This window comes from Caulobacter segnis (assembly GCF_023935105.1).
GTDB classification, from domain to species: domain Bacteria; phylum Pseudomonadota; class Alphaproteobacteria; order Caulobacterales; family Caulobacteraceae; genus Caulobacter; species Caulobacter segnis_B.
On record NZ_CP096040.1, the window covers coordinates 5,495,954 to 5,552,378 of the forward strand.

Here is a 56,425-nt window from a genome sequence, read left to right on the forward strand (position 1 = left end):
TATCCGGCCCTTTCGAAGGCCGTGATCTTCGAAACCGGCTATGGCCCGTCGGGCCTGCCGCACCTGGGCACCTTCGGCGAGGTGGCGCGCACGACCATGGTGCGCCAGGCCTTCCGCGCGCTGGTCGACGACCATATCCCGACCCGCCTGATCGCCTTCAGCGACGACATGGACGGCCTGCGCAAGGTCCCCGACAACATCGAGAACAAGCAGCCGCTGATCGAGGACCTGGGCAAGCCGCTGACCGTCGTCCGCGACCCGTTCGGCACCCACGACAGCTTCGGCGCCCACAACAACGCCCGCCTGCGCGCCTTCCTGGATGGCTTCGGCTTCGAGTACGAGTTCGTCAGCTCGACCGACTGCTACAAGGGCGGCCTGTTCGACGCGACCCTGCTGACGGCGCTCGAGCGCTTCGACGCCATCCAGAAGGTCATGCTGCCGACCCTTGGCGAGGAGCGCCGCGCGACCTATTCGCCGTTCCTGCCGATCAGCCCGACCACTGGCAAGGTGCTGCAGGTCCCGACCCTGGAGCGCAACGTCGAGAAGGGCACGATCGTCTTCGAGGACGAGGACGGCTCCAAGGTCGAGGTCCCGGTGACCGGCGGCCACGTGAAGATGCAGTGGAAGCCCGACTGGGCCATGCGCTGGACCGCCCTGGGCGTCGACTACGAGATGTCGGGCAAGGATCTGATCGACTCGGTCAAGGCCTCGGGCGCGATCTGCAAGGCCCTGGGCGGGGTTCCGCCTGAAGGCTTCAACTACGAGCTCTTCCTGGACGAGAACAACCAGAAGATCTCCAAGTCCAAGGGCAACGGCCTCTCCATGGAGGACTGGCTGCGCTACGGCGCGCCCGAGAGCCTGTCGTACTACATGTTCCAGAGCCCCAAGTCGGCCAAGAAGCTGTATTTCGACGTCATCCCCAAGGCGACGGACGAGTACCTGCAACAGCTGGACGCCTATCAGCGTCAGGAACCGGCCAAGCAGTTGGACAACCCGGTGTGGCACATCCACTCGGGTCGCCCGCCGCAGTACGGCTCGCCGGTGTCGTTCAGCCTGATGCTGAACCTCGTTTCGGCTGCGGACGCCTCGACCAAGGAAATCCTCTGGGGCTTCCTGTCGCGCTACATCCCGGGGGCCAGCGCCGAGACCCAGCCGCTGCTGGACCGCTTGGCCGGCTACGCGATCAACTACTACGAGGACTTTGTCAAACCGACGAAGACCTTCCGCGCCCCGACCGACCAGGAGCGCGCGGCGATGCTGGACCTGCTGGCCAAGCTGAAGGCGATGCCGGCCGGCAGCCAGGACGCCGAGCTGATCCAGAACGAGGTGTTCGAAGTGGGCAAGACCCATGGCTTCGACCCGCTGCGCGCCTGGTTCCAGGCCCTGTACGAGGTCCTGCTGGGCCAGAGCCAGGGCCCGCGCTTCGGCTCGTTCGCGGCCATCTTCGGCATAGACCGCACGATCGCCCTGATCGAAGAAAAGCTGGGCTGATTTCGGATTTCCCTCTCTCCCGCGGGAGAGGGTGGCCCGCAGGCCAGCGTCTCTCAGGGGAGAAGGAGACATCGCGCCCTGCGACACCATGTCTCCACAGATGAACGGAGTCTGAATTCGGTATTAAGGGTCTGCCCATCTTTCGGAGTCTAAGCTCGGACCATCAGAACCAAGATTAGTCATCAAGGTTAGTCCAATGGCTTCGTTTACGCTCCGCCCCACCGACCGCCAGGAATTCGATTCCCTGCTGGGCGGCATCGTCCAACAGTTCCCCGACGCTCACGTCGAGGCCGCGCACAACGACACCTGGGCGTCCTATCGCCTGGATGTGTCCTGCGAGGATCCGTCGGCCGGCCCGCTGATCGCCTGGCTGCTCGACACCCACGCCAACTGCCCGCGCACGTAACTTCGCTTCCGGGCCGGCCTACTGGCTGACCCAGACGATCCGCGCGATCCAGGTGACCTCGTCTCGCGACAGCAGACGATCGTCGCTGGATCGGTTCAGCGGCAGCAGCTCGATGGTCCGGGCCGTCACGCGGCCCATCTCGCGCACCAGCACCTCGCCGGCCGCCGTTCGCGCCACCACCCTGTCGCCCCGTCGCGGCTCGACCGTGGGCGAGACCAGAAGACGGTCGCCGTCGCGATAGACCGGCGCCAGCCCGTCTCCCGACACCTCCAGGGCGAAGAGCCCTTTGCCAAGGTCCGGCGCCGGCGCTTCGTCCCAGCCCGCGCCGACCGGCATGCCCGCCTCATCGAAGAAGCCGTCCTGCCCCGCCTGGGCCAGGCCCAACAGCGGCGCGCTCCGCCCGCCCCTTGCCGCATGGGGGGCGCGCACCGGCGCCTGTTCGGTCAGGGCCGCGAATTCCGAGAACTTGACCCCCGTCGCCTCCAGCAGCTTGGCGAGACTCTCGGTCGAGGGCCAACGTGGCCGACTGTCGGCCTGCGTCGAGCCGCGCTTGGAGCGATTGAAGCTGGTGGGATCCAGCCCCGCCATCCGGGCCATGGCCGACGGCGTCATGTCGAAACGGTCGGTCAGGGCGTCGATGGCCCGCCAGATTTCGCCGTGAGAAAGCGTCGCCATGCCGGCGTCTCCTGAGCGTCTGGCCTTCGCGCAAGAAAATACGCCTCCCGCCCTAGGAAAGTAAACCTATCGACCACGCTCAAGTTGACGTTTACGTAAGCGTTGACGGTCGCCCGATATCGGGTTTAGGGTGATCGACGATAACCAAGCGGCCCGGCCGCAGTAGCCGGGCCCACTTTCCGGGAGGTTTCAACCCATGGCCGACCTGCGACGCCCCGAGCGGACCTTTACGATCCGCCAGCTCTGCAACGAATTTAAGGCTACGCCGCGCGCCCTGCGCTTCTACGAGGACAAGGGCCTGCTCAATCCGGCCCGCGAGGGCCTGAACCGCGTCTATTCCCATAAGGACCGTGTGCGCCTGCAGCTGATCCTGCGCGGCAAGCGTGTCGGCCTGTCGCTGACCGAGATCCGCGAACTGCTGGACCTCTACGACGAAAACGACGAGGGCGCGGCGCAGATGGCCCGCTCGCTGAAGAAGTTCCGCGAACGCGCCACGGCGCTGGAACAGCAGCGCGACGACATCGACAACGCCCTGATCGAGCTGCGCGAGGCCTGTAACCGCCTCGAAAAGCGCCTCGCCGAGATCCGCCCCGACCTGCTGCCCCGCGCGGCCGACTATGAGCAGGTGCTGCGCGCCCGTCTCGACGGTCACGCCGAAGCGATGCTGGGCAAGTAAGACCTTTCGCGACGCCGCTTCCGGGCCTCTCGCCCGGGACGGCCTCGCCTACCCGTTCCCTCTCCCGATCCCTCTTCTTAGTTTCCTTGGCAGGACCGTTTCATGACCTACCAGCCGCCCGTTCGCGATCACGCCTTCATCCTGCGCGACGTGCTCAACATCGACCAGCACGGCGACCTGCCCGGCTTCTCGGACGCGCCGTTCGACGTGGTCGAGCAGATCCTGGACGCGGCCGCCCAGTTCACCGGCGAGGTCCTGGCCCCGCTGAACACGGTCGGCGACAAGAACGGCTGCAAGCTGGATCCGGCGACCAACGTCGTCACCACCCCGCCGGGCTTCAAGGACGCCTACAAGCAGCTGTGCGAGGGCGGCTGGACGGGCCTGGGTTCGGATCCGGCCTATGGCGGCCAAGGCCTGCCGCACGTCGTCAACCTGGCCTTCAGCGAGATGTCGAGCTCGGCCAACATGGCCTTCTCGATGTATCCGGGCCTGGCGCACGGCGCCTATTCGGCCATCCACACCGGCGGCACAGACGCGCAGAAGCAGACCTACCTGCCCAAGATGGTCACCGGCGAATGGACCGGCACCATGAACCTGACCGAACCGCACTGCGGCACAGACCTGGGCCTGCTGCGCACCAAGGCGGTCCCGCAAGCCGACGGCAGCTATCGCATAACCGGCCAGAAGATCTGGATCTCGGCCGGCGAGCACGACATGTCGGACAACATCGTCCACCTCGTCCTGGCCCGCATCGAAGGCGCTCCGGCCGGGGTGAAGGGCATCAGCCTGTTCATCGTGCCGAAGTTCTTCCCCAAGGAAGACGGCTCGGTCGGCGACCGTAACCAGGGCGTCAAGTGCGTGGGCCTGGAAGAGAAGATGGGCATCCACGGCAACGCCACCTGCGTCATGCAGTACGACGACGCCGAGGGCTATCTGATCGGCGAGGAGAACTCGGGCCTGAAGATCATGTTCGTCATGATGAACGAGGCGCGCCTGGGCGTCGGCATGCAGGGCGTGGCCCAGGGCGAGGCCGCCTACCAGGCCGCCGTCGCCTTCGCCAAGGACCGCCTGCAAGGCCGCTCGCTGACGGGCCCGAAGAACGCCGACGGCCCGGCCGATCCGATCATCGTCCACCCGGACGTCCGCCGCATGCTGCTGGAGAGCAAGGCCCTGATCGAGGGCGGCCGCGCCTTCCTGTTCTGGACCGCCCTGCACGGCGACCTGTCGCACGTGCATCCGGATCCGGCGGTGCGCGAGAAGTCGTCGGACTACATGGGCCTGATGACCCCGGTGCTGAAGGGCTACCTGACCGACAAGGGTTTCCAGGTCTGCTCGAACGCGGTGCAGGTGCATGGCGGCAGCGGCTTCACCGAGCACTTCCCGGTCAGCCAGTTCATGCGCGACTGCCGCATCGCCCTGATCTACGAGGGGACCAACGGCGTGCAGGCCCTGGACCTGGTCGGCCGCAAGCTGGCCGCCAAGGGCGGCCGCGCGGTCATGACCTTCTTCCAGGAAGTCGACCAGTTCATCGGCGAGAACGACGCCGACGAGGCGCTGAAGCCCTTTATCGAAGCCCTGGCGGGCGTGAAGGCCCAGCTGCAGGACGGCACCATGTGGCTGATGCAGAACGGCCTGCAGAACCCCGACAACGCCGGCGCGGCCTCGACCGACTACATGCACCTCTTCGGCCTGACCGGCCTGGCGTACATGTGGGCGCTGATGGCCAAGGCGGCCAACGCCAAGATCGCGGCCGGCTCGTCCGATCCGTTCTTCACGACCAAGCTGACGACCGGCCGTTATTTCATCGAACGCATCTTGCCTGACGCTGGGGCGCACCTGGCCAAGTTGAAGACCGGTTCGGCGACCCTGATGGCGCTGCCCGCGGAGGCTTTCTGATCATGAGCGTGCTCGCCGTCGAAAAACCCGCCTTCATGGCTGAAGAGGACATCGCGATCTTCGAGGACGCGGTGGGGAAATTCTTCGACGAGCACGCCCCCGAGGCGACGGTCGCGAAGTGGCGCAAGAACCATTGCGTCGATCGCGACATGTGGACCAAGGCCGGAGAGGCCGGCCTGCTCGGCCTCTCCACGCCCGACCAGTACGGCGGGGCCGGCGGCGACTATCGCCACGAGGTCGTGCTGATGGACATGCTGGGCAGGAAGGGCGTCGACGGCTTCGGCGCCAGCCTGCACAACGCCATCGTCATGCCGTACATCTTCCACTACGGCACCGAGGAGCAGAAGCAGCGCTGGCTGCCCCGCCTGGCCACCGGCGAGTTGGTCGGTGCGATCGCCATGACCGAGCCAGGCGCCGGTTCGGACCTTCAGGGCATCAAGACCACAGCCAAGAAGTCCGGCAACCAGTACGTCATCAACGGCTCCAAGACCTTCATCACCAATGGCCAGACGGCCAATCTGATCATCGTCGTGGCCAAGACCGATCCGGCCGGCGGCGCACGCGGCACCAGCCTGATGATCGTCGAGACCGATGGGGCCGAAGGTTTCGAGCGTGGCCGCAACCTCGACAAGCTGGGTCACGAGGCCCAGGACACCTCGGAGCTGTTCTTCAACGACGTGAAGATCCCGACCGAGAACCTGCTCGGGACCGACGAGGGCCAGGGCTTCTTCCAACTGATGGGCCAGCTGCCGCAGGAGCGGCTGAACATCGCCGTGCAGGGCATGGCGACCATCGAGCGGGCGCTGGAGCTGACCATCGCCTACGTCAAGGACCGCAAGGCGTTCGGCAAGGCGATCATCGACTTCCAAAACACCCAGTTCGTCCTGGCCGAGTGCAAGACCGAGGCGACCGTGGCCAAGGTCTTCGTCAACCACTGCATCGGCCAGCATCTGGAAGGCAAGCTCGACGCCGCTACGGCCTCGATGGCCAAGTACTGGGTCTCGGACTTGGAGAACAAGATCGTCGACCGCTGCCTGCAGCTGTTCGGCGGCTATGGTTTCATGAACGAGTACCCGATCGCGCGCATGTACAAGGACAGCCGCATCCAGCGCATCTACGGCGGCACGAACGAGATCATGAAACTCCTGATCGCGAGGACGCTGTGATCATCCTTCCGCTCATCGCCCTGCTGGCCGGCCCCACCGCCGCTGAGGACCGCTCGGCCGTGGTCTGCGTGCGCGCCGTCCAGGGCCCGCGCCCCCTTACCTATTCCGGCGAACTGGTCGGCAAGCGGCCGCAGCCAGGGGCCTTCAAGCTGCCGCTGACGCCGGCCGGCAAGGACATCTGCCAGACCTTGCTGCGCTCGAAGATCGCCGAGTGGAGGCTGGAGGTCACGACCTCGGGCTTCACCGCCTGCTCGCTGGCGCCGCCCCAGTTTGGCAAGCGCGTCTACTACCGCGCCAAGGCCGCCGCCAGCGGCCTGAAGTGTGAGCCGATCGGCACGTACCCGATCGGCAACTGGAAACCATAACGGCGCGCCGGCCACGGCTGGCGATCGCCCAACGACACGAACACCGCTTCGCAGGAAGGAGCCATTCCATGGCTGACGCTTACATCTTCGACGCCGTGCGCACGCCGCGCGGCAAGGGCAAGAAGGACGGCTCGCTGCACGAGATCACCGCCCTGTCCCTGGCCACCCAGGTCCTGGAAGCCATCCGCGACCGCAACAACCTGGACACCAAGCACGTCGACGACGTCGTCCTGGGCTGCGTCGCCCCGGTGGGCGAACAGGGCAGCGACATCGCCCGCACCGCCGTGCTGACCGCCGACTACGCCGAGAGCGTCGCCGGCGTGCAGATCAACCGCTTCTGCGCCTCGGGCCTGGAAGCCGTGAACATGGCCGCGGCCAAGGTCGCTTCGGGCGAGGCCAACCTGGCCATTGGCGGCGGCGTCGAGAGCATGAGCCGCGTACCGATGGGCAGCGACGGCGGCGCCTGGCCGACCGATCCGTCCTCGGCCTTCAAGACCTATTTCGCCCCGCAGGGCGTCTCGGCCGACCTGATCGCCTCCCTGTACGGCTTCAGCCGCGACGACGTCGACGCCTACGCCGTCGAGAGCCAGAAGCGCGCGGCGGCCGCCTGGGCCGAGGGCCGCTTCAAGAAGTCGGTCGTGGGCGTGAAGGACCAACTGGGCCTGACCATCCTGGATCATGACGAGACCGTGCGCGGCTCGACCACCATGCAGACCCTGGCCTCGCTGAACCCGTCGTTCACCGGCATGGGCGAGATGGCCTTCGACGCCGTCGTCACCCAGCGCTACCCGCAGGTGGAGAAGGTCAACCACGTCCACCATGCCGGCAACAGCTCGGGCATCGTCGACGGCGCCGCCGGCGTGCTGATCGGCACCAAGGAAATGGGCGAGGCTCTCGGCCTGAAGGCTCGCGCCCGCATCAAAGGCGCCGCCTCGATCGGCTCGGAGCCCTCGATCATGCTGACCGGTCCCTCGCTGGTCACCGAGAAGCTGCTCAAGAAGCTGGGCATGGAGGTCAAGGACATCGACCTCTACGAGCTGAACGAAGCCTTCGCCGCCGTGGTCCTGCGCATGATGCAGGCGCTGGATATCCCGCACGACAAGATGAACGTGAACGGCGGCGCCATCGCCATGGGCCACCCGCTGGGCGCCACTGGCGCGATGATCCTGGGCACCATGGTCGACGAGCTGGAACGCTCGGACAAGGAAACCGCCCTGATCACCCTGTGCGTCGGCGCCGGCATGGGCACCGCCACCGTCATCGAACGCGTCTAGGACCTAGGAGCTAACACCATGGAAAACTTCAAGATCGAGGTCGATTCCGACGGCGTGGCCCTGGTCACCTTCGACGTGCCCGGCCGCTCGATGAACACCCTGACCGCTTCGGTCATCAAGGAAATCGGCGAGGTGGTCGAGACCATCAAGTCGGACGCGGCCATCAAGGGCGCGGTCATCACCTCGGGCAAGACGACCGGCTTCTGCGCCGGCGCCGACCTGGGCGAACTGGGCGGCAGCGGCGGTCTCGCCGGCGGCGCGGCCGGGGGCGAAGCGGGCCTGAAGGCGGCCTTCGACGCCGGCTTCGCCCTGAACAAGGCGTTCCGCGCGCTGGAGACCTGCGGCAAGCCGGTGGCCGCCGCGATCAACGGCCTGGCCATGGGCGGCGGTCTGGAGATCACCCTGGCCTGCCACTATCGCGTGGTCGCCGACAATCCGAAGATCCAGCTCGCCTTGCCGGAAGCCAAGGTCGGCCTGCTGCCGGGCGCCGGCGGCACCCAGCGCCTGCCGCGCCTGATGGGTGTGATGGCCGCCGCGCCGTACCTGCTGGAAGGCAAGTCGATGAAGCCGGCCGAGGCCCTGGCCAACAAGGTCGTGCACGAGGTCGTCCCCGCCGACCAGGTGGTCGAAGCCGCCAAGACCTGGGTGAAGACCAAGGGCGACCCGGTCGCCCTGTGGGACAAGAAGGACTTCAAGCTCCCGGGCGGCGGTCCCTACACCCCGACGGGCAGCCAGGTCTTCATCATGGGCAACGCCATGCTGCGCAAGCAGACCTATGGCAACTACCCGGCCCAGCTGAACATCTTGAAGGCGGTCTATGAAGGCCTGCAGGTGCCGTTCGACGCGGCCATCCGCATCGAGACGCGCTACTTCCTGAAGACGATGATGTCGCCCCAGGCCAAGGGCATGATCCGCACCCTGTTCCTCAGCCTGCAGGAACTGGGCAAGGGCTCGGGCCGTCCGGCCAACGTGCCGCCGTCGGAAGCCAAGAAGGTCGCCGTTCTGGGCGCGGGCATGATGGGCGCGGGCATCGCCTATGTCCAAGCCATGGCCGGCATCGAGACCGTCCTGATCGACCAAAGCCAGGAAGCCGCCGACAAGGGCAAGGGCTACGCCGAGGGCCTGGTCAAGAAGGCCGTCTCGCGCGGCAAGCTGACGGCCGAGAAGGGCGAGGCCATCCTGGCCCTCATCCACCCGACCGCCGACTACGACCAGGTCAAGGGCAGCGACCTCGTCATCGAGGCCGTGTTCGAGAACCGCGAGGTCAAGGCCTCGGTGACCAAGCTCGCCGAAGCCCAACTGGCCGAGGACGCGATCTTCGGCTCCAACACCTCGACCCTGCCGATCACCGGCCTGGCCAAGGCCTCGGTGCGTCCGAAGAACTTCATCGGCATCCACTTCTTCTCGCCGGTCGACAAGATGGGCCTGGTCGAGATCATCATGGGCGCGGAGACTTCGCCGGAAGCCCTGGCCAAGTCGATCGACTACGTCCTGAAGATCAAGAAGACCCCGATCGTCGTCAACGACAGCCGCGGCTTCTACACCAGCCGCTGCTTCGGCACCTTCGTGCAGGAAGGCCTGGAGATGCTGGCTGACGGCATCGCCCCGGCCATCATCGACAATGTCGGCCGCGCCACCGGCATGCCGCGCGGCCCGCTGGAGATGAACGACGACGTCGCCCTGGACCTTGGCTACAAGGTCACCCAGCAGACCAAGAAGGACCTCGGCGACAAGTTCGAGGACCGTCCCTTCGCCCCGATCATCGAGAAGATGGTGGTCGAGCTGCAGCGCTTCGGCCGCAAGAACGGCAAGGGCTTCTATGACTATCCGGAGAATGGGCCCAAGACCCTGTGGAAGGGCCTCTCGGACCTCGCTCCGGTAAAGATCGCCGACGCCGACCAGGCGCTGATCCAGGAGATCCGCACCCGGCTGCTGTATCGCCAGGCCGTCGAAGCCGCCCGCTGCTTCGAGGAAGGCGTCATCACCGACCCGCGCGAGGCCGATGTCGGCGCCATCCTGGGCTGGGGCTTCGCGCCCTGGACCGGCGGCCCGATCAGCCTGATCGACGGCGTCGGCGCCAAGGCCTTCGTCGAAACCTGCGATCGTCTGGCCCAGCAGTACGGCAAGCGCTTCGCGCCGCCGGCCCTGCTGCGCGAGATGGCCGAAAAGGGCGAGACCTTCTACGGCCGCTTCGGCGTCAAGGCGAAGGCGGCGGCCTAAAGCCAGCCTTCATCGCTGAAACACGGAAAGGCCCGGCGGTGACGCCGGGCCTTTTTGTTGTCACCCACGGCCACGCTCGCGCCGCATCGTCCGCCTATTTACATCCGGCGCCGCAGCGCCTGGAGAGACCATGAGCACGGCGATCGCCATCGGAACCTGGCGAAGACCCTCACGGCGGGATCTGCGGCGCAAACTCGCGATCCTGGCGCTGGCCTTGCTCGCCCACGTCCTGGTGATCCTGGGCCTGATCTCGGGCGCGCATTGGATGCCCAGATTGGTCGAGCCGCCAATCATCGAGGCCGAACTGCTGGACGCGCCTTCGCCCTCGGTCGACACACCGCGGGCGTCGCCGCCCGAGCCGATCCACGTCCGCCCCAGCATCGCCCCGTCCTCGCCGCCGCCCGCCACCATTCCGGTCCCGCCGGTCGTTAAGCCCGCAGGCCCGCAGGCCATCGTCGCGCCACCTGGCTTCACCGCCCGCAAGCTGGTCGAGCAGAGCGACCAGACGCGTGACAGCCTGCGCGAGAGCCTGGGGTGCCGGCACGAGAAGACGGCGGGTCTGAACCGCGACCAGAAGGCCGCCTGCGCCGAGGCCGACGGCCAGCGCTCACGCACCGCGCCGATGTACGCGGCCATCGATCCGGATAAGAAGGCCTTCTTTGACGGCGACTGCGCCAAGGACGACGAGTGGTGCCTGTACCGCGTCGGCAAGGGCCCTTATCCGGGCATCTTCGCCCTGGGCAAGAAGAAGAAGCGCAAGGGTTGGGACGACTAGGACTTGGAAACGTCCATGCCCAGCGTCGGGCCGATGCCGTTCGGATGGTCGCCGAAATAGTTTCCGCCCCGATCCTTGGCCACCTTCTCCAGGCGGCTACGGAACGCATCGTCCAGCTGCAAGGTCGGAGCGTCCTCGGCGTCCTCACCTTCGTCCAGCGGGATCGAGGCGGCGATCACCTGCCGCAGTCGCTCGCCGAACCGCTCATCGTCGGCGCTGCCGGGTTCGGGCGGGGCGTCCAGGAAGGTCATGACCTCTTCCAGCGCCTTTTCATTGTCGACCATGGCCGGACCTCCTGTTCCTGGCTGGGGAACGACGGGTCGCAGCGACGGTTCCGAACGAACGGCCCGCGCCGAGGCGCGGGCCGCCAAGCCTACGGGTTCGAGGGCAGGTTGCCCGCCGAAACACCGTTGGGCAGCGAGGTCGCCGGACCCGAGAACGGCGTGGCGTTGGTCCGCATGTCATTGCCCGAAAGGACGATGTCGTTGCCGCTCCAGACCACGCCGTAGAGCTGGGTGCCGGTCTCGTTCACGCCACGGACATTGCTGACCTTCTGACCCGAACACGAGGTCAGGTAGATCGAGTTCTTGTGGTCGGCCGCGGTCGAACCGGCGTTCGGGTTGCTCAGGCCATTGTTCGAGACCTGACCGCCGTCGATGTCGATGCGGATCACGTTGTCGGCCCAGACGCCGTCACCCAGACAGCCGTTGATATAGCCCGGTCGCACCAGGACGTTCCGGGCGTTGGCCACCTTGACGCCCGCGCCGGTGGCCGGGTTGTTGCTGACCGAATCCCCGGCGTTGAAGCCGGTCTTGCGCGTCACGCCACCGGGCACCAGCACGCCCGCCCGGTTCTTGTAGGCGCCGGAGTAACCCTGCCCGGCCAGCTCCACGAAGGTCGGCGCGATCAGGTGGTTGTTGCCGAACTGGCCGCCGTTGACGTCGATGCAGGACCCGCCGTCCTCGCCGAAGAAGCCGCCGACGATGCGCACGCTGTACAGCGACATGTTGCTGGGAACGTCGCCGCGCAGGCCGCCCAGCGTGTTGGCGAAGGTGGTCAGGTTCGTATAGGTGCCCAGCGAGATCCCGGCCGAAACGCTGCCGGTCCCAGGGTTGTAGGCGTTCGAGTGGACGTAGAAGCCGTAGCCCGACGCGAAGATCGAACCCACATTGTCCATCGACCATTGCATCGGCGCCGCGATGTTCGTGTCGTATTCGAGCTCGAAGCCGCTGGCCTTTACATGCTGCGAGGCGACGTCCTTCAGCAGGCCGCCGTTGGTGTTGCGGCCATAGAACGACCGGTAGTGGTGGCTGAGCTGCATGCGGGCGATCGTCACGCCTTCGCTCGCGCCGGCGCATTGGATGCCATCGCCCTTCGTGCCCGTGGCCAGACCGGGATTGGTCCAGTCCCGGGTGATCGTGAAGTCCTGGATGGCGACGTTTTCGGCATTGGCCGCGATCTGGAAGGCAGGCTTGGAGGCCGTGTCCATCCGCACCACGGTGGCGCCGCGACCGCTGCCCAGCAGCTGCTTGTTCGTGCCGACGACGACGGTGTCGGTGATCACGTATTGGCGGTCCAGGAGCTGGACCAGATTGTTGCCCGCGAGCGCCCGGCCGAACGCGGCGGTGTCGTCCGGGTCGCCGGCAAAGCGATAGGTGTCGACGGTTGCGACCATTGAATATCTCCAGTTTTCGAGGGGGCCGCCGACGTACGGGCACAAAAAAACCCCGGGGCGCGGGGCGCCTCGAGGTCCGTGTGCCGACGGTCATACGATCGGCAGTGAAATCTTTTTAGCGAATGCTGTTCCCAGGGTCAAGAACAAAAAGGGAACGAGAGACAGCATGGAGAGAGCCGCCACGAACATCGTCGCCGTTCCGCATGGATCGACTACTGGAGATACAGGGAGAAGTGGCGCCACCCAACCACAACGTGTAGACTCTGTTTTGGTATTGTTTCTGCCTGAGTGAGTGAAGGATGGCCAAGCCTGAGCATCACCGCGCCGCGCGCGCCGAGGAGGCGCTTGCCATGCGCCGGGCGGCGGGCGAGACAGCGAACATGGCCAACACCACCGATCATTTGCCGGCCGGCAAGCAGCGCGAGCTCGCCTTCGTGGTCGAGGTGCTGCAGGAGAGCTTTGCCGAGGAGGTGGCCAAACGATCTGGCTCGCTCGGCCAAGGCAAGATCCTCAAGATCATTCTGTTTGGATCGTACGCGCGCGGCGACTGGGTCGAAGATCCGGTCGGGCGCTACTTCTCGGACTACGACCTGCTGGTCGTTGTCGACCAGGAGAAGCTCGCCGATCCGCTCGAGTTCTGGGAAGCAGCAGAGAAGCGCCTGCTCGACGAGCTTTCGGCAGGTCAGCGGCTGCGCACGCCGGTCAACTTCATCGTCCATGACCTGGAGGACGTGAACGAGCAGTTGCGGCGAGGACGGTACTTCTTCACCGACATCGTTCGAGATGGCGTCGTGCTGTTCGAGGAGTCGGACTGCGAACTTGTGGAGCCTGCGCCATTGTCGGCTGAGCAAGCGTTAAAGGAAGGGAGCGAGTACTACGAGGAGTGGTTCGAAAGCGCCGACCAATTCCTTACGACCGGGCGCGAGCACATTGACCGTGGTGAACGATGGTCTAAGAAGTCCGCCTTCGAATTACATCAGGCCGTCGAGCGCCTCTATTACTGCCTGCTGTTGGTGCTGACGCTCTATGCGCCCAAGTCCCACAATCTCGTGCGCCTGCGCGGCTTGGCCGAACCACTTGACCCGCGCTTGGCCGAAGCCTGGCCGACCGACAGCAAGTTCCACAGGCGCTGTTTCGAGTTGCTACGCGCGGCCTATGTGAAGGCGCGCTACTCGCCGCACTACAAGATCACCGCCGAAGAGCTGGCGTGGATCCAGGCGCGGGTCGAGATGCTCCAGGGCCTGGTGAAAGAGCTCTGCGAAGCTCGTTTACGGGAACTGCACGCGGCCGCCGACGGGTAGTAGTCCCCGATCATAAGCGACCCGACCTGACTCATCGCCGACGTTGGGAAAGGCCGCTTCCTGACGTGTTGATGTGACGCGTTAGGGTGAGGTTCCAATTCGCATCTGCTGTCCGAACAACTCGCGTCGCGCGCTCAGACACGCCGGACGCAGTGGCGGCGCGTTCGGATCGGTCCGACGAAACCTTGACCGCGCCATGGAGAGGCTGGCCAAGCAGGACGACGCTGACGTTGGAGCTTCATAACTTCAGAGACCGGCTGACACGATTGTCGTCGTCGGGCGATCGCTGTTTGGGGCCCCAGCGATCAAACGCCAGGACGCCTTGTTTGCGCATGACGTTGGCGAGCTGGTTGATCGTCGCTCGGCTCACCACGTGCCGTTCCATGACCTCGGGCCAGACGGCGCGCCAGGGCGCTGTGCCCGGCGTCTGTGGAATGGCCGCGAGGAGCGCCAACTTCGCAGCCTGTTCTTCGCTGCTCAGAAACGCCACGGTCGGATCGGGCGCAAGGCCGCTTAGCGAGTCCCACATTTCACCCTGTTTCGAGGACGCCACGGCGGCGTTGAGCTTGGCCACGCCCCTGGCTTCCTCCTGTTTTCGCAGAGCCTTGATCTGGCTGTTACGGAACACCTCCAGCCCTGGCGGATTGCGCGTCCCGAACACCAGACTGTAGAGCGGTCGATCCATAGTCGGCCGGAAGACGGTTTTCTCGGCGACGTACCTGTACCCGCCGATCCGCTTCAGCGACTCGGAGAAGGCGTCGACCAGCACAGTCTTGCGATGATCAGCTGGAGCTATGGTGTCGCTGTCGTCGATCAGGCCCAAGGCGATGCGCGTCGCGCCGTCCGCCTGGGCCTTGGTCAGGGTGAAGGCGGTGCGATACCAGACCGCGCCGTTGAAGCTGGCGAGTTGGGGGTCGCCAATGCGCTCCCAGACCCTGTTCGGGTGGACCGGATTCCAGCCGGCGTCGTCGAAATCGGGCCGGGCCCAGGCGGCCTTGGTCTTGGCGTCCGGCTCGTGGGCCGTCCACCAGGCGTCGAAATAGCGCGCCTGCCGCGCCTCGCCGGCCTGCGGGTCCCTGGCGTAGAGGTCCAGCCGATCCAGCGCGTCGTCATAGGTGTTGAGGGGGTGCAGCCCGGCCTCGCCGATCCAGGCCTGGGTCTGGGTGCCGCCCCAGGTCGACGTGATGAAGCCGACCGTCACGCCGAAATGGGCCTGCAGCGCCTTGGCCATGAAGTAGCAGGCGGCCGAGGCCGTGCCGACGCTCGCCGGCGCCGCCAGGGTCCAGCCGCTGACGGCCTTGGCCTCGTCGAGCGGGCGCGGGGCGACATCCCGCCCGACATCGGTGAACCGCAGCAGCGGGTTCTCGGAGTCCCGGACCTCGTTGCCGCCGTTGGTCGCATCCTGCAGCTTGAGGCCCATGTTCGACTGGCCGGAGCAGAACCACACCTCGCCGACCATGACGTCGCTGAGCACGGTGCGCGCGCGGCCGTCGGACACGGACAGCGTGTAGGGGCCGCCGGCGTCCATCGGCCTGGTCGTCACCGCCCACCGGCCGTTCGCATCGGTGGTCGTCGCCAGGCTCTGGCCGGCGATCTGGACGCTCAAAGCGGCGCCGGGATCGGCCCGGCCGCCGAGCCGGACGGGCTGGCCCCTCTGCAGGACCGCGTGATCGCCGAAGAGATTGGTGAAGCGGGGCGCTTCGGCCAGGGCCGGGCCGCAGCAAAGGGTTCCGGCCAGGGCCAGAGGGACAAAGCGTTTCATGCCGTTTCCTCGATATCGTCGGCTGGGCTTCGTCCGCCCAGTCTCGTGTGGCCCGCGTCAGGCGGCGCCGTGCTGCACCGAGAGCTTGAAGCGGTCGCGGTGCTGCAGCGCCTTGCGGCGCAGTTGGACGATGGCCTCGGTCTCCTCGGCCGCCAGCATGGCTTCGAACAGGCGGCTGAAGTGTTCGCGCATCGCCAGCCGCGCAGCGTTGGGATCGCGGTTGCGGATGGCGTCGTACACTGCCCGATGCTCCTCGATCCTGTCCTCGAACCCGCTCTTGCAGACGTTGCTATAGACCTGGACGACCCGCGGGGCCTCGTTGCGCATCCGCCAGAGGGTGCGCACGAAATGCTCGATGATCGGGCTGCCGCTGTTCTCGGCAATCAGGAGATGGAAGCGCTCGTCGGCCTCTTCGGCCGCCTCGTCGTTGCCCGCCATCACCCGCATGGTCTCTTCCAGCAGCACCAGGGACTCCGAGGGCATGTTCAGCGCCGCCAGCGCCGCCGACTCCGCCTCGACGACCGCGCGGACCGTCGTCAGCTCGAAGGCGTCGACTTCGGTCAGGGGCGACAGGTCGGCCGGCCTGCGGGGGCGGACATAGACACCCGAGCCGGTCTTGACGGCGATGTAGCCCTGCGCCTCGAGGGCGATCTCGGCCTCCCGCACGGTGACGCGCGACACGCCCAACCGTTCGGCCAGCTCGCGCTCGCCAGGCAGTCGGCTGCCAGGCGCGAACTCACCGGACTCGATGAGCTCGATGATCTGCTTCGCGACCTCTTTATAACGCCTATCCATGGTCATCCGCCGATGCTCCGCTGCCGCTCGTCCGGGTCGCCTTCAGACGACTCGGCGTTCCCAACTCCGGCTGATGGGACATTGGAAGGTTCTATCAGGGGTGAACCAAAGCGGTATACCCCTGATAGGCCAGAGCTTAGTGCTTGAAACGGAAACCGACCGTGAACTGCCGTCCCGGCGAGCCGTAGAGCGCCGCCACCGGATTGTCGGCGTAGTAGTACCGGCTGGTCGCTTGGTTGGTCATGTTTAAGCCCTCGATCGAGAAGGACGCCTGGTCCGACAGCTTGTAGCTGAACGCGAAGTCGACGTTCAGCGTGTCCTTGGATCCGCCGAAGTCGTTGATCAGCGGCGTGTCGCACGCCACGCCGCCGACGACGCCAGGCGCGCAGGCGCCGGCCACCAGCGGGTAGGTGGTGTAGTAGCCGTCGCGCTGGGCCAGGGAGACCCGTGTGTTGATGCGCTTGTCCTCGTAATAGAGCGTCAGGTTGACCGCGTTGGGCGACGCGCCCAGCCACGGGGCCTTGCCCAGGGTCGCGGGCGTCGTGTCGGTGCCGGGATCCAGGATGTAGGTGAGCTCGGACTGGATGTGGGTGGCGTTGAGCTGGATGCCCGTGTTCTTCAGCAGCCCGGGCAGGAAGGTGAAGGCCTGCTGGTAGTTGACCTCCCAACCCTTCAGTTCCCCGCCGGGAGCGTCGCGGAACTGGCGCGCGGTCGCGTCGTAGTCGCCGCGGATATAGGCGGCCTGGTCGCTGTTGGCGCCAAACTGCTCGATCAGGCTGGCGAGCCCCTCGGCGTCGAGGAAGGTCGACAGCGGCGCGGCGAAGCGCACCGTCTGCGGATAGGAGCCGATCTTCTTCTTGAACAGCGCCACGGAGATCAGCCCGCCCTCGGCGTAGTACCACTCCACCGCGGCGTCGAAGTTGTTGGCGCGGAACGGCGACAGCTTCGGATTGCCGATGGTCAGGGTGGCGCCGGAGGTCATCCCGCCCTCGGGGATCGTCAGCTGGGTCATGGTCGGCGCCAGTTGCTGCAGGGTCGGACGCGACATGGTCTGGGCCGCGCCGAACCGGAAGTAGAGGTTGTCGCGCGGGCGGATGGCGATGTTGAACGACGGCAGGACGTCCGAATAGGAATTCCCACCCTGGACGGTGCGCCCGCCGGTCGAGCGGCCCGTCGAGTCCACGTCGGTCTTGGCGTAGCGCACGCCGATGTTGCCGAAGGTGTTCCAGCCGCCAAAGAAGTCATAGTTGAAGTTGACCTGGCCGTAGGCGCCTTCGGTCTGCTCGCGCACGGCGAAGGTCTCACGCCCCTGCTGACGGAACTGGGTCAGGCGCCAGTCGCCCCACTTGTTGATGCACTCGCAGGTGAAGCCGAACAGGTCGTCGAACTTCTGGATGTCGGGGCCGAACCACGACGTCGTCGTGCCGGCGGGCACGTCCAGGCCCTGGCCGAAATCGATGACCTTGCCCAGGCTGGCGATCGAGACGCCCGCTTCCTTTTCTGTCGGATTGATCTGGACGTTCTGGCGCTCGGTCTGCGAGGTCGAGAAACGGTAGTCGCGCTGGGTGCCGCCGAACTTCAGGGTCAGGTTGTCATTGAGCTCCCAGGTGAAGTCGGCTTTCCAAGAGTTGTAGCGGTTTTCGACGACCTTCTTGTGGTAGCGCAGGAACGAGACCCCCTTGAGGATCGTCCACTGGTTCGGATCGGCGGCGTTGAAGCCGGCGTCGAACAGCGGCATGTCGCCGCCGCCACGCTCGTCATAGGTGAAGGTGGCCGGCTGATCGAACTGACCCCACTCGGCCATCTTGCCATAGGAGTTGAGCTTCGAGCGCGACAGGCCGTAGGTGAAGTCGGCCCTGAAGCGGTCGCTGAACTCGTGGGTCAGGTTGAACGAAACCTGGTCGAAATTGGTGTTGTAGCTGCCCTGGTCGGCGCGGGCGGCCCAGTCCAGGTTCCGCAGCTGCAGGTAGTCGGCGACGCCGTTGGTGACATGGGCGGCCAGCACGTCTGTCGCCGGGCGGCCGATCTGCTGGGCGCGCATGGCCAGACCGTCCGCCGAGGGGACATAGCCGCGCGAAACGGGCGAATTGTAGTAGTCGTAAACGTCGAGATTGTTGGGATTGTACGAGAAGCTCGTGCCGGCGACGAGCGCGCCGCCATAAGTCGCCTGTCCGCAATCGATCGGCGAGGCGAAGGGCCCCCCGGCCGTGTAGGTGCAGGTGCCCGGATAGAGGCCGCGCTTGGAGGCCAGCGCGGTCGCCGCGTTGGCCGTGGCGTAAGTCGCGTTGGTGTTGTTGCGGTTCAGGCCGAACGGCAGCAGCTGGTTCAGCGTCGAGGTGCTCTTCTGGTTTGAATGCAGCCCGTCGATGGTGAGGCGCGTCCGGGAAGAGATGTCCCACTGGTAGGACGCGGTGAGGCCCAGGCGCTTCTGATGCAGGTCCTGCTGCTCTGGGCCGGCCAGGGCGGGGAAGATGATCTGCGAGCCGTCCAGCGACGGGTGGAGCAGGGCGTAGGCGGCCGGGTCCGAACCGGTCACCGCGTCGATATAGGCCGGGTTGGTGATGGCGGCCGTGCCCGACACCGTGCCAGGGTTCGTGGCCGTCGGATTGGAGATGCGGTTGGTGAACAGCGTGCCGACCGGCGCCGAGAAGCCGGCGCGGCGCGGGTTTTCCAGCGTCGCCCAGGTGGCCGAGCGATAGACATATTCGCCCGTCACGATCTGGCGGCGGTACTGGTCGGTTTCGGAGTCCTTCTCCGAATAGGCCGCCGAGGCCAGGAAGCCCATCTTGTCGTTGGCGAAGCGCTTGGAGAACAGGCCTGCCAGGCGCGGATTGTGGTGCTTGCCGTTCTGGTAGTAGGCGTCCTCGACCGAGAGCGCGTAGCGATCCTTGCGGTAGTCGAACGGACGGCCCGTCTGCAGGTCGACCGTGGCCCCCAGCGAGCCCTCGTCGGTCTCGGCCGAGGCGGTCTTGCGCACCTTCAGGCTGTTGAAGAGCTCCGAGGCGAAGACGTTGAAGTCGAACGTCCGGGTGGAATTGATCGCGGTGGAGTTGGTGTCGTTGGTGCCCGCCGTCGACAGCGCCTCGAGATTGTTGATGCGCACGCGGGTGAAATCGCCGCCCAACCCGCGGACGGTGATGGTGCGGCCTTCACCGTTGTCGCGATCGATCGAGATGCCGGGGATGCGCTGCAGCGACTCGGCGAGATTGGCGTCGGGGAAGTCGGCGATGTCCTCAGCGTTGATGGCGTCGATCATGACGTCCGACTGCCGTTTGATATTCAGCGCGCTTTGCAGCGAGGCGCGGTAGCCGGTGACGACGACGGCCTCGACTTCCTGGGTGTCCTTGGCTGCGTTAGGACCCTGCGCCGCCGGCGCTTCCTGCGCGAAGGCCTGGCTAAAGCCCGAGCCGATGACTAGGCACGTCGATGCCAGCAGCATGGCGCGCACACCGGCGCGCCGTGGATGGGTGTCCATAGTTCATCCTCCCCGGATACCAATTTTCTATATTTGGCTTACCTATTTGGTTGACCGCTTGAAAACGAATGTCAACTCCCCATCACGCCGTTTTCCCAAAGCGCTCCCCGATCAGGGCCTAGCAAGGCCTGGCCTTCCTGCGGCCTAAAGGCTTGGTTCGGCAATGTTTGGCGCATAATTGGTCCAGCGCGCACCTGCGGAAAATCCTCATCTTCCACGTTGCGGTTTGTTTCCGCTTGAAAATTGGTCGACAAATTGGTTGACAGCTTGTCGCTCAAATGGTCGGACTGACGTGTCTTTGTCATCCGACGCGCACGTCGCGCGGCGCGGGTTTGGCGGGCACAGGAAGCGGTCACAGCTTCGAGCGGGGAGGACATCAATTGAGAAACCTGCGCTCGAGCCTTGCCGCCGTGATGGGTCTAGGCACCTTGGCCGGCTCGGTTCACGCCTATGCGGCCGAGCGCCTGGTCCGCACGCCGGAAGCCTTCGAGGCGGCGGTGAGGGCTTCCATCCCCGGCGACTCGGTGGTGCTGGCGAACGGCGTCTGGCGCAACTTCGAGATAATGTTTACCGGCGAGGGGACGGCCGCCGAGCCGATCACCCTGCGGGCTCAGACCCCTGGCAAGGTGGTGATCTCCGGCAAGTCCAACCTGCGCATCGCCGGCCGGCATCTGGTCGTCTCGGGTCTGACCTTCAAGGACGGCTTCAGTCCATCGTCCGAGGTTATCGCGTTCCGCAAGGACAACCAGGCGCTGGCCTTCGACTCCCGCGTCACCGAGACGGTGATCGACGGGTTCAACAAGCCCGATCGCGCCGCCGAAGACTACTGGGTCGGCCTCTACGGCCAGAACAACCGCTTCGACCACAACCACCTGCAGGGCAAGCTGAACAACGGCGTGACCCTGGCCGTGGTGCTGAGCTCGGTCGAAAGCCAGCAGAACCATCACCACATCGACCACAACTATTTCGGCCCGCGCCCCCCGCTGGGGTCCAATGGCGGCGAGACGATCCGGGTCGGGACCAGCCAATTCTCGCGCACCCGCTCCCTGACCGTGGTCGAGGACAACTATTTCGAAGGCTGCAGTGGCGAGGTCGAGATCGTCTCGAACAAGTCCGGCGGCAACATCTATCGCCGCAACGTCTTCGTCCGCTCGCAAGGCTCGCTGGTGCTGCGCCATGGCGACGGCAACCTGGTCGAGGACAATGTCTTCCTGGGCGGCGGCCTGGCCCATACCGGCGGCGTGCGGGTGATCAACGCCGGCCAGACGGTGCGCAACAACTACTTCCATGGCCTGCGGGGCGATGGCTTCACCGCGGCCCTGGTGATGATGAACGGCGTCCCCAACTCGCCGCTCAACCGCTACAACCAGGTGCTGGACGCCCGCATCGAGAAGAACGTCTTCGTCGACGTGAAGCAGGTGCTGTTTGGCGCCGGCGCGGACCAGGAGCGCACCTTGCCGCCGGCCCGGAGCACGCTGTCGGGCAACGTCTTCCTCGGCGCGGGCGACGAGGCGATCTTCAAGGCCGAGGCGCCGATCGACGGCCTTGCCTTTGTCGGCAACACGGTCGACGGCGTCGCGCCGCCGACCGACGCCTCGGGCTTCGAGGCCAAGGCGATCGGTCGCCAGACCCTGCCGGACGGTCGCGTCTATCCGGACGCCGCCGCGCGCCAAGCCCTAGGCCTTCAGGCGCCGGTCAAGCTGCTGGCCCGCGAGGAGACAGGCGTGGCCTGGTATCCGAAGGGCGACCAGGCCGTGGCCTTCGACAGCGGCCGCGTCCTGAAGATCAAGCCGGGCCAGGACCAGCTGTCGGCCGCCGCCGTCAGGGCCAAGGCCGGCGACATCATCGAACTGGCGGCCGGCGACTATGCCGAGGGACGCGTCGTCGAAGTCCGCCAGCCCCTGACCTTTCGCGCCGCGACGGGCACCCAACCGGTCGTGGCATTCGATCATGCGACCTTGTTCAGCCTGGCCGGCGAGGGAGCCCTGAAGCTGCAGGGCCTGCGCCTGTCGGGCGCCAGGGCGCCGGACGCGGTCGGCAACGCCGTGGTCCGCGTGAGTTCTAGCGCTCCCTTGAGCAACTACGCCGTCGAGCTGCTCGACACCGAGGTCTCGCATCTGGGCCGCGGGGCGTTCGCCGTCCTAAGGGGCGAGAAGGGAACCTTCGCCGACCATGTGACGATCCGTGGCTCGCGCTTCACCGACATCGGCGGGGTGGTGCTGGACCTCGCCGGCGAAGCCGGCGGTTTGGGCCTCTACGGCGCTGAGCGCGTTGACATCACCGGCAGCCAGTTCACGCGCCTTGGCGGGCCCGTGCTCGATCTTCTGCGAGGCGGGACGGACGAGAGCACTTTCGGCCCACGGGTCTGGGTCAAGGGCTCGACGTTTCGCGACGTCGCGCCCGGCCATCCATCGATGCGACTGGACGGCGTCCAGGTCGTGAAACTCGACGGCAACCTCTTCGAACGCGCGGCGCCGGCTCGCGTCACCGTCCACGTCGGCAAGCCCGATCTCAGCGAGGCCGGCAACACCGGCGCGGCGCTCGAGATCGTCGATCAGCGCAAGTAGGTCAGATGTCCCAGCTTAAAGCGAAGTTCTGCGCGGGCCTTGCGGTCCTGGCCCTGGCGGGAGCGGCTCAAGCCGCTACGCCCACGCCGCCCAAGCGAGCGGTCGGCGCGGCTGTTCAAGCGCCGCCCTTGTTCGCCGCCACCCTGGCCAAGAGCAAGGCCTTCGTGGATCCGCAGCTGCGCAAGACCATCGACGTGCCGGTCCCGGCCGACGCCGGCGGCGGCTACACCCACGAGCGGCACAAGGACAACTACCGCCTGATCTACGAGGCGGGGATGCTGTACCGGCAGACCGGCGACAAGGCCTATGCCGAGCTGGTGCGGCGCGTGCTGCTGGACTACGCCAAGCTCTATCCGTCCCTGCCATTGCACCCCAAGCGCGCCAACCAGGTTCCGGGCAGGCTGTTCTGGCAGGTGCTGAACGACAGCGTCTGGCTGGTGAATTCCATCCAGGGCTACGAGGCGGTCATGGACGCCATTCCGGCCGCCGATCGCGCGACCATCGAGGCCGGTGTGTTCCGGCCGATGGCGGCGTTCCTGTCGACCGGCTCGCCCAAGACCTTCGACAGCATCCACAACCACGGCACCTGGGCGCTGGCGGCGGTCGGCATGACCGGCTACGCGATCGGCGACCAGGGCCTGGTCAAGCAGGCGTTGTACGGCCTGGACGGCTCGGGCAAGTCCGGCTTCTACAAGCAGCTGGAAGAGCTGTTCTCGCCCGACGGCTACTACGCCGAAGGGCCGTACTACCAACGCTACGCCCTGTCGCCGTTCTTGCTGCTGGCCCAGTCGATCCAGCGCCACGACCCGTCGCGCAAGATCCTCGACTATCGCGACGGCGTGCTGCGCAAGGCCGTTTATGCCACCATCCAGCAGAGCTATGGCGGCCTGCTGTTCCCGATCAACGACGCCATCAAGGACAAGGGGCTCGACACCCCGGAGCTGGTCCACGGCGTGGCGGTGACCTACGCCGCAACCCACGATCCCGCCTTGCTGTCGATCGTCATCCAGCAGGGCTCGGTGGTACTGAGCCCCGAAGGTCGCGAGGTCGCCGCCGCCGTCGCGCGCGGCGAGGCCAAGCCCTTCCCGTTCGCTTCGATGGAATTGCGCGACGGGGCCAAGGGCGACAAGGGCGCGCTGGTCATCCTGCGGTCGGGCCCCAAGGCCAAGGACCAGGCGCTGGTGTTCAAGGCCACGTCCCAGGGCATGGGCCACGGCCATTTCGACAAGCTGTCCTGGCAGTTCTACGACGCGGGCCGCGAGGTCGTGACCGACTATGGCGCGGCGCGGTTCCTGAACGTCGAGGCCAAGGCCGGCGGCCGCTACCTGCCCGAGAACGACAGCTGGGCCCAGCAGACGGTCGCCCACAACACCCTGGTGGTCGACGAGAAGAGCCAGTTCGGCGCCAACACCGACACTGGCGAGAAGCATTGGCCCACGATCCTGGCCTTCGACGCCAAGGACGGTGTCCAGATGACCGCCGCCAGCATCGACGACGCCTGGCCGGGCGTGCGCTATCGCCGCGCCATGGCGCTGATCGACCGGCCCGAGGTCGGGCGTCCGATCGTGCTGGACCTAGTGCGCGGCGAGGGCGGCGGCAGGCATCGCTTCGACCTGCCGCTGCACTATGAAGGCCAGATCGTCGACTCCGGCCTGAAGTTCCAGGGCGGGACCAGTGAGCTGAAGCCGCTGGGCAAGGCCGACGGCTATCAGCACCTGTGGGATCGCGGCCGCGCGCCGGTGAAGGACGGGGCGCGCGTCTCCTGGTTCAACCAGGGCCGGTTCTACGACTATGTCTTCGCCTCCGGCGACGTCGACCAGGTGGTCCTGACCGAACTGGGCGCCGACGACCCCGACTACAATCTCCGCAACGAGCGCGCCTTCATCCTGCGGGGCGACGACAAGGACAGCTTCACGCTGGCCGGGGTGCTGGAGCCGCACGGCGCCTATAGCGCCGCCGAGGAATACGCCCGCGACACCATCTCGTCCGTGAAGGCCGTCGAGCGTGTGTCGGAGAACGGCGCGGACCTCGTCTTCATCCGCCTGAACTCCGGCAAGAGCCTGGCGATCGGCGTCGCCTGGGATTCAGATCCCGCCAAGCGCCACCAGGTGAAGACGCCCGGCGGCGTTTACGCCTGGACCGGGTTCTCCGGCCTCGCGAGCCTCGCACAATGAGGCGCGAGATGAAGTTCAAGGGCTTGCGCTGGCTGATCGTCGGCATGGTCGGCTTGGCCACGGTGATCAACTATATCGACCGCAACGCGCTGGCGGTGATGTGGCCGCAGATCTCCAAGGACATGGGCGTCGGCAAGGAAGCGTACGCGCTCATCCTGACCTGTTTCATGCTGTCCTACGCCGCGGGGCAGACGATCTTCGGCAAGATCTTCGACGCCCTCGGCACGCGGGTCGGCTTCATGCTGTCGATCCTGGCCTGGTCGGCGTCGATCGCCCTGCACTCGGTCGCGCGGTCGATCCTGACGTTGGGCGTGCTGCGCGCGGCCCTGGGGGTCAGCGAGGCGGGCAACTGGCCCGGCGCGGCCAAGGCCAACGCCGAGTGGTTCCCGGTCCGCGAGCGCGCCTTCGCCCAAGGTATCTTCAACGCTGGCGCATCGGTGGGAGCGATCATCTCCGCGCCGCTGATCGCTTGGCTGTTCCTGACCTTCGGCTGGCGCGCGACCTTCATGGTCATCGGCCTGCTGGGCGTCCTGTGGGTGGTCCCGTGGGCTATCGTCTGCCGCGCCGCGCCGCAGGACCATCCCTGGCTGTCGGACGAGGAGCGCCAGCACATCCTGACCGGCCAGCGCCCGGCTTCCGGCGACGCCGAGGCCGACTACAAGCCGACATGGTCGGGGCTGCTGCGCCACCGCGAGGCTTGGGGCCTGATCCTGGCGCGTTTCTTCATCGACCCGGTCTGGTGGCTGTTCGTCTCGTGGCTGCCGATCTACCTGGCTGAGCGCTTCGGCTTCGACATCAAGCAGATCGGTCTGTTCGGCTGGGTGCCCTATGTCGGCGCGGCGGCAGGCAGCCTGTTCGGCGGCTGGATTTCCGGCTGGCTGATCGGTCGCGGCTGGCGGCCGGTCAAGGCTCGCAAGTGGGCCATCACCCTGGGCGGCGTCTTCATGTTGCCGGCCTTGCTGCTGACCATCGGCGCGTCCTCGCCGCTGCACGCGGTGCTGCTGATCGCCGTGATCCTGTTCGGCTTCCAGGTCACCATCAACAACATCCAGACCCTGCCTAGCGACTACCTGCCCCGATCGGTCGGTTCGCTGGCCGGGATCAGCGGCACCGCCGCCGTGGCCGGGGTGCTGATCACCACCTGGATCGTCCCGGTCGCCACCAAGGTCAGCTACGCCCCGGTCTTCGCCATGGGCGCCAGCCTGGTCCCCCTTTCTATCCTGTCCATCTGGCTCTTGGGCGGCCGAGGCGAGCGCCTCGTCGATCCCGCCCTCGCGGCCCGCACTTCCAACGGAGCGAATTCCTGATGCCCCTCACCAACAAGACCGTCATCGTCACCGGCGGCGCGCGCGATATCGGCAAGGCCGTGTCGCTGAAGCTGGCGGCCGAGGGCGCCCGTGTCGCCATCAACTACTTCGGCAGCGAAGAGGGCGCCAAGGCGACCCTCGCCGAAATCGAGGCGGCGGGCGGTCGCGCGCTGATCCTGAAAGGCGACATGACCCGCGCCGCTGACGTCCAGGCCCTGGTCAACGCGGCCCTGACCACCTTCGGCGGCCCGATCGGCGCCCTGGTCAACGTCGCCGGCGGCATGGTGGCGCGCAAGACGCTGGGGGAGATGGACGAGGCCTTCTTCGAGCACGTCATGCGCCTGAACCTGACCTCAGTTTTCCTGACCACCCAGGCGACCGTCCCGCACATGACCGCCGGCGCGGCGATCGTGAACCTGTCCTCGCAGGCCGGCAAGGATGGCGGCGGTCCTGGCGCCACGGCCTACGCCACGGCCAAGGGCGCGATCATGACCTTCACCAAGGCCATGGCCAAGGAGCTGGGTCCCAACGGCATCCGCGTCAACGCCCTGTGCCCGGGGATGATCGGCACCACCTTCCATGACACCTTTTCCAAGGATGAGGTCCGCGCTCGCGTCGCCGCCAGCACCCCGCTCCGCCGCGAAGGGCGCGCGCCCGAGATCGCCGACGCGGTGGCCTATCTGGCCAGCGACGAGTCCAGCTTCCTCACGGGGGTCTGCCTGGACATTAACGGCGGTCTGTTGATGAGCTGATGGGAGGGACGTCGATGATCGCCAAGGCTCTCGCCGCCATCGTCCTGTTGGGCGCGACGTCCGTCGCTGCCCAGGTCCCGACCGCTCCCGCGATGCGGATCGAGGTCAAGGCGCCGGAGGCGACCAAGGACGTCGTCTATCTGCAGGCCAGCGGCAAGGACCTGCATCTCGACGTCTACCGCAACACCGCCTTCAAGGGCCCGCGCCCGGTGCTGGTCTACATCCACGGCGGCGCGTGGTGGAAGGGCGAGAAGCCGGCAGGCTGGGGCGGCTTCCGCGCCTATCTGGCGGCGGGCTTTTCGGTGGTCACGGTCGAGTACCGCCTGACCGACGTCGCCACCGCCCCGGCGGCGGTGCAAGACGTCCGCTGCGCCCTGTCGTGGGTCAAAGCCAACGCCAAGGCCTACGACTTAGACGCCAAGCGGGTCGTGCCCTATGGCACGTCAGCCGGCGGGCATCTGGCCTTGATGGCCGGCATGCTGCCCAAGAACAACGACATCGACCTCCCGGCCTGCCGCGATCAGCCAACCGTGCCGGCCATCCTCGATTTCTACGGACCCTATCACCTGCGGTCCGACCTCCCTGGCGCGTTCAAGAGCCCGTCGACGGCGCGGTGGATCGGTGAAGGACCGCAGACCCTATGGACGACGATGTCGCCGGCATCGTACGTGCGCAAAGGCCAGCCGCCCGTCTTCATCGTTCATGGGGATGCGGACCCGACCGTGCCTTACGAGGCTTCGATGGCGCTGAGGGCGGACCTGGACAAGGCCGGCGTCCCGAACCTCTTCCACACCGTGCCGGGCGGCGTGCATGGCAAGTTCCCGAAGGACGAGCAGGACAAGATCGAACGCGAAGCCCTTGAATTTCTAACGATGAATGGAGTGGCTGGCGCTCGCTAATGCCGCAAGCCTGCAGAATGTCTCCTTCCTGGAGCCGGATCAACGTCCGCAACTGGCGCACATCGGTCCCGAGGGCCGACACAGGCCTTCTTGGAAACTCGCATTCTTCTGGAGAGGGAAGTGGTGCCGCCTAGGTGACTCGAACACCTGACCTACGCATTACGAATGCTAGAAGACGATTATTTTCCCCGTCTTATCAATCGGTTATAACTGCGGCTAGTTGGAAGATTTTAAGGTCGAAGCCCCTCGATCAGAGCCTTTCCCGGAAATCCAACAACGGGAAAATCCTAGCTAGAAGCAGGCTCGGTGCCTCTTCGAAAGACTAGGTGGCTGCGGGGCGGACCGAGCGATTTTACCTCCCGCTTGGACAATCAGCGCTAGCTGCATGCTGGCGACCTTCAGTCTGGTTCAGCCGCTCAAACCCACAGCCGGATCCCGCCTCAGTAAAAGTGGGGTATGGGTGAGGAGGGGGATCTTCAACTGAGGCGAGCACGGTAGGTCTCGAACAAGGTTGGAGGCGACTAATCGTTCTTCGCCATGGCTCGCTCGAAAGCTGCATCGCCCTCGAAAGAAGCACCAGGCTCGCTGACATCTCGCTTCAATCGTTGCAGGAAAGCGAACTGAGCTTTGTCCGTAAGGAAGATAGAAAACTCGCTTCCGCTAACGATGAGACTGCCGTCTTTCCCTGCCTTGCTTGAGTAACGTCCGGCGCTATTCGCACCCGCTACGCAGGAAGCTAAATCGGCTAGCTCGTCAGCGGTGTCCGGACCTTCATTGGCCAGAAACTCCTCGAAATCGGTTATGGATTTCATTCTTCGATCCTAGCTTCACCGGCCCGTAGGCTTGCCTGTTAGAGGTGGAGTGAAGCGGACTGATCGATGGTCAGCAAGGGGTGGACTACGGAACTTAGCTTTCCCAACCCACCTCCATCAGCCTGTAACCACACTGCTAACGTCGGTTCTAAGCCCGACTATCTTGCCGCTGCCGGTTCGGGCGTCGATCACCACGTTGTATGGCCCTCGAACCATGTCGTCATCGCAAGTGGCTAGCCGCCACTGTCGGGCGGAAAGATGAGGTTCAAAAGCCGAATAAGGTAGGCCGGCATCGCGCAGCGCCTTGGCTGCCAGAAGTTCGGCCTCGTGCTCGCCGACATCGCGGATCCGGAGGCTCCAGCCGAACGCGGGACTCGGCAGCGCTGCCCGCCCGATCGTGCTGCAGATGGTCGCGACATCGCATCGGTTGAACACGGCCGCTTGATGAGGGTTGAGGTGACGGAGCCCCTAAGTTCTCCGCCACCGTTGGACTAGGTTAGTAGAAGCCGAGTCCGCATTGGGCGGCGGTGTTTAGGATTGCCGTCATGCCACCGCCCGCCGCGCCAATAGCTGCGCCGGCGAAGGCTATCGCGATGACGCCAGGTCCGGTGGCCAATCCTGCGGTCGCGCCTGTAACAGCTCCCTGAATACCGCCGATCAACAGCCCATATTGGATATCACCGACAACATTGTTGCGGAAACAGGTTTCAAATCCGCCGCTGCCCCCGCTGCCGCCGTTAGGACGGCCCACGACCAGAACTTCAGAGACGGTGTTCGGAGCCGAATCTCCAGCGGAGACCAACTGGAACGGCCCATAGCCGCCGCCGAAGCCGTCACCCCACGGGTTCCCGATCGGGTAGCGCTCATACGTCGGGCCATATTGAGGAGCAGTTGGGTCGTAGGTCGGCGGTAACGTGCCGCCGGAGACGAAACGACACTCTTCAAGCGTAAGCTCTCGCATCACATCCTCTTTCAAAGCGACCGCAAGCTATGCGGTACCGAAGGTTGATGCAGATTGAGATGCAATTCAAGGAGGAATAGGTCGCGCAATCGCCCACTGGTTGATATTTACTGCGGTCGGAGAATGTTCCTGTGCGGAGCGCGGGCGAGATGCTTTGATAGCCAGTTGCGGACGAAGTCCCGCGTGGCGGTGGCATCTCGATCCTTGAATACCCCCTCACATGCGGACAGCATCACGCCATTTCGGAATAGCCGCATATGAGGAAACGCTGACAGATGAAGCCGATCCATCTCGCTTGCATCGGAGGGATTAAGTTCAGAAAACGCTCGCAGCATCGGGTCGACCCCGAACAGTCGCAAAGTCGACAGTTCGAGAGCGGACAATAGAAACTGGCAAGCGGCGCAATCGTCGATCGTAAAAGCCACTAAGGTTGCACAGGGCCGGGAGGCCAAGTTAAGCAAATGGCTCTCGTTCAGGATGAGTGGCCACGGTCGGGATACCCGGCCGAACGCGCTGTGCTCTGCTGAAGCATTCATGAAGACATCTTGCCAGAGATTCTCCGCAGAAGCGGAAGTCCAACTACATCCATAAAAATACTCAAAATAACCGGCATCAACATCGATTCGACTGGCGTTCGCTTTAGTACAAAAAAGGAGAGTAAAAAGAGAACGCCGATAAGTGACTTATCGATAATGGATCGGGAAAGAGGACTTATATTCATCGAGTTCCCCCATGTGAGTAGCGGATTTTCTTCTATTCAGTTGGTGTAATGCAAGCCGGCCTTGCCGGATTAAACTCCGCAGAGGTTTGACCTCGCGCCCCCTCTGCCCCCGGCCGCGGGCTGCGTCTTAAGGCTGTATTTTGAAACTTACGCGCCTGCGCGAGCAATTCAAAGAGATTTTCGTTCGACAGAGCGATGCGGCTCTTCGCAAAGAAGCGAAACGCCCACTTTAGAAGAAGCTCCCGGTCAATCCCGGAGCCTCGGTGCGGTGTCGTTCTTAGAGCGTGGTCATCATGACGTGCCTGCGGACCGCTGGATGGGCTGAAAGTACTGTGGGGCGGAGGAATCTCGCCACCGCTATAGACGCATGCCTGCGGACAAAAGTGGATCGAACAGCTGTTGAAGAATGGTGGCGCGTCCAGTGACAAGGTCCGCCGTAACCCGCATCCCGGGCTTTATGTCTGCCAGCGCGCCGTATGCCTTGAGGCTGGATCGATCGACGGCGACGATGATTTTATAGGCTGGCGTTTGTGTTGCTCCTTGTTTAGCCACTTCCGGGACCGGCGCTCGTGACACACGTGCAATCCGCCCATTCAGAGCTCCAAACCGCTGGAATGGAAATGCATCAACCATGATCCGGACGGGCTGCCCCGGCTTCACGAAGCCCGCAGCAGACGTCGGTACCAACAATTCCGCTAGCAAGTCGCCCGGAGCAACAATAGTGGCCACGGTTGTCCCAGCAGCTACGAACTCGCCAGTATGGATATCGAGAGAGGCGATTTCGCCGGAAATTGGGGCCCTAAGGATTGAGGCGCCTTGCGCTTCTGCTTCGATCAGCGACTGCTCAAGCGTCAGCTTCGAGCCACGAACTTGCGCGATGTCGGCGCGGGACGTCTCTTCGACCTGTACGGCTTGAGCTAGATAGTCCCTAGCGCTCGAGCGGCGCAGTTCGATTTGACGCTCCAAGTCGGAGACACCCTGCTGTAAGGACAGAACTGTCTGGACACGCCGGTCCCGCTCGATCAGCGAGATGTAACCATTTTCCACCAACGGTCGCACCCGATCGACCTGGGATTGGGCGAGTGCAATCTGCTTCTTCTGAAGCACCAGAGACTCGTTCAGGGTGCCGGCCTCACGCAACAGGGCCTGCGCCTGCTGATCTAGGCGCCGCCGTTCCAGTTCCGAACGGCTGGAGATCGCTACAAGTTGGGTTTCGATCTCCGCGATCCTATTGCGGATGCCGTTCGCACTGAAATCTGAAACCTTGGCACGCTCGGTTTCTGCGCCGCTGTTAATGGCGAGGATGACTTGGTTAGCCAAGACTGTGTCGCCAGTCTCAACCCGAATCTTAGTTACGACCCCGGACTGAGTGGCGACCAGGCCGGATAGGCCGCTGGTGGGCACAAGGCGACCGCCAACGGTCTCTTTCCGGCTGAACTGCGCTAGGCTTGCGAAAATGAGGAGCGTAGCTGCGCAAAAGGACAATACGATTGTTAGAACCAGAAAGCTTACCGGTGTTTGTACCGACACCCTGCCCATAAAGCTGTGTCTTTGTGCGTCAATGGACTCCTGACGAAACAAGGACAACGCTAAGCACTCCACCTAACCGCGAACCTGTCTTGCCGCGAGCTAAGTTACGTGCTCAACCATTGGCCGTGTCAAGCTCGTTTGGGAGGGCTCGGTGGCGTTCGACGGTGTGGACCAAGAACCAACGTTTGAGCGCCTTTTCGCGCGGAATCGATTGCCGATCATTCTCCAAGGGGAGGCCGCAGAATGTGGCATCGCCTGTCTGGCCATGGTTAGCAGCTATCACGGCCACATCATTTCCCTGCGCGAAGCGCGTAATCGATTTTCAGCGTCGCTCAAGGGCACGTCGCTTGAAGCCATTATCGGCATCGCCGATTCGCTGAATTTCGTCGCGCGCCCGGTTCGGCTGGAAGTTGAGGAGTTAGCTCAGCTCAAGAAGCCCGCGATCCTACATTGGAACCTGCGACACTTCGTTGTTCTCTCAGCGGTCAAGGGTAACGAAGTTACTATCCATGATCCCGCTCTGGGATTGCGGAAGATGAACTTCGAGGAGGTCTCGAAGTCGTTCACAGGTGTGGCGCTGGAGCTTTCTCCGGCGACTAACTTTGAGCCGCGCAAAATAATGGAGCGGCCCGGTCTTTGGCAGATCATCCATATCGGCCCTGGCGTAATCTCCACCCTGGCTCAGATGTTTCTTCTGGCTGTGGTCATGCAAGTCTTTTCTGTTTCGGCCCCGCTGCTCAATCAGATGATCGTCGACAGCGCGATTACGCGGGGCGACAAGGATCTAGTGGCTGTAGTCGCCGTTGGCATGGTTGTTTTACTACTTGTAAGCACCTCCATCAGCACTCTACGCGGACACATTGCGCTCTATTTCAGCACTCAGGCCAATATCCAAACGCAAACTAACCTGTTTCGTCATCTTCTTAGGTTGACGCCCAGTTGGTTCGAGAAGCGGCACCTCGGCGACATCCTGTCGAGGTTCGGCTCTCTTTCCCCTATCCAGAGCGTGGCCACAACGACCATACCGGCGTTGGTGCTGGATTCCATGATCGTCATTGTCACGCTGTGCATGATGTTCATCTATGCCCCCATCCTGGCGGCCATAGAAGTGGCGACGGTTGTCCTCTTCATCGTGATCCGGACTGTGTCGTTTCCCTATTTCAGGCGAAAGACCGAAGAGGGCATGCACCTCGGTGCCCTCTCGCAATCGATGTTCTTGGAAACGATCCGAGGCGTACGGACCTTCAAAATCTTCGGGCTGGAGAGAGAACGGCTCGCCATGTGGCAGTCGAGCCAGGTCGCCGTCATCAACAACTCCGTCAGGGTTGCTCGCATTGGTCTTTGGGGAGGCGCGGGCGCTCAGGTACTTACAGGGGTTCAACAGACTATTATGTGGTATCTCGGGGCTAAGATGGTTATTGGCGGCGACATGACGTTGGGCATGTTATTCGCCTTCAACGCTTATATGTCTCAGTTCTCATCCGGCGCGACTAGCGTGGTGGGTCACGTCTTTGCCTTTCGGACGGCCAGTCTTCACCTTGAGAGGGTGGCAGACATTGCGCTCTCGCCTTCTGAGGATGTGGAAGGGTTGGGAATGGGCAATATTGTCAAGGGTGAGGTCAGAGTTGAAGGCGTTCGCTTCCAATATGGCGAGCATGAGGATGCAGTACTGCAAGACATCTCGCTTCACGTTGCACCAGGGGATTTTGTCGCGATCGCAGGTCCTTCGGGGCAGGGGAAGACGACACTCATGAAGCTGCTCATCGGCCTTCTGGAGCCGACTGAAGGGCGCGTCTATATCGATGGACACGAAATGCGCAAATTCGGTAGAGGAGTCTATCGTAAGCACATTGGTGTCGTCATGCAGGATGATCAACTATTCACCGGCACGATAGCGGATAATGTTTCGCTATTTTCTCACAACGGTGATTTGAGCATGGTGGAACAAGCTTGTCGCGCAGCGCATGTTCACGACGACATCATGCGCCTTCCAATGGGCTATCAGAGCTTGGTAGGCGATATGGGATCGGCGCTATCCGGAGGACAGCGTCAGCGCGTTTTCATCGCGCGGGCGCTTTATCGCAAACCGGCCATCCTGTTCCTTGATGAGGGAACCGCTAACCTTGATCCGGAGAACGAGGATCGCGTCATGACTTCCATTCGATCCCTGAATATAACGCGGATCGTTATTGCGCATCGCATTGCCGCTATGCAGGGAGCAGACCGCTCATTCATAGTCGAAGGTGGCCGTCTTTCTGAAGTGAGCGCGGTGTTCGCCTAGGCACGACTCAGTCGGCCAGGTCGTGTCCATTCCGCCCAAACAGTTGAGTGGCCAGCATGGCGTAGAAGAGATAGCGCACCGAGCTCGCTCTAAAGCGGACTCGCGTGAGGTTCCGACAGGGTCGGGACCCGAAATTGACATCCCGCCGACAATCAGACCTTGGGCCGGATAAAAGAGCGTGCCGGGTAGGTGCCCTCAACGTCAGGTGCCTGACAGGGCGCTTATTTCCGCTCCCGACCCAAGTCGGACCTGATTGAGCTCCGGTTGTCGGCAAAATGGAGCCGAGATACCGTTCGCCCTGATGGCATGGCTCCCCTTTTCGATATTTGCTTGCTGCTGCGTGGCGCAATTTTGGTTTATACCGAAAGTGGCATCAGCTCTCGCTGCGCGACATCCCGGAATATACGGTCGAATGCGCGGCCTATCTTATTGGAACAATCTGATCTGGTTCGCGCTCTTCCGGCGGGATAAAGGGTTGGATGACGCTGATCTGACGCGCCACACCAAGCGGTTGCAGCTGCTCAGCAGCATCGCGTTTGCGGCGTGGCTCTCATTCGCAGTCCTCGCCATGACGGGGCGCACCTAGAGTCTGACAACCACCCGCCGCTGAACTTGATGACGTCCGCTAGTCGGACCAAGCCGCTGCGGTGCTAGCCCGGCGCGTACGGCGCGCCCGTCGGTGGCCATCGAACGCCTCTCAGTAGAAGTCGGGTATGGGTGAGGAGAGGAAGCTTTAACTGAGGCGGGCTATCCGAAGCGCCCCGTAAGCTTGACAACACACCCGAAACGTGTTGTTTCCCGCGCCCCTTCAACAGCCCCAAGAGGCCTCCCTTGAACGAAAACCCCCTCGGTACTGCCGTCTACCTATCTTGCTTTTCGACCGACAGCTGGTCGCACCTTCTGCGCATCGATCCGACGTCCATTTCGGATCTCCAAGCGCCCTTTCAAATCATTTCCGTAATCTTGATTTTGTCGATGCCCCTCCGCATCGCTCGCTTCGCTACGGCTAAATAACGCCAAGCGATCGGACCAACGTCCGAGCCGCGACTGCTTCGCTGGAAGCTCTCGCCCCTCCTCCAATTTCCACAAACGTCATTCACCGCCGCACGTCGGCGCAACGCGGAGCTATGCATGAACCCAACCCAATCCACCTACGCCAAGAAAGAACCAATCAAGATTAAGGTCGACCTGAACATCCGTAATCCCCTCAGTAAAAGTGGGGTATGGGTGAGGAGTGAGAACTTTTACGGCGAGGGTGATGGGGGTGAAGCCGTTCTTATCATCGGCTTCGACACCGAATTTAAACCTCCAGAGGAGGTTCTTACTCGTGAAGACATCAAGGAAGGCCGAGGGAACTATCGGGTTCTCTCGTATCAGCTTCACTGCAAGATCATCGACCCATCCCTTAGCGAGAGCCCGGAGTGGGGAACGATAAGCTATCCCGAGCCCGGCCAACGTCTTGAGTTTGGCGACCTTCTAAGCGCAGCGCTGCAAGAAGCGGTCCTCACCAAGCCTGACGTGAAAATTCCGCGTAAGATCTATCTGGTAGGTCACTTCACCCGAGCTGACCTTCCGGCCATCGCCGATTTCAAGCAGCTCACCCCGTTCCTGACAGCTGCCCGAAACACCTTCATCACGGGCATTCCGCTTGCCGTCGAGCTCATGCTCGGCAATCAAAGCGTTGGCTTGAAGATGCATCTTCGAGACACGATGCTTCTGACGCCGGCAGCGTCGAAGAGCCTGCAGGCTCTTGGTCAGCTGGTCGAGGTTCCAAAGGTGAAGCTCGATGATGACCCGGTGAGGGAGCAGTTTTACAAAGCGAACATGGACGCGCTTCTCGCTGAGAAGCCGGACCTGTTCGATCACTATGCGATGACGGACGCTGTAATTTGCGTTCGTTACATCGAGCTGCTGCTCGATCAGTGCGAGGAAATCCTCGGACGTCGCCACGTCCCCCCTACCCTGACCAGCATTGGCGTCGATCTGCTGATCCGCGAATGGGAGGGGCGCGTTGGGGATTGGCGCGCCCTCCTGGGCATGGAGCAGGTCACCGAAAAGGTCTTTGATAAACGAACCAATCGCCCCTTCCGCAAGCGCACGATCGTTCCTTTTAAGCAGGTCGACTACCACCTCGCTTTAGCCAACGAGGCCTACCACGGGGGCCGCAACGAGCAGTTCTGGTTCGGTCCGGCGTTCGAGGATAACTGGACCGACTATGATCTTTCCGGAGCCTACCCGACGGCCATGGCGCTCATCCGCACTCCGGATTGGCGGCGCATCTATGTCACTGACGATGTAACGAAGTTCACCGAGCGAACGCTCGGTGTGGCCGATGTCGACTTCGAGTTTCCGGAAACCGTGCGCTTTCCGACTATGCCGGTGCGTACGGAAAACGGGCTGATATTCCCTCGCCGAGGGACGACGGCGTGTGGGGCTCCTGAGATCGCTCTCGCCCTGCGTCTAGGTGCTAGCATCAAGATCAATCACGGCGTCATCGTCCCTGACGTAGCCCTGCGGTGAGGGCCGCCTTGTCGTCGGGGCGGGTTTCCGGATGCTGCGCTCTTAAGGACGTCCTTACGAGTACGCAAAGCAGCAGGCATGAGCCATTCGACATTGATTATGGGCCCGGAGCGGCGTCGGCGATGGTCTGCCGAGGTCAAGCAGGCGGTTCTGGAAGCTGCCTTTGCGCCTGGCGCCGTCGTCGTTGAGGTGGCGCGCGAGTACGAGATTTCGACGAGCTTGATCTACAAGTGGCGCCAAGAGGCCATTGGGATGAGCGCGGCCCCGGCCTTCGCGCCGGCTCTTCTGGTGGAAGATGGCCCGCCGCCGCAGCCATGTGCTGAGCAAGGTTCAATCGTTGTCGAGCTGGCCGGCGGCACACGGGTCAGCATCAGTGCCGAGGCGCCTGCCAGCTTGGTGGCGGCGACGCTGCGAGCCCTGCGATGATCGCCATCCCCAGCGGGGTGCGGATCTGGATCGCTACAGGCCACACGGACATGAGGAAGGGCATGCAAGGCTTGGCCCTGCTGGTCCAGGAGCAGCTCAAGCGCGATCCGCACGCCGGCGATCTCTTCGTCTTTCGCGGCCGCGGCGGCAGCTTGGTGAAGGTCCTCTGGCACGACGGCCTGGGCATGTCGCTGTACGCCAAGCGCCTGGATCGCGGACGCTTCGTCTGGCCCGTCGCCAAGGGCGGCGCCGTGGCGCTGACGGGCGCCCAGTTGGGCTACATGCTGGAAGGCATCGACTGGCGTAACCCCCAGCACACCTGGCGTCCGGTCAGCGCGGGATAGGCCTGATCTTTCTTCGCCGGGCCTGCATTTAGGGGCGCCACAAGCGATCGGATTTATGATTCCATCGGGCCATGGACGCCATGCCAGAGGCCCTGCCGGATGATGTCGAAGCGCTGAAGGCGGCGCTGGCGGCCATGCTGGCGCGCGCCGATTTGGCGGAGGCCCAGCTCGCCGTCGCCAGGGATAAGCTCGATATCATTCAGGCCGAAGCCGCCGAGGCCAAGGCCCAGGTCTCGGATTCTCAGGCGCTCATCGCCCATCTCAAGCTGCAGATCGCCAAGCTACGGCGCGAGCGCTTCGGCGCATCCTCCGAGCGTACCGATCGGCTCCTCGATCAGCTGGAGCTGCAGCTGGAGGAGCTGGAAGCCTCAGCCAGCGAGGACGAGCTGGCCGCCGAGATCGCTGCGGCCAAGACGACGAAGGTCGCGCCGTTCGAGCGCAGACGTCCATCCAGGAAGCCCTTCCCCGAGCACCTGCCGCGCGAGCGCGTCGTCATCGAAGGGCCATGCGCCTGCGCCGCCTGTGGCGGCACGCGCCTTTCCAAACTGGGCGAGGACATCACCGAGACGCTGGAGGTCGTGCCGCGCCAGTGGAAGGTCATCCAGCACGTGCGCGAGAAGTTCACGTGCCGGGATTGCGAGACGATTAGCCAGGCGCCCGCGCCCTTCCACGTTATCGCCCGCGGCTGGGCCGGCCCCAGCCTCCTGGCCATGATCCTGTTTGAGAAGTTCGGCCAGCATCAGCCGCTCAATCGTCAGGCCGAGCGCTACGCCAAGGAGGGCGTACCGCTTAGCCTCTCTACCCTAGCCGATCAGGTCGGCGCCTGCGCCGCGGCGCTGATGCCGCTCTTCCAGCGCATCGAAGCCCACGTCCTGGCCGCCGAGCGATTGCACGGCGACGACACCACGGTCCCAGTCCTAGCCAAGGGCAAGACCGACACTGGTCGATTGTGGGTCTACGTCCGTGACGACAAGCCCTTCGCGGGGCCAGCGCCGCCAGCGGCGGTCTTCTACTATTCGCGCGATCGACGCGGCGCTCATCCCATCGGCCATCTGGCGACATGGTCGGGCGTCCTGCAGGCCGACGCCTACGGCGGCTATGGCGAGCTCTACGCGCCAGGTCGGCAGCCCGCGCCCGTGCTCGAGGCCGGCTGCTGGGCACACGCCCGCCGCAAGTTCTTCGAGCTGGCCGACGTCGAGGCCGCCGCCCACAGCAAAGCGCGTGGGCAGAAGTTGAAGGCGGTCTACCCGCTGGCCCTGGAAGCCGTCCTACGCATCGACGCCATCTTCGCCATCGAGCGCGAGATCCTTGGGCTTTCGCCTGCGGAGCGAAAAGCGGTTCGCCAAGCCCGCAGCAGGCCCTTGGTGGCCCAATTGGAGGCCTGGCTGCACGAAACGCGCGACAAGCTCACACGCGCTCACGACCTGGCCAAGGCCATCCATTACATGCTGCGGCGCTGGCCCTCGTTCGTCCGCTTCCTCGACGATGGTCGCGTCTGTCTCAGCAACAACGCCGCCGAGCGCGGGCTGCGCGGCATCGCCTTGGGCCGCAAGTCCTGGCTGTTCTGCGGCTCGGATCGTGGCGGCCAGCGCGCGGCGATCCTCTACAGCCTGATCGTCACCGCCAAGATGAATGAAATCGATCCGCAGGCCTGGCTCGCCGACGTCCTGGCCCGCATCGCCGGGCATCCCGCTCAGCAGATCGATGAGCTCCTGCCGTGGAATTGGCGGGCCGGCGCCGCACCGGCGCGGGCGGCCTGACGCTGCGCAGGGAATGTCCGGGTCTCGGCGGGGAGGTTACTTTGTGTGCCGACCCTAGCCGGACCTTAGTACCGCCTTTGCGGGCTACCCGCTAAGATAGCCACATGCGCACATTGATCGTGATGTTCTCTCTCGCGTTTATCACCCCCCTTGTCGGCTGCACCGGTGAGCGCCCCGCCCGGGCCGGTTCGGTCAGAGCGGGACGCAATATCGATTGCCAAGCGGTATGCGGGGACAATGGCCTTCGACAACACTCGCGTAGTGGCTCGACGCAGTGATCGGTCATGGATTGTGCAAGGGGACAGAGCCTCAGATCCGGCGCATCCGATCGTGGTCACCATTGACGGCGCTTCTGGCCAAATCACCAACCTGACCGGCGTGGATTATCGCGTATCTGTCAGAGGCTCGAAGCCGTAAAGGCGACCTGCCACAAGGCAGATTCCCACCCCGCTCGGAACTTGATGACGTCCGCTAATCGGACCTAGACCGCCGCGGTTCTCACCGGATGCGTACTCCCTGACGCCGATGATCAGGCTGTGTTCGGAAACTTCATCAGTGATTGCGTCCGTCGCCGTAACGAGCATCCGAAGGCGACGCTTCAGAACCTCTTCTGGAAGGAACTCAGCAACTCGACCTACGGGAAGACAGCTCAAGGCCTTCGAAAGAAGCGGGTTTATGACCTTCAGGCTCAGGGCACGAAGCAACTTGATCCCAGCAGGATCACAAACGCCTTCTTCGCGGCTTTCATCACCTCATTCGTGCGCGCTGTGCTCGGCGAGATCATGAACGGCTTGCCGGCTGAGACGTGCGTTTTCAGCTGCACCACCGACGGCTTCCTAACCAACGCGACCGATGCAGATATTACGTTGGCCTCGCAGGGTGTGCTCGCCTCACTCTACCGCGAAGGTCGCGAAGGTCTCGTGGGAAGCCCTCAGCTCTTGGAGACCAAACACGAATGCCGCCAGCCCCTGGGCTGGCGGACTCGTGGTCAAGCCACGTTGGTTGAGGGCGACACCTCTAAGGGCGATGACTACAATATCGTGCTGGCTAAAGGCGGGATCTACACCGCTTCACACCTCGATAACGTGCGACTGATGAACGAGTACATCGTCAACCGCTTCCTTGAACGAACGCCGGACGACATCATCGATCTCACGGTTATGACCGGTGTTCGCGACATCATGGAATTCGACGCCGACCTCGTTTCGAAGCAGCTCACACGTCGCCTGAACATGGAGTTCGATTGGAAGCGGCGACCCTATGCCGTCGGCACGGCTCCCGTTGGACACGTCGCATTCTCGACCTTGCCGTGGGAATCCGTTGCGGAGTTCCAGGCCGTGCGAGGGTACTGGGAAGAGCTTCGGAACAGCGATCCATTCTGCATAAAGTCGCTGGACGATTACAACCGGTTTGCTCGCCATGTGTTGAGCAAAACCTCGCTCGACGCAGACGCTCGGCGGTACCTCAAGCGCAGCGACCCGGACATCAAGCGGTTGCGACAATGCCTTGGATCGGCGTGGCGGAATTCAAAAGCTGGTCTCGTCTGGCAACAAGGCGGCATCTCGAACAGCGCATTTGCGGAGATCCTGAGTTTAGCCGGCGTTCCAGCTCGTCGATCCGATGTTGAGAATGACGGCAAGAAGCCGTTCAAGCCACATCGCTGCCCGCCAACGCCGCCCGTCAAGGCAGCGCTCGCTCACTTTCGCAAAAGCTTTCCGGCGCTAGACGTCGACAGCCTTCTCTCGATTAGCGATGAGATGATCGATTTGACGGGCGCATCTAGCCAGTCGTGCGCGATGATCGCCCGCCTTTGATGAATGAGCACCGCAGGCAGTACGTGATGCCTACATGACCAATCCGAAGTCGCCGCCTGGCAAGACGTCAGCATCCGTGATCGAGCTGTCTGAGATACTCAACCGGCTGGGCAATCAAGTTCGAGGAAGCGTCGGAGAGACCTTCCGGAATCCCGCTGGCGTGTACATGAAGATGATGAATCTGCGTGCTCACGATCCGGACGTGAAGTCTGCGGGGAAGGTCGGACTCATGTCCGGCGGCAAGGGCGACGAACTCGTCTGGAACGAGTTTGCTCATCAGCCGGAGCTTCTCCGGAAGGTAGCTGCCGCGATCCGCATAGCTGTCGAACAGGGCGCTCTGGCCGGTGATCGCTCGGATGAAGATGATGATGTCATGGAAGCTGCTGAGGGTCGGGTTCTGACCCGTCTCCATCGCTATAAGGAGCGCGACAGGAAGCTAGTCGATACCAAGAAAGCCAGGGTGCTTAGGTCCACTGGTGCGTTGGTTTGCGAGGTCTGCACATTTGATTTTTCGAAAAGGTACGGGCCGAGAGGGGCTGGCTTCATCGAGGCTCACCACAAGAAGCCTGTTCACACCCTTCCGGAAGATGGGAAGACGAGAGAAGAGGACCTCGCGCTTGTATGTGCGAATTGCCACCGCATGATCCATGCCTCTAGGCCCTGGCTTTCTCTTGATGAACTCAGGGCAATTCTGGTTGAGGGCGCCTGATCGATCCGAGATGGACACGCAGCGCCAATTTTTCTCGCTTTCGCGCGCTTATCGAATCTCGCTACCCGGCCTTTGACGTGGCGTTACGGACTTCGGGCCCGATCCTAGTCGCTCACCCGGCGAACAAGAGCCCGCACTGTCGCTGCATGCCAGCGCCCCCGACGAGGCGTCAGAATCCCCGTCCGGTTCAGAGCCTTGGCTAGCTGACTGAAAGACGTAATTCCCTCGGCGCGTAGTCTTTCGACTTGCGAGGCAAGCTCCAAGGCTCGACCGTCGGCGTTCGCTTTTAGCGCCGCAATCGCCGCGCTGTTTGAACGACCAGCATGCCGCAGATGTCGGGTTCCATTGGGATTCCCCAACCGACCTATTGTCCGACCTGATCGCTGGGAGGTGTGCTCGCCGTTCTCCCTCAGGCGATGCTTCACCACCGCTAGAGCCTCCTTGGTTCGCTTCGAGATTGCCTCACGTTCGGCTTGGGCGATGACCGCCATCAACCCGATCGTCAGGTCTGAAGCATCGGGCATATCAGCTGCGCGGAATCTGACCCCGCTGTCTCTCAGCGTGAGAAGGAAGGCTGCGTTCCTGGAGAGACGATCGAGCTTGGCGATCAACAACACCGCTCCCGTCTGCCGCGCGAACCGCAAGGCCGCTTCCAGTTGCGGCCGGCTATTGCGCTTGCCGCTTTCGACCTCCGTGAACGTGGCGATCACCGTGGCGTCGACACGCCCGGCGTAATCCAACACCGCGGCTTCCTGAGCTTCCAATCCGAGGCCACTTCGTCCCTGCGCCTGCGTGCTCACCCGAAAATACGCAACAGCCTTCATGTCCAGTCCGCCGTACTAAATCGCCTAACCAGCGTTAGGCCGTTTGGTCCCCTTCCCTTCGATTCTGGCGGATCCGCAACATCCGTTCTCTTCTGACCGGATCGGTCGGACGGCCGGCGACATGGATGACATTTTTTGCGCTCCGGCGAGAGTTCGCGGTCGACCTCAAACGTCAGATCGAACTCGCCAACGACCCGAGCCTCGATCAGCCAGTTCGGCGTTGGTGGTTCGATGACGGCGAGGGGGCGGTGACCCTATCGCTCTACTTCAGGGGCAAGCGTCTCGACGTGAACGGTCCCGGTGACACCGCCGTCCTTCCATCGATTGATGACGTCCGCGAGGTGCTGAACGCCATGCGCGTGCTGGTGGACATGGGTTCGCTTGACCGCATGCTGTTGTCCGCCGTGCAAAAGTAGGGGAGCCCGCGCTCGAACCTTTTGGGGAGAACGTGGATGAGCATTCTAGATTCGGTGTCGGTGGTGGACAGCGGGGAGCGGGCCAAGGGCTACGACCCCGTTCGGGTTCGCCGAAAGAAACTCGGCGCAGCCCTGCAAGAGCAGATCAACCTGATCGAAAGCGAAGGGGGCGGCTACCGCCGCATCCGGGTCCAGCGCAAACGCGACCTGGAAACCGACCAGGTCTTCGACGTCGAGCAACAGCGCCGAGTGAACCCGTGGTGGTGGGTGGATGACGACGGCCTGGTGCGCTTTTCGATGCGCTACGGCTCGATGAAGCTGATCATTAAGGACGGCAAGGACACGCTCGTCCTACCCTCGCTCGATGAGCTGCAAAGGTTGCTGCCGATGCTCCGAGCCGAGGTTCTGGCCGGTGGACTCGACGATGTGCTGGCCAAAGCGGCGGACGCTCTGGAGGCTCGCTTCAAGAGCCGACGGAAGCCCGCAAAGGGCTAGCGTCGAACATCAGCATCAAATGAGCCTGTGCCTCTTCGGGGTACGGGCTCTTTTTGTATCTGGCTTCCACGCTCAGGCTGCCCCCGTCGCTCAGTGTCCAGGTTGCGCGGCGACGGTATTCGTCCGTGTCGATGGCTCGATTTGAAAGCGTGCTGGAAGCTGGATCTCCCAAAACGGCCGACACGAGCTGTTCAAGAACACGACCAACATGAAGAGGCTGATCTGGCGTTTCTGGGTCTACGGGAAACGGCAACGCCCATACCTTCACCGCCCCGTTCTTTCCAAGGCCAAGATGGACCTTGGATGAAACGCCGAGCGAAACGCACGGCGCTGAAACTTCCTTCAACGCCCTGGGAAGCAGCCTTTTGGACCGCTCGGGTCTAAGGCCTGGGAAGGCTGCTCTGGCGGCTGAAATCGTGTGATTTGGCGTTAGCCAGTCGGTGGGAATAAATTCTGGGTACATGCTCATCTGACGGTGAAAGAAGGGGGCGCTTAGGCCCCCTACTTATCGATCCGTTCAGGCTGCAAACCTCGTTTCATGGCGGAAGCTGTGCAGCCGATCTCGGTTCATTTCGGCCGTCAGCGGCCGGGCATAAAACCGATCGATCATCTCCACGCTGGTGCGAGCGGCCCGCGCCAGGGTCAAGAGATCTAGGCCATCGGCGTTCAGCAGCCGGAACATGATGGCGGTATGTCGAAGCGAGTAGAGCGTGTGCTCACCGCCATCGACAGTCTCCTTCATTCCCATCAGCCGCAGGATCTGGGTGAACTGCCGCCGCACCAGCTCGTGCGCATAGGCGCGGTTTTGACGCTCGGGGTAGAACACGTAATCGTCGGGCTTGGCCAAGCCCGACCGTGCATGGCGGTCGCGAACCCGCTCATAGATGGGGACGGCGACGGGCATGGTGATGACGGGATAGGTGTGCCCTTTCGACGGCGGAAGGCTCAGTCGCAGGAACGCCTTGTTGCCGTCAGGTACAATGGCGACGTGCTTGTGCTGCAGCGTGAAAATGTCGCCGGGTCGCAGGAAGCTGTTGACCAAGAAGGTCACGACCGCCCGCAGCTCCGAGTCCACCGCATTGCCTCGGAATTTGACCTCCGGGTTCTTGGCTTCGACCTTCTTCAGGAAGGCTAGCAGCGCCTGGTACTGATCGCGCGTGAACCACGGTCGCGGGCAATCGCGTTGCCCCTTTCGGGGCACCGTTGGAATGCGATCGATGACACCGTCATCCTCGGCCATCTTCAGCACGACGCTGACGAAGGACATGATCGTCAGGATGGTCGACGCCTTCAGCCCCTTCTCGGTGGCGAGCCACGTTCGAAAGGCGCGGAGGGAGCGGCCGTCGATATCGACGGCCTTCGTTTTCCCGAAGTACGGCTCGCAGTACGTGCGAAGGCGATGCTTGTAATCGCGAACGAGCGTCTTGCTGTTGGCCCCCATCGCTACGCGCGTTTGCGCGTCCTCGATGGCGGCCAGAGCAGCTTGGGCGAACGTGATTTTGGATTTTGTGGCCAAGATCGTTCTCCCGAGTGTTTAAGAGCGGAACCGAATGTCGAGCCACCCAGCGCCGTCTTGGAGCGGGTCGTACAACACGCTAATCGGCGCTTTCTCGGCGTGCTCATCACGGAAGTAGATGCTCAGCTCAGCTCCAGGCAGGGCATCGAGTACCGTGCTCAAGAGCGACTCTTGCCATGCCTCGTTTCCGACCGGCTTTTTGGCGGTCAGGACCAGCATTTCTGCGCAGCCACTTGCATCGAAGATCCAGCGGAGGTCGATTTCTTGGCCACCCGCTAGTTCGACCCATGCAATCACGTCGCCGTTCAGATCATCGATCCAGAACAACTCACTGAGAGCAGCCGGAAGGTCGCGATAGACTTCAGTCCTTGTCAGCTTGGGAATATGGCAGTCTGTTCCCAAATCACTGAGCGAGCTCGATGATGCGTCTGAGCATGAGACGTCAAACAATAGGGTATTAAGTAGAGTATTTTGATGCATTGTTAGCTCCAATCAGGTTGAAGCTAGCCATTCATCACATGGATTCAGCGCGGCAAACATCTTTCTTTGCGACCTGCTCGCATGTCAAACGTTCCCTAGCTTCCGTCGCTGGGACAGGGTATACGGCATTGTTTCGACACCGCTTTTCCAGCAAAGATTTGTGGCTTTTGAGCACCGCAACTCAATCTATTTTTCTGGCGCGCTCATTTGACTTGGATTTGACGTTGGCAGCGCGGTTCAGCTCGGCGATTTCGTCGTTCGTATAGCCTTCGGGACGGCGTTCTGACCGAAAGTGAATCGTGGCGAAGAGAGCGGGCACATCCTGCTCGTTCGGCTTTGGCTCTTCCGCCTTACCCGCCCCCTTCGCCTTCTTCATGGAACGTCCCTGACCTTAAGCTCAGCGACTTCGGCGGGGCTCGCCCAGCGCGCGCCTGTGACCCTCGGCGCGATCTCGCCCGCCGTCAGCACGATCAGAACGCGGCCTTTGGACGAGCGGAGAGCGAACTCGCAGGGCGCGGTACCCGTACCCGCACAATCGTAAAGCTCAGGATAGGTCGCACATGCCTTGCCATCCGCATCTTGGCATATTTCCCCGCGATTATGCTCAGACCCATCGTCGCCAAATTCCGCTGGCTGGAACCCCGCCGCCAGAAGGGCTTCTCGACCTTCGATATAGCTTTGGCCGACGGAGAGCTGGGTACCGACATCGGCTGGGATAGCTTCCGATGCCGCAGCTTCGGTGTTTTCGCCGGCTTTGAGGGCAAACGCCGCTCTCGCCACAGCCACTGCAATCGGGGCGGCATCATAAAGAGTATAGATAAAGTCGTTGTCGTCCGCGCTCCGCTGCCGGTCGTAAGTGATGGTGACGCTTCGTCCATCGCCGGAGGTAAGCTCCGGCGGAGCCGTCGCGGCGTTCGCATCAAACTGTCCGCGCATATAGTCTCCCAGGACGTTGCTCTGGGAGAGTTTGGCTCTTACCGGCTCCGGCACGGTGAGGGATAGCTGGGCCTCGCAGGACACCTTCTTGATGGCGTCATCGACGGACTTCACGACGATGAGTTCGAGGCCGATCGCCGCCTTGAGGTCGGGCTGATCCAGCACCGACTCATCGTCGCCGACGTAATCACCCGCTTTCTCGATCAGGATTTGCCTCACGGCTTCCTTCGCCTCGTCGGACGAGCAGGCGTAGGCGGGCGTGCTCGTGTCAGGCGTGGGCTTCTCGGGCGTGGTTGGCGCCTTGTTGCATCCGGCTAGTAGGGCGCCGCCGACGAGCAGGAGCGCCATCGCCGGGAAGAACGATGATTGTCGATCGTTCGATGCTCTTTGAGACATGGCTTAGCCCCCCAAATCCAAGCGCCCACTTCCCCTGGCCCTGCACCAGGATCAACAGCAGCTCACTCCAGAAATAACCCGTTCTGGGATAACCTAGAGTAGGATTTAGCGGAAGTGCCTCACATCGAAGGGGCGCTCATTGCCGTCATCTGTTTTCACGGAGAGGCATCAGGAATTCATTGCGTTCCTAATTGCCGCCCGTAAGGCGGCGCCCATCACTCAGGTCGAACTTGCTCGTCGCCTTGGTCGTCCGCAGAGCTTCGTATCGAAAGTTGAGCGCGGCGAGCGGCGGGTGGACGTGATCGAGTTCTGTCAGCTTGCTCAAGCGCTCGGCTATGATCCGGCGAAACTGCTCGCCGAATTTCTTTCCGCAAACGCTACATCAGTTTAGACGAGACGCCTGCTCGTCGGCGGTCGCCTGCCTCGCCCTCGACATAGCTTCAGTAAATGTCGGCTATGGGTGAGAGCGAGAAGCTTTTACGGCGAACAGCCGGCCGCTGAGGCCGTCACGCACATGGTTGGGTTGTGATCGGTGTAGACGTGACTCATCGCTGACGTTGGGAGTGTCTGCTGACGGCACCTCTGACAAGCCCCCTAGGGGCGGGACTGGCGGCCATCGCGCTCGGGACAAAATGGTTGGCGCGTCCGGTCGGCGACGACCGCAGACGTCCACCAGACGCAATCGATGAAAGGCACTAAGTGAACGAGAGCGCCGCGAGACGATAGGCCATAGCTTGCGTGCTTACGCCGTAGCGAGAAGCGAGCGCATGCATGGCGTTGTCGTCCGTCAGGTCGATAAAGTGTTGCTCGACGTCCGCCCGAAGCCATTTCGCGGGCATGAGCAGATCCGCCGCGAAGGCGTTGGCCTCGATCTCCTCGACGTCTTCAGCGGTCGCCGAGCGCCGGTCGCGAAGATTGACACGGAAGCCTTCGTCGACGTGGACAGGCTGACCCCGGTGCAAGACTAGGTGGCCCAGCTCGTGCGCGATGGTGAAGCGCTGGCGCTCGATCGAATGGTCCTGGTTGACCACGATGACGCGGCGCTCACCGTCGCGGTAGAGAATGCCGGAAATGTCGGGTTTCAGCTCATAGGTGCGGATTTCAGCACCCAGCGTCGTGGCGACCAGATTCAGGTCCACGGGGGGCTGAGAGAACAGCCGTATAAGATCTTCGGCACGGCGGCGGCCGCGAACATAGCTCGGGCGGACCCGGTCGGCTGCCGTCACGACGCCTTCACGGTTTCAGCCTGCAGCGCGGCGACGACAGCCGCGACGTCATCGCGCAGCGGTTCGGCCGCCTTCGGCAAGACATCCGGAATCAACGCCGTTGGCGTGGACTCGAGCGCGTTCGCAATTTCGACCATCTGGTGAAGGAGGACGCGCTGGCGGCCCTTTTCGATGTTCGTAATAGACGTCCGGGAAAGGTCGACGCGCTTGGCGAGCTCTTCCTGAGTGACGTTTTTCTCTTCCCGAAGCGCGCGAACGCGACTGCCGAAGAGCCGGTAAAGTTGATCATCCATGTGAGAATCTGCTGGCGGTCCCGAACGCCAGTTTACGGCGACCCACTTGAATCCGCAAGCATGACGTTTGTGAGCCCAACAGTTTGTAATCAGAGAAATCCAGAAAGTTTGTGACATTGACATCACCAGTTTTCCGAGTCACCGTCCCTCCAACGCTGTTTAGGAGGCCGACATGGCTGATACGAAGACTGAAGACCGCGAGATCCTGTTCGCCCTGGAAGGGGAGCGTAAGCCGCTCAGCCTGGCGCTGCCGGCCGACGCGACGTTCGCCCACCTGATCGAAAAGGTGCGCGTCGAGATGGGCCGCGTCGAAATCGAAGACGTGCTCTTCGAGGACGAGGACGAGGCGATCGAGCTGCACCACGTCGTGTTCGAACGCATCGTCGTTGACGAGTTCAAACTGGTCCACCTCGCCGCGCCGGGGAAGATCGCTGTGACCGTCACGTTCAATGGCGACGCCAAGGAGCACGACTTTCAGCCCAGCGCGACGATGGACAAGATCGTCCGTTGGGCGATGAACGCTTTCCACCTCGAAGGCGACCCGTCCGACTTCCAGCTCAAGCTGGGCGAGGACCTGCTCCCGGCCGGCGAGCACCTGGGCCAGGTCGCCGAGGGCAAGAAGAAGGTTCGCCTGGCCCTGGTCATGAAGATCAAGCCGCAGGGGTAAGACCATGGACCGTTCGGAACAACTGCTGCGCGCCGACCTTCGGGGCGCGGCCTTCCGGATCGGAGCGTATCGGGGGCAGTGGGAGTTTGTCCGCCTGCTGTTCCCCTACCTCTGGGTCCGCATTCCCAAGCCGCTGTTCAAGCCGGGGCCGGACTTCTTCCTGCTTCGGATCGATTGCTCGGGCTACCCGGGGCCACTGACTGCCCAACTCTGGGACGCGGTGAAGGATCAAGCCCTTCCGGTCGAGCAGCGTCCCTACGGCGCCACTGGCGTCCTGACCGCCTTCTCGGCTTGGTCGGCATGTCTCTACCACCCCATCGATCGCCTGGCCCGAGATCACTGGCCCGGTCAATTCGACGACCAGGCCTGGCGGCCTGGCGCCGACATCGTCTCCTTCCTCGAGGTCGTCCATGCTCTCATCCGCGATCCGGCATACGTACAATCTTCTGCACCCTCCGCGTCGGCTGAACTGCCCTCGGAGCCTTTGGAGGAAGATGCTTCAGACGTTGCGTGAGCGTGGGCAGGGACGGCGCGAAAGCGGCGGCTTCCTGCTCGGGCGCAGCGTCGAGGGCCGTCGATACGTCACTGACTTCATCGCCTACGACGATATCGATCCCAACGCCCTGCAGGGCATCATCGTGTTCGACGCCTCCAAACTCGACGCTCTGTGGGCGCACCTGGAGCGCGAGGGACTGGAGGTCGTCGCCGACGTGCACACTCATCCAGGCGGCTACAGGCAGAGCGGCACCGACCAGGCCCATCCGATGATACCGCGGCGTGGTCACTTGGCGATGATCGTCCCCAACTTCGCCGACCGCGACTACCGGCCCGGCGAGATCGGTCTCTACGAATACCAGGGGCGCGACGGCTGGCGCGACCACAGCGCCCTGGGCCCCACCTTCCTGCGCCTGGAGTGGATCTCGTGAACGCTATTGTCCATGATCGCTCGGCCCAGCTTCTGATGGCCGTCGATGGTCTCGGCTACGACGAGGCGCGCTTTCGCCTCGAACGCGCCGCGCTTGTAATTGACGGCCCGCCCGACCTTGATGAGGCCCATCAGGCGCTCCTGCTCTCTGTGGTCCGCTGCGGTGTCCGCATGTTCAAGGCGGGCGTTTTCCTGGGCGAGGGTCTTTCGGGCCGGATCACCATCGGACTTGAGCGTCCCGCCCGTCTTCGCCGCGCGCTTCAGGATCTCGGCGCCCAGGTCCAGACCGCGCCGTTGGATGCAGCGCGGCTCTGGATCGGCGCGGATGATGGTCACGGCGCGCCTCAGCTTCGGGCGTGGGTCGATGGCTGGCAGGCGGTGATCAGCCCACGGCCAGCGGAGGACCCGCCCCGCACAGGCAATGTCCTGGCGGGCATGGCCGCCGGAGGCCTGGCGGTCGCCGAGCTCTTCCGCAAGACCGTCCTGGCCGACGTTCGGGCGTGCCGCCGCCCGCAGGCGCTCTCGGTGTGGGGCGCGAACGAACCCGAGATCGCCAAGATCACGCGGCTGCCGCGTCACGCGTGGCTGCTGGGACTGGGAAACCTTGGTCAGGCGACGTTGTTTGGGCTGAGTCTGCTGCCCTGGGACGATCCGGGCGAGGCCACTTTCGTACTGAACGACGCCGACGTCGTCGGCCCTGAAAATCTCTCGGTCCAGATCCTGACCACGCCGGCTTGGATCGGGCGGAAGAAGGTGCGCGCCGCCGCCGAGTGGATCGAGGCGAGGGGGTTCAAAGTCGTGCTGGACGAGCGCCGCTTCATCGCGTCGACCCAACCTGGACAGAACGATCCACGCATGGCGCTAGTGGGTGTCGACAACCTCGACGCCCGGCGCTGGGCTGCGGCCAGCGGCTTCGACTTGGTCATCGACGCCGGGTTGGGCGCCAGCGGTCCGGAAGCCTTCGATATCCGCCTGCACGCTTTCCCGGGGGCTCAAGACCCCGCGGCCGTCTGGCCCGAAATCCAAACGGCGGGTCGTAAACTCCCGTCGTCGCTGGCGGCGCTGGTCGAGCAGGGGCGGCTAGACATGTGCGGCGCCATGACGATCGCCGGTGCCAGTGTCGGCGTGCCCTGCACCGCCGTTGTCGCCGCGGCGTTGCAGCTCGGCCAGGCCTGCCGGGCGCTCGAAACCGGCAGCTGCGCCGATCGCGTCGACTTGAGCCTAGCGGACCTTCCACGGGCTTCGTGGCGACAGATGCCGGCGGCGCTCTATCGAGGCCCGGCGGTCCTGGCGTCGCGAGTGGCCTAGTGCCGGCGGCGGCCCTGGTATGGGGCGGAGGTGTCGTAGGTAATGAAGGTCTCGGTGAATGGGCGCGTGGGGATCAGCATGGGGGCGAGGCGCATCTGCGCCTCGGTGCCCGGGGCGACCTCGGGCGCCTTGTCCGCTTCGCCGTCCTTGTGGTCGGACGTGTCGGCCTGGTCGGCTTCTTCGACACAGTCCAGGTCGCGGTGGATCACCATGCGCGGCATATGCACCAACAGCAGGTCGCTGTTTGGATCGGTGCTGGACGTGGCGTTAACCACCATGTGCCCAAGAACCTGGCGGGCGTCGTCGCCCTCGACTGCGGGCGCGTCCGCCGAGATCAGTTCCGTGACCCAGATGAAGTGGGGCAGTGTGCGGGTGATCAACTCGCTCTTGACCTCCTCGTCGAGGTCGCTTTTCGCAAGATGATGCCGGTAGCGGCCCGCGCTGGTCAGATAGGTACGCCGGATCAGCTTGCCGGTTCGAACAAGTTCGAAGAACGCCTCGACGGCCGAGACATCCGGCGCCTCCTCTTTCAGACGTTCCAGCATCCCAGGGCCGGCGATGTCCACGAAGTTCTTCAGGAAGTCATCGCAGACTGTGTCGGCGCGATCGGCCCGCAGGAAGACCCGCATCGGCAGCGGCACGAACATGTGGGTCACGACGTCCTCCACCGTCAGGATTTTGTCCCCCTCCGTCAGGAGGCGTTCCTTGGGCAGCACGGCTATGTCGGATTGGCGCAGGGGCATCAACCGGTACGGTCCGCGCTGGTCGTCATGAACGATAAGCGCCCGCACGAAGGTCTCGTAGGAGTCGGAAATCTCAGCCGTCGCAGTACGGCTCTCGACGAACCCGACGGCGGTGATGGCATGGCCGGCGTCGGCGCCGATATCGGTCATGGCGACGATGACCGGCACCCCGGAGTCGAGGTAGCGAAGGATCGACGAGGCCGCCAGGCCGTTCGTCTTGACCGGTTCCTTCTTCTTTTTCGCGCCCTTGCCGTTCTGCGGCGCCTTAGCGCCTACTTTGTCGGCGATGGCGACCTGGACCGGGGCATCGGCCTGCTCGCTCTCGCCCACGAAGAAGTCGACCAGGGGCTGGTGGCCCATACCCCGCAGCGCCCTGATGATGTGGATCGGGTTCAGCCCGCTGGAGCCGGCGGGCAGCGATCGACTGAGTTCAGCGTCGGTGGGCGTGGTGGCGAGTCGGGTGATCTCGGCGATCGAATGCCATGGCGTCCTGCGGTGTCGTTCATGGACCGGCCGGTCGGCCATCCAGATCGACGCCTGGGCGCAGGCCCCAAGGCGTTCATCCTGCTGGATGAAAGGGGCGGCCCCCTTCAGCTCAAGACCTGCGCCCAGAAGGTGGGCCTTGAAGTTCGCGCGCGCAGCGCGGCGGACGATCAAGCCATCGCCCAGCACCGGGAAGGGCAGAACCGTCTTGCCGATTGGCCCTTGGGAGATCGGGCGCAAAACGACGAAGCCGATATAACCCGCCTGCGCCAGCTCGGCTTCCTGTTCGTGGAGCGGCTTGTCGAGCGCCGGCGCGACTTCCTGTTCGAACAGATGGATGCGTTTGGTGTGCCGGGGATAGGCGCGAAACGCGCCAGCGTAGAAGTTCAGGTAGTCGGACGAGTAGTCCTTGTCGATGTAGGGCTCTTCGACGACGGCGTAGGTCGCCTTCAGGTCGAGGGCGTGTTGAACAACCGCCTCAGCACTCTCCTTGGACTGGGCGCCGGAGAGCAGTTGCTTCAGAATTTGAGCGCCCGTCGGACTGAGCGCGATTCCTACGAGACGAACGTGCATCAGCGACGCTTAACAGCTTCGCCGCGAATCGCCAATCAGACGCTGTTATCGAAAAGCAAAGGTGGTTGCGGTCGTCACGACCCGGCTAGCTCGTTTCTCGGCGCGCCTGATCTGATCAAGTGCGCCCTGGGAAACAAATCCCTCGAAGCCGAGTGTGCGCAAGTCGACTGGACGACGCTTGGCCGATTTGCGTTGGGGCGTGAGTTCGCGAACCGCGTTTGTCTCAGACACGACGTACCCGCCTCCCGTGTGCAGATTGGATGAACTCATCGTTCGGCATCCCTGTCAATCTGCGCGATCACGGCGCGGTGTTTGCGCCAGCTTCGCGAGAAACTCAACTGTGCTCCCCAAGAAAGTGCTAACAGCGCGGGCGTTCGCGCCGATTTGTCTCGGTCGCGGCGCCAAGGTCACGCTTGTCAGAGATATAAACATCTTCTAGGATGTTTGTATGGCAAACAAGGTTTCAAGTGCGCCACTGTTCGGATCACCAACGTCTAACGACGTCGAAGCGATCCAACGGCACATGCGCGAGTTCTCGGCGAGAGTCGCCAGGAACGAGAAGCGTGCGCGTAAGCTGCTGGAAGATGCGGGCGCGATTGCCCCTGCTAAGGACGACGCCGTCCAAGGCGGGTGAGGCGTGCGTCGTTCCGGGGCCGGCTTCCTACTAGGCTATCACGGATGCGACGCGACGGTCGCCGAGCAACTGCTCGAGGGCGTGCCCTTCGAGATCAGCAGAAATCCATACGACTGGTTGGGCTGGGGCGCGTACTTCTGGGAAAATGACCCAGAGCGCGGCTTGGATTGGGCGCGGCTGATGCAGGCGCGCGGCGCGCCCATTACGACGCCAGCCGTCGTTGGCGCCATCATCGATCCTGGGCTCTGCCTGGACCTCACTACGCAGGCGTCCTTACAGGTCATCCGAACCGCCTATGACGTCGCCAAGCAACTGACGGAGGGCCGCGGCGAGACGTTAATCGAGAACACCGACACATTCCGTCGGGAGCGGGACTGCGCGGTTCTCAATGTCCTCTACGAGTCGCTGCCGGAGCCGAAGTTTCAGACGGCTCGTGGTATTTTCACAGAGGGCGGCCCGCTGTACGAGGGCGCGCATATGATGTCCCGGACGCACGTCCAGATCGCCGTCCGAGATCTGTCGTGCATCAAAGGTGTTTTTCGCGTCGCGCTCTGACGCTTCCGTGCGACGGAAAGCGACCCTGAACGATAGCCTGTCAGCTTCAGGAAGGTCAGGTCCTTGGACGTGTGTCGAGGTCGGCTTCTGACGCCGACCTGGCGCTGGGGGCACCCGTTTGGGATTTCTCGATCGCCGCGTGGCCCGCCATCGCCTGCACCGTACGAAGCTTGACTGCTTGACCACGCCGGCGCGCCACCGATCTAAGGGACATGGCTTCTACATCCTATACTGTCGCCGAACTTGAGCAGATCGCCGAGCGCCTGGCCCCGGATCGGCTGTTTTTGCGGACGCCTGCCGCGGCTGTTGACGCTGACATCAAGGCGGCGCTGGGCGAGGTTATCTTCCGTCACACGGCCGATCCCCGTCGGCGGATGGAAACCTCGAATACATCCTGCTCCTGATGCACCAGGCGTTGGCGCTCGACTCGTCAGCCTATTTAGCGAAGGTGTTCCTGCCTTGGGTGCAGCTTCGCAATCGCACTGCGGCGGCGCGGGCGCGGCTCGGGAATGAGTTTGAGCGCATGACTGCGTTCAACGATGACCCCGCTAAGGGTGCCGAACACGTCGCAGTCTCCATCTACCGGCCAATGGTGGCCGACATCTTCGACCCCTACCTGACGCTGCTCGTCGGCACCTACCAAGTCCTCGATGGGGCATTCGACTCCATCGAGATCAGCAACTTGGGAGCCGGCGAGCGGGGCAAAGCCGAGCAGATCGCCGCGCGCATCCGTCGCGGGGGCGGTCCAGGCGAACTCCTGCACGGGTATGATCCGTTGGTGCGCAACGCCCTCAGCCACGTCGGCTCGGACGGCTTGATCGTCGAGGCGACAGAGATCGTCTTCCGCAATATCAAACGGGGGAACCCGCCGGTCGTCGAGGCTTGCCGCTGGACGCATGACGAGCTCTATCATCGCACCATGGCGATGATGGAGCTGGTCTCGTCGATCGACGCGGCGATCGAGGTCTTCGGCGTCGACTGCGGGGACCTGCTGGCGGAGGATCCACACCTTCGCGGAACTGTGGTGGACCGGACCTTGGACCGCGAGCGCCGCGCGGCTCTTCGCGCCGAGGGCCAAGCGGTTCTGGAGGTCATCCGGGCTAACCCGGACCTTGGTTTGCAACAGAAGTTGGCGGCCCTCGGGGCCTATTACGCCCAGCAACTGGCGGTGAACCGGATGGAGCCGGCCAAGGTTGCGGTCAACGGCGATACCAAGGCTTTGGCGTGCAGGGTCACAAGCCTCCCACCGATCGACGCGGCAGATGAGGCGGCCTTCAGGGCGCGGGTTTCCGAGTTGATCCGCTACTGCGTCGAGGCGCGACGTATGTATGGCGACTTGGCCGAAACGTTTGTCGCAATAGAGGAAGCCAATGGGACGATCGTCCGGTCGGTCGTGCTTCGCGCCGCATCGCTCGACGACTACATTGGCGAGGACGCCGGACTGGTGGACCTACTGCAAGAGGCGGTGATCGCTCAAGGTGGCGACCTTTTGCGAATCCAGTTCGACGAAGCCGAGATTCGGGCTGCTGAGGATGGCCAGCTTGGACTCCGGTATCCGCGCCGGGGGCGTCCGGAAAACTAACAGATCGCTCCATTTTCGCGGGAGCCCAGGACTGTCCAGTCGGCGGCAATGCGCGTTTTCGGAGGCAAACTTCACTTTGCTCAACGGCAAGGCTTCGCCGATTGCCACTAGAACTCAGCGGCCCTGCGGCAAGGTCGGCTTCCAGGCAGGGTACCAATGTCCGTTATTGGCGCGACGTCGAACAGAGGCGCGATTATTTCTGGGAGTTAGAAGCCGCCCACCTCCGACGGCTTCCAACATTCGAGCGCCGTCAGTGGGACCCATTCAGCCTCTGGAACGTCGCCTCGTAATCGCCGGTCTCGGCGAAACGCAGCTGCTTGACCCGCTCGACGAGGATTTCGCCGCGCGGGGTGTCACCCCGTTCGATCAGGTCCAAGACCTCGGTCGTATAGTCGGCCAGCGGCATGGAGTTGGGGTTCTCCGCATGGCCCGGCATCAGGTCGGTGGCGACGGCGGGCGGCGCCAGCTCCAATACCTCCACGGCCGTGTCGCGGAGCTGATGACGGAGCGATTGGGTCCACGAATGCATGGCCGCCTTGGTGGCGTTGTAGGTCGGGGTCGCCGCCAGCGGAATGAAGGCCAGGCCTGAAGTCACGGTGATCACTGTCGCCTTCGGCTGGGCGCGCAAGTGCGGCAGCAGGGAAGCTGTCAGCCGGATCGGACCCAGGAGATTGGTCGTGATCGTCGCGTCCACCGTCGCCAGATCGAACGGTTCGGCCGTGAGATCCTCGGCCTTCATGATCCCGGCGTTGAGGATCACCGCATTCAGGCCTGGATGGTCCTTGACGATACGGGCGCCGAAGGCGGCGACGGCCGCTGGGTCCTCTACGTCAAGCGTCGCCCA

General features: G+C 63.5%; 50 protein-coding genes (2 of these 50 cut by a window edge). 31 read left to right on the top strand and 19 right to left on the bottom strand.

What is annotated here, in order from left to right; all coding sequences use genetic code 11:
- Together MZV50_RS25520 and MZV50_RS25525 are read left to right on the top strand one after the other, a co-directional pair.
- On the top strand, positions 1–1,491 hold the 3' portion of the coding sequence (locus MZV50_RS25520; RefSeq protein ID WP_252632145.1) for a lysine--tRNA ligase. 168 nt of this gene lie to the left of the window's left edge; only the last 1,491 of its 1,659 coding nucleotides appear in the window; the start codon falls outside the window, past its left edge; the stop codon is at positions 1,489–1,491.
- A 196-nt stretch (positions 1,492–1,687) separates the two neighbouring features.
- The gene (locus MZV50_RS25525) at positions 1,688–1,897 is read left to right on the top strand and encodes a hypothetical protein (protein ID WP_252632147.1); all 210 of its coding nucleotides are present in this window, start codon (positions 1,688–1,690) and stop codon (positions 1,895–1,897) included.
- 18 nt (positions 1,898–1,915) lie between these two features.
- Here the strand turns inward: MZV50_RS25525 and MZV50_RS25530 are convergent, their stop codons facing one another.
- On the bottom strand, positions 1,916–2,572 hold the full coding sequence (locus tag MZV50_RS25530; RefSeq protein WP_252632148.1) for a S24 family peptidase: 657 nt from the start codon (positions 2,570–2,572) through the stop codon (positions 1,916–1,918).
- A 196-nt stretch (positions 2,573–2,768) separates the two neighbouring features.
- Between MZV50_RS25530 and MZV50_RS25535 the strand changes: the two genes are divergently transcribed.
- The 7 genes from MZV50_RS25535 to MZV50_RS25565 all read left to right on the top strand — a co-directional run bounded on the left by MZV50_RS25535 (position 2,769) and on the right by MZV50_RS25565 (position 10,944).
- Positions 2,769–3,248, top strand: coding sequence for a MerR family transcriptional regulator (locus MZV50_RS25535; RefSeq protein WP_252632149.1), 480 nt, complete (start codon positions 2,769–2,771; stop codon positions 3,246–3,248).
- Between the two features lie 102 nt (positions 3,249–3,350).
- Positions 3,351–5,144, top strand: coding sequence for an acyl-CoA dehydrogenase C-terminal domain-containing protein (locus MZV50_RS25540; protein WP_252632150.1), 1,794 nt, complete (start codon positions 3,351–3,353; stop codon positions 5,142–5,144).
- Positions 5,145–5,146: 2 nt separating this feature from the next.
- Positions 5,147–6,310 carry an acyl-CoA dehydrogenase family protein gene (locus MZV50_RS25545; protein WP_252632151.1) on the top strand — a complete coding sequence of 388 codons (1,164 nt, stop codon included), beginning with the start codon at positions 5,147–5,149 and terminating at the stop codon, positions 6,308–6,310.
- Complete coding sequence (locus tag MZV50_RS25550; RefSeq protein ID WP_252632152.1) at positions 6,307–6,675, top strand: hypothetical protein; 369 nt, start codon at positions 6,307–6,309, stop codon at positions 6,673–6,675. Before MZV50_RS25545 ends, MZV50_RS25550 begins: the two co-directional genes overlap by 4 nt.
- A gap of 68 nt (positions 6,676–6,743) precedes the next feature.
- Entirely contained in the window at positions 6,744–7,949 is a 1,206-nt protein-coding gene (locus tag MZV50_RS25555) for an acetyl-CoA C-acetyltransferase (RefSeq protein ID WP_252632153.1), read from the top strand.
- 18 nt (positions 7,950–7,967) lie between these two features.
- Entirely contained in the window at positions 7,968–10,169 is a 2,202-nt protein-coding gene (locus tag MZV50_RS25560) for a 3-hydroxyacyl-CoA dehydrogenase NAD-binding domain-containing protein (RefSeq protein ID WP_252632154.1), read from the top strand.
- Positions 10,170–10,299: 130 nt separating this feature from the next.
- Positions 10,300–10,944 carry a hypothetical protein gene (locus tag MZV50_RS25565; RefSeq protein WP_252632155.1) on the top strand — a complete coding sequence of 215 codons (645 nt, stop codon included), beginning with the start codon at positions 10,300–10,302 and terminating at the stop codon, positions 10,942–10,944.
- Here the strand turns inward: MZV50_RS25565 and MZV50_RS25570 are convergent.
- Both MZV50_RS25570 and MZV50_RS25575 read right to left on the bottom strand, forming a co-directional pair.
- Positions 10,941–11,228 carry a hypothetical protein gene (locus MZV50_RS25570; RefSeq protein ID WP_252632156.1) on the bottom strand — a complete coding sequence of 96 codons (288 nt, stop codon included), beginning with the start codon at positions 11,226–11,228 and terminating at the stop codon, positions 10,941–10,943. The genes MZV50_RS25565 and MZV50_RS25570 overlap by 4 nt on opposite strands.
- Before the next feature lie 89 nt (positions 11,229–11,317).
- Complete coding sequence (locus MZV50_RS25575; protein ID WP_252632158.1) at positions 11,318–12,619, bottom strand: hypothetical protein; 1,302 nt, start codon at positions 12,617–12,619, stop codon at positions 11,318–11,320.
- Between the two features lie 299 nt (positions 12,620–12,918).
- Here MZV50_RS25575 and MZV50_RS25580 point away from each other — a divergent pair, with 299 nt between their 5' ends.
- Positions 12,919–13,920: a HEPN domain-containing protein gene (locus tag MZV50_RS25580; protein ID WP_252632160.1), complete on the top strand. Its 1,002-nt coding sequence runs from the start codon at positions 12,919–12,921 to the stop codon at positions 13,918–13,920.
- A 238-nt stretch (positions 13,921–14,158) separates the two neighbouring features.
- On the opposite strand, the gene MZV50_RS25585 is transcribed toward MZV50_RS25580, so the two are convergent.
- The 4 genes from MZV50_RS25585 to MZV50_RS25600 all read right to left on the bottom strand — a co-directional run bounded on the left by MZV50_RS25585 (position 14,159) and on the right by MZV50_RS25600 (position 20,257).
- Positions 14,159–15,682: a hypothetical protein gene (locus tag MZV50_RS25585; RefSeq protein WP_252632161.1), complete on the bottom strand. Its 1,524-nt coding sequence runs from the start codon at positions 15,680–15,682 to the stop codon at positions 14,159–14,161.
- Between the two features lie 57 nt (positions 15,683–15,739).
- Positions 15,740–16,477 (bottom strand): FadR/GntR family transcriptional regulator, encoded by a 738-nt coding sequence (locus MZV50_RS25590; protein ID WP_252632163.1) that lies wholly within the window; start codon positions 16,475–16,477, stop codon positions 15,740–15,742.
- A 136-nt stretch (positions 16,478–16,613) separates the two neighbouring features.
- On the bottom strand, positions 16,614–19,952 hold the full coding sequence (locus MZV50_RS25595; RefSeq protein WP_252632164.1) for a TonB-dependent receptor domain-containing protein: 3,339 nt from the start codon (positions 19,950–19,952) through the stop codon (positions 16,614–16,616).
- A gap of 71 nt (positions 19,953–20,023) precedes the next feature.
- Positions 20,024–20,257 (bottom strand): hypothetical protein, encoded by a 234-nt coding sequence (locus tag MZV50_RS25600; RefSeq protein WP_252632165.1) that lies wholly within the window; start codon positions 20,255–20,257, stop codon positions 20,024–20,026.
- Positions 20,258–20,332: 75 nt separating this feature from the next.
- Between MZV50_RS25600 and MZV50_RS25605 the strand changes: the two genes are divergently transcribed.
- The 5 genes from MZV50_RS25605 to MZV50_RS25625 are packed head-to-tail and all read left to right on the top strand — an operon-like array spanning position 20,333 to position 27,651.
- Positions 20,333–22,519, top strand: coding sequence for a polysaccharide lyase 6 family protein (locus MZV50_RS25605; protein ID WP_252632166.1), 2,187 nt, complete (start codon positions 20,333–20,335; stop codon positions 22,517–22,519).
- A gap of 5 nt (positions 22,520–22,524) precedes the next feature.
- Positions 22,525–24,693 (top strand): alginate lyase family protein, encoded by a 2,169-nt coding sequence (locus MZV50_RS25610; RefSeq protein WP_252632167.1) that lies wholly within the window; start codon positions 22,525–22,527, stop codon positions 24,691–24,693.
- A gap of 8 nt (positions 24,694–24,701) precedes the next feature.
- Positions 24,702–26,000, top strand: coding sequence for an MFS transporter (locus MZV50_RS25615; RefSeq protein ID WP_252632168.1), 1,299 nt, complete (start codon positions 24,702–24,704; stop codon positions 25,998–26,000).
- Positions 26,000–26,752, top strand: coding sequence for an SDR family NAD(P)-dependent oxidoreductase (locus MZV50_RS25620; RefSeq protein WP_252632169.1), 753 nt, complete (start codon positions 26,000–26,002; stop codon positions 26,750–26,752). The genes MZV50_RS25615 and MZV50_RS25620 overlap by 1 nt, the downstream gene beginning before the upstream one ends.
- Positions 26,753–26,766: 14 nt before the next feature.
- Positions 26,767–27,651, top strand: coding sequence for an alpha/beta hydrolase (locus MZV50_RS25625; RefSeq protein WP_252632170.1), 885 nt, complete (start codon positions 26,767–26,769; stop codon positions 27,649–27,651).
- Between the two features lie 521 nt (positions 27,652–28,172).
- On the opposite strand, the gene MZV50_RS25630 is transcribed toward MZV50_RS25625, so the two are convergent.
- The 3 genes from MZV50_RS25630 to MZV50_RS25640 form a co-directional block, all read right to left on the bottom strand.
- On the bottom strand, positions 28,173–28,463 hold the full coding sequence (locus tag MZV50_RS25630; protein ID WP_252632171.1) for a hypothetical protein: 291 nt from the start codon (positions 28,461–28,463) through the stop codon (positions 28,173–28,175).
- A 496-nt stretch (positions 28,464–28,959) separates the two neighbouring features.
- Positions 28,960–29,424, bottom strand: coding sequence for a hypothetical protein (locus MZV50_RS25635; protein WP_252635329.1), 465 nt, complete (start codon positions 29,422–29,424; stop codon positions 28,960–28,962).
- A 1,078-nt stretch (positions 29,425–30,502) separates the two neighbouring features.
- Complete coding sequence (locus tag MZV50_RS25640; protein ID WP_252632172.1) at positions 30,503–31,465, bottom strand: HlyD family secretion protein; 963 nt, start codon at positions 31,463–31,465, stop codon at positions 30,503–30,505.
- A 361-nt stretch (positions 31,466–31,826) separates the two neighbouring features.
- Here MZV50_RS25640 and MZV50_RS25645 point away from each other — a divergent pair, with 361 nt between their 5' ends.
- From MZV50_RS25645 to MZV50_RS25675, 7 genes are all read left to right on the top strand, one after another.
- A complete protein-coding gene (locus tag MZV50_RS25645; protein WP_252632173.1) occupies positions 31,827–33,956 on the top strand; it encodes a peptidase domain-containing ABC transporter in 2,130 nt (709 codons plus the stop codon).
- Between the two features lie 1,131 nt (positions 33,957–35,087).
- Entirely contained in the window at positions 35,088–36,476 is a 1,389-nt protein-coding gene (locus MZV50_RS25650; protein ID WP_252632174.1) for a hypothetical protein, read from the top strand.
- Between the two features lie 78 nt (positions 36,477–36,554).
- Entirely contained in the window at positions 36,555–36,902 is a 348-nt protein-coding gene (tnpA, locus tag MZV50_RS25655; RefSeq protein WP_252630376.1) for an IS66-like element accessory protein TnpA, read from the top strand.
- Positions 36,899–37,246, top strand: a complete 348-nt coding sequence (gene tnpB / locus MZV50_RS25660) for an IS66 family insertion sequence element accessory protein TnpB (RefSeq protein ID WP_252630377.1) — start codon at positions 36,899–36,901, stop codon at positions 37,244–37,246. Before tnpA ends, tnpB begins: the two co-directional genes overlap by 4 nt.
- 80 nt (positions 37,247–37,326) lie before the next feature.
- The gene (tnpC, locus tag MZV50_RS25665; protein WP_252635258.1) at positions 37,327–39,006 is read left to right on the top strand and encodes an IS66 family transposase; all 1,680 of its coding nucleotides are present in this window, start codon (positions 37,327–37,329) and stop codon (positions 39,004–39,006) included.
- A 536-nt stretch (positions 39,007–39,542) separates the two neighbouring features.
- Positions 39,543–40,820 carry a hypothetical protein gene (locus MZV50_RS25670; RefSeq protein ID WP_252632175.1) on the top strand — a complete coding sequence of 426 codons (1,278 nt, stop codon included), beginning with the start codon at positions 39,543–39,545 and terminating at the stop codon, positions 40,818–40,820.
- Between the two features lie 34 nt (positions 40,821–40,854).
- Positions 40,855–41,529 carry an HNH endonuclease gene (locus tag MZV50_RS25675; RefSeq protein ID WP_252632176.1) on the top strand — a complete coding sequence of 225 codons (675 nt, stop codon included), beginning with the start codon at positions 40,855–40,857 and terminating at the stop codon, positions 41,527–41,529.
- Between the two features lie 104 nt (positions 41,530–41,633).
- On the opposite strand, the gene MZV50_RS25680 is transcribed toward MZV50_RS25675, so the two are convergent.
- Complete coding sequence (locus tag MZV50_RS25680) at positions 41,634–42,353, bottom strand: recombinase family protein (RefSeq protein WP_252632177.1); 720 nt, start codon at positions 42,351–42,353, stop codon at positions 41,634–41,636.
- A gap of 125 nt (positions 42,354–42,478) precedes the next feature.
- Between MZV50_RS25680 and MZV50_RS25685 the strand changes: the two genes are divergently transcribed.
- On the top strand, positions 42,479–42,769 hold the full coding sequence (locus MZV50_RS25685; RefSeq protein ID WP_252632178.1) for a hypothetical protein: 291 nt from the start codon (positions 42,479–42,481) through the stop codon (positions 42,767–42,769).
- Positions 42,770–42,805: 36 nt separating this feature from the next.
- Positions 42,806–43,264 (top strand): hypothetical protein, encoded by a 459-nt coding sequence (locus MZV50_RS25690; RefSeq protein WP_252632179.1) that lies wholly within the window; start codon positions 42,806–42,808, stop codon positions 43,262–43,264.
- 517 nt (positions 43,265–43,781) lie between these two features.
- Here MZV50_RS25690 and MZV50_RS25695 read toward each other — a convergent pair.
- From MZV50_RS25695 to MZV50_RS25710, 4 genes are all read right to left on the bottom strand, one after another.
- Positions 43,782–44,780 (bottom strand): tyrosine-type recombinase/integrase, encoded by a 999-nt coding sequence (locus tag MZV50_RS25695; RefSeq protein WP_252632180.1) that lies wholly within the window; start codon positions 44,778–44,780, stop codon positions 43,782–43,784.
- Positions 44,781–44,798: 18 nt separating this feature from the next.
- On the bottom strand, positions 44,799–45,260 hold the full coding sequence (locus MZV50_RS25700) for a hypothetical protein (RefSeq protein WP_252632181.1): 462 nt from the start codon (positions 45,258–45,260) through the stop codon (positions 44,799–44,801).
- A 181-nt stretch (positions 45,261–45,441) separates the two neighbouring features.
- Complete coding sequence (locus MZV50_RS25705) at positions 45,442–45,636, bottom strand: hypothetical protein (protein ID WP_252632182.1); 195 nt, start codon at positions 45,634–45,636, stop codon at positions 45,442–45,444.
- Complete coding sequence (locus MZV50_RS25710) at positions 45,633–46,592, bottom strand: hypothetical protein (protein ID WP_252632183.1); 960 nt, start codon at positions 46,590–46,592, stop codon at positions 45,633–45,635. Before MZV50_RS25710 ends, MZV50_RS25705 begins: the two co-directional genes overlap by 4 nt.
- 139 nt (positions 46,593–46,731) lie before the next feature.
- Between MZV50_RS25710 and MZV50_RS25715 the strand changes: the two genes are divergently transcribed.
- Positions 46,732–46,983, top strand: a complete 252-nt coding sequence (locus MZV50_RS25715; protein ID WP_252632184.1) for a helix-turn-helix domain-containing protein — start codon at positions 46,732–46,734, stop codon at positions 46,981–46,983.
- A 304-nt stretch (positions 46,984–47,287) separates the two neighbouring features.
- On the opposite strand, the gene MZV50_RS25720 is transcribed toward MZV50_RS25715, so the two are convergent.
- Both MZV50_RS25720 and MZV50_RS25725 read right to left on the bottom strand, forming a co-directional pair.
- Positions 47,288–47,818: an ImmA/IrrE family metallo-endopeptidase gene (locus MZV50_RS25720; RefSeq protein ID WP_252632185.1), complete on the bottom strand. Its 531-nt coding sequence runs from the start codon at positions 47,816–47,818 to the stop codon at positions 47,288–47,290.
- Positions 47,815–48,111, bottom strand: coding sequence for a helix-turn-helix domain-containing protein (locus MZV50_RS25725; RefSeq protein ID WP_252632186.1), 297 nt, complete (start codon positions 48,109–48,111; stop codon positions 47,815–47,817). Before MZV50_RS25725 ends, MZV50_RS25720 begins: the two co-directional genes overlap by 4 nt.
- Before the next feature lie 172 nt (positions 48,112–48,283).
- Here MZV50_RS25725 and MZV50_RS25730 point away from each other — a divergent pair, with 172 nt between their 5' ends.
- The 4 genes from MZV50_RS25730 to MZV50_RS25745 are packed head-to-tail and all read left to right on the top strand — an operon-like array spanning position 48,284 to position 51,011.
- Positions 48,284–48,778 (top strand): hypothetical protein, encoded by a 495-nt coding sequence (locus MZV50_RS25730; RefSeq protein ID WP_252632187.1) that lies wholly within the window; start codon positions 48,284–48,286, stop codon positions 48,776–48,778.
- 4 nt (positions 48,779–48,782) lie between these two features.
- Positions 48,783–49,292 carry a DUF7665 family protein gene (locus tag MZV50_RS25735; RefSeq protein WP_252632188.1) on the top strand — a complete coding sequence of 170 codons (510 nt, stop codon included), beginning with the start codon at positions 48,783–48,785 and terminating at the stop codon, positions 49,290–49,292.
- Positions 49,273–49,704, top strand: a complete 432-nt coding sequence (locus MZV50_RS25740) for a Mov34/MPN/PAD-1 family protein (RefSeq protein WP_252632189.1) — start codon at positions 49,273–49,275, stop codon at positions 49,702–49,704. Before MZV50_RS25735 ends, MZV50_RS25740 begins: the two co-directional genes overlap by 20 nt.
- A complete protein-coding gene (locus MZV50_RS25745; protein ID WP_252632190.1) occupies positions 49,701–51,011 on the top strand; it encodes a ThiF family adenylyltransferase in 1,311 nt (436 codons plus the stop codon). The genes MZV50_RS25740 and MZV50_RS25745 overlap by 4 nt, the downstream gene beginning before the upstream one ends.
- Here the strand turns inward: MZV50_RS25745 and MZV50_RS25750 are convergent.
- Positions 51,008–52,810: a hypothetical protein gene (locus MZV50_RS25750; RefSeq protein ID WP_252632191.1), complete on the bottom strand. Its 1,803-nt coding sequence runs from the start codon at positions 52,808–52,810 to the stop codon at positions 51,008–51,010. The genes MZV50_RS25745 and MZV50_RS25750 overlap by 4 nt on opposite strands.
- A 637-nt stretch (positions 52,811–53,447) precedes the next feature.
- Between MZV50_RS25750 and MZV50_RS25755 the strand changes: the two genes are divergently transcribed.
- Entirely contained in the window at positions 53,448–53,999 is a 552-nt protein-coding gene (locus MZV50_RS25755; RefSeq protein ID WP_252632192.1) for a hypothetical protein, read from the top strand.
- 403 nt (positions 54,000–54,402) lie between these two features.
- Positions 54,403–55,581: a hypothetical protein gene (locus MZV50_RS25760; RefSeq protein WP_252632193.1), complete on the top strand. Its 1,179-nt coding sequence runs from the start codon at positions 54,403–54,405 to the stop codon at positions 55,579–55,581.
- A 250-nt stretch (positions 55,582–55,831) separates the two neighbouring features.
- Here MZV50_RS25760 and MZV50_RS25765 read toward each other — a convergent pair whose 3' ends face one another.
- A protein-coding gene (locus MZV50_RS25765) for an SDR family oxidoreductase (RefSeq protein WP_252632194.1) crosses the window boundary here: on the bottom strand, positions 55,832–56,425 show its 3' portion. The gene runs 171 nt beyond the window's last position; the window shows 594 of its 765 coding nt (coding positions 172–765); the start codon falls outside the window, past its right edge; its stop codon occupies positions 55,832–55,834.

Excerpts from the sequence above, each read along its gene's own strand:
- MZV50_RS25555 (WP_252632153.1), top strand. The coding sequence starts at position 6,744 with ATGGCTGACGCTTACATCTTCGACGCCGTGCGCACGCCGCGCGGCAAG.
- MZV50_RS25585 (WP_252632161.1), bottom strand. The coding sequence starts at position 15,682 with ATGAAACGCTTTGTCCCTCTGGCCCTGGCCGGAACCCTTTGCTGCGGC.
- MZV50_RS25650 (WP_252632174.1), top strand. The coding sequence starts at position 35,088 with ATGAACCCAACCCAATCCACCTACGCCAAGAAAGAACCAATCAAGATT.
- MZV50_RS25560 (WP_252632154.1), top strand. The coding sequence starts at position 7,968 with ATGGAAAACTTCAAGATCGAGGTCGATTCCGACGGCGTGGCCCTGGTC.
- tnpC (WP_252635258.1), top strand. The coding sequence starts at position 37,327 with ATGCCAGAGGCCCTGCCGGATGATGTCGAAGCGCTGAAGGCGGCGCTG.
- MZV50_RS25635 (WP_252635329.1), bottom strand. The coding sequence starts at position 29,424 with ATGCGAGAGCTTACGCTTGAAGAGTGTCGTTTCGTCTCCGGCGGCACG.
- MZV50_RS25610 (WP_252632167.1), top strand. The coding sequence starts at position 22,525 with ATGTCCCAGCTTAAAGCGAAGTTCTGCGCGGGCCTTGCGGTCCTGGCC.
- MZV50_RS25570 (WP_252632156.1), bottom strand. The coding sequence starts at position 11,228 with ATGGTCGACAATGAAAAGGCGCTGGAAGAGGTCATGACCTTCCTGGAC.
- MZV50_RS25630 (WP_252632171.1), bottom strand. The coding sequence starts at position 28,463 with ATGAAATCCATAACCGATTTCGAGGAGTTTCTGGCCAATGAAGGTCCG.
- tnpA (WP_252630376.1), top strand. The coding sequence starts at position 36,555 with ATGAGCCATTCGACATTGATTATGGGCCCGGAGCGGCGTCGGCGATGG.
- MZV50_RS25600 (WP_252632165.1), bottom strand. The coding sequence starts at position 20,257 with ATGACAAAGACACGTCAGTCCGACCATTTGAGCGACAAGCTGTCAACC.
- MZV50_RS25680 (WP_252632177.1), bottom strand. The coding sequence starts at position 42,353 with ATGAAGGCTGTTGCGTATTTTCGGGTGAGCACGCAGGCGCAGGGACGA.
- MZV50_RS25595 (WP_252632164.1), bottom strand. The coding sequence starts at position 19,952 with ATGGACACCCATCCACGGCGCGCCGGTGTGCGCGCCATGCTGCTGGCA.
- MZV50_RS25725 (WP_252632186.1), bottom strand. The coding sequence starts at position 48,111 with ATGGATGATCAACTTTACCGGCTCTTCGGCAGTCGCGTTCGCGCGCTT.
- MZV50_RS25615 (WP_252632168.1), top strand. The coding sequence starts at position 24,702 with ATGAAGTTCAAGGGCTTGCGCTGGCTGATCGTCGGCATGGTCGGCTTG.
- MZV50_RS25710 (WP_252632183.1), bottom strand. The coding sequence starts at position 46,592 with ATGTCTCAAAGAGCATCGAACGATCGACAATCATCGTTCTTCCCGGCG.
- MZV50_RS25700 (WP_252632181.1), bottom strand. The coding sequence starts at position 45,260 with ATGCATCAAAATACTCTACTTAATACCCTATTGTTTGACGTCTCATGC.
- MZV50_RS25760 (WP_252632193.1), top strand. The coding sequence starts at position 54,403 with ATGCACCAGGCGTTGGCGCTCGACTCGTCAGCCTATTTAGCGAAGGTG.
- MZV50_RS25675 (WP_252632176.1), top strand. The coding sequence starts at position 40,855 with ATGACCAATCCGAAGTCGCCGCCTGGCAAGACGTCAGCATCCGTGATC.
- MZV50_RS25685 (WP_252632178.1), top strand. The coding sequence starts at position 42,479 with ATGACATTTTTTGCGCTCCGGCGAGAGTTCGCGGTCGACCTCAAACGT.
- MZV50_RS25590 (WP_252632163.1), bottom strand. The coding sequence starts at position 16,477 with ATGGATAGGCGTTATAAAGAGGTCGCGAAGCAGATCATCGAGCTCATC.
- MZV50_RS25545 (WP_252632151.1), top strand. The coding sequence starts at position 5,147 with ATGAGCGTGCTCGCCGTCGAAAAACCCGCCTTCATGGCTGAAGAGGAC.
- MZV50_RS25625 (WP_252632170.1), top strand. The coding sequence starts at position 26,767 with ATGATCGCCAAGGCTCTCGCCGCCATCGTCCTGTTGGGCGCGACGTCC.
- MZV50_RS25580 (WP_252632160.1), top strand. The coding sequence starts at position 12,919 with ATGGCCAAGCCTGAGCATCACCGCGCCGCGCGCGCCGAGGAGGCGCTT.
- MZV50_RS25530 (WP_252632148.1), bottom strand. The coding sequence starts at position 2,572 with ATGGCGACGCTTTCTCACGGCGAAATCTGGCGGGCCATCGACGCCCTG.
- MZV50_RS25735 (WP_252632188.1), top strand. The coding sequence starts at position 48,783 with ATGGACCGTTCGGAACAACTGCTGCGCGCCGACCTTCGGGGCGCGGCC.
- MZV50_RS25565 (WP_252632155.1), top strand. The coding sequence starts at position 10,300 with ATGAGCACGGCGATCGCCATCGGAACCTGGCGAAGACCCTCACGGCGG.
- MZV50_RS25575 (WP_252632158.1), bottom strand. The coding sequence starts at position 12,619 with ATGGTCGCAACCGTCGACACCTATCGCTTTGCCGGCGACCCGGACGAC.
- MZV50_RS25620 (WP_252632169.1), top strand. The coding sequence starts at position 26,000 with ATGCCCCTCACCAACAAGACCGTCATCGTCACCGGCGGCGCGCGCGAT.
- MZV50_RS25730 (WP_252632187.1), top strand. The coding sequence starts at position 48,284 with ATGGCTGATACGAAGACTGAAGACCGCGAGATCCTGTTCGCCCTGGAA.
- MZV50_RS25535 (WP_252632149.1), top strand. The coding sequence starts at position 2,769 with ATGGCCGACCTGCGACGCCCCGAGCGGACCTTTACGATCCGCCAGCTC.
- MZV50_RS25690 (WP_252632179.1), top strand. The coding sequence starts at position 42,806 with ATGAGCATTCTAGATTCGGTGTCGGTGGTGGACAGCGGGGAGCGGGCC.
- tnpB (WP_252630377.1), top strand. The coding sequence starts at position 36,899 with ATGATCGCCATCCCCAGCGGGGTGCGGATCTGGATCGCTACAGGCCAC.
- MZV50_RS25540 (WP_252632150.1), top strand. The coding sequence starts at position 3,351 with ATGACCTACCAGCCGCCCGTTCGCGATCACGCCTTCATCCTGCGCGAC.
- MZV50_RS25740 (WP_252632189.1), top strand. The coding sequence starts at position 49,273 with ATGCTTCAGACGTTGCGTGAGCGTGGGCAGGGACGGCGCGAAAGCGGC.
- MZV50_RS25750 (WP_252632191.1), bottom strand. The coding sequence starts at position 52,810 with ATGCACGTTCGTCTCGTAGGAATCGCGCTCAGTCCGACGGGCGCTCAA.
- MZV50_RS25705 (WP_252632182.1), bottom strand. The coding sequence starts at position 45,636 with ATGAAGAAGGCGAAGGGGGCGGGTAAGGCGGAAGAGCCAAAGCCGAAC.
- MZV50_RS25525 (WP_252632147.1), top strand. The coding sequence starts at position 1,688 with ATGGCTTCGTTTACGCTCCGCCCCACCGACCGCCAGGAATTCGATTCC.